Annotated in this window: 47 protein-coding genes and 3 pseudogenes (1 of these 50 running past the window's edge); 29 read left to right on the top strand and 21 right to left on the bottom strand. The window is 66.7% G+C overall.

Annotation, left to right across the window (positions count from 1 at the left end; translation table 11 throughout):
• Window positions 1–101 precede the first annotated feature (101 nt).
• The 3 genes from HPY32_RS30490 (at window position 102) to HPY32_RS30480 (ending at window position 3,102) form a co-directional block, all read left to right on the top strand.
• Window positions 102–920: an alpha/beta fold hydrolase gene (locus HPY32_RS30490; RefSeq protein WP_067577999.1), complete on the top strand. Its 819-nt coding sequence runs from the start codon at window positions 102–104 to the stop codon at window positions 918–920.
• Window positions 921–1,017: 97 nt separating this feature from the next.
• A complete protein-coding gene (locus tag HPY32_RS30485) occupies window positions 1,018–2,223 on the top strand; it encodes an erythromycin esterase family protein (RefSeq protein WP_067584359.1) in 1,206 nt (401 codons plus the stop codon).
• Window positions 2,224–2,334: 111 nt separating this feature from the next.
• Window positions 2,335–3,102, top strand: a complete 768-nt coding sequence (locus HPY32_RS30480) for an oxidoreductase (protein WP_067577997.1) — start codon at window positions 2,335–2,337, stop codon at window positions 3,100–3,102.
• A gap of 3 nt (window positions 3,103–3,105) precedes the next feature.
• Here HPY32_RS30480 and HPY32_RS30475 read toward each other — a convergent pair whose 3' ends face one another.
• The 3 genes from HPY32_RS30475 to HPY32_RS46295 all read right to left on the bottom strand — a co-directional run bounded on the left by HPY32_RS30475 (window position 3,106) and on the right by HPY32_RS46295 (window position 13,178).
• Entirely contained in the window at window positions 3,106–3,981 is an 876-nt protein-coding gene (locus HPY32_RS30475) for a LysR family transcriptional regulator (RefSeq protein ID WP_067577995.1), read from the bottom strand.
• Window positions 3,982–4,050: 69 nt separating this feature from the next.
• Window positions 4,051–11,859: a hybrid non-ribosomal peptide synthetase/type I polyketide synthase gene (locus HPY32_RS30470; protein WP_067577993.1), complete on the bottom strand. Its 7,809-nt coding sequence runs from the start codon at window positions 11,857–11,859 to the stop codon at window positions 4,051–4,053.
• Window positions 11,860–11,951: 92 nt separating this feature from the next.
• Complete coding sequence (locus tag HPY32_RS46295; RefSeq protein ID WP_216676392.1) at window positions 11,952–13,178, bottom strand: MFS transporter; 1,227 nt, start codon at window positions 13,176–13,178, stop codon at window positions 11,952–11,954.
• 168 nt (window positions 13,179–13,346) lie between these two features.
• Between HPY32_RS46295 and HPY32_RS45815 the strand changes: the two are divergent.
• Together HPY32_RS45815 and HPY32_RS45015 are read left to right on the top strand one after the other, a co-directional pair.
• Window positions 13,347–13,460, top strand: a pseudogene (locus tag HPY32_RS45815) (lycopene cyclase family protein); the annotation flags it as partial.
• A 28-nt stretch (window positions 13,461–13,488) separates the two neighbouring features.
• Window positions 13,489–13,656, top strand: a complete 168-nt coding sequence (locus HPY32_RS45015) for a GMC oxidoreductase (RefSeq protein WP_269456465.1) — start codon at window positions 13,489–13,491, stop codon at window positions 13,654–13,656.
• Between the two features lie 17 nt (window positions 13,657–13,673).
• On the opposite strand, the gene HPY32_RS30455 is transcribed toward HPY32_RS45015, so the two are convergent.
• Entirely contained in the window at window positions 13,674–13,844 is a 171-nt protein-coding gene (locus HPY32_RS30455; protein WP_067577989.1) for a hydrophobic protein, read from the bottom strand.
• Between the two features lie 143 nt (window positions 13,845–13,987).
• Between HPY32_RS30455 and mbp1 the strand changes: the two genes are divergently transcribed.
• Both mbp1 and HPY32_RS30445 read left to right on the top strand, forming a co-directional pair.
• On the top strand, window positions 13,988–14,233 hold the full coding sequence (mbp1, locus tag HPY32_RS30450) for a microaggregate-binding protein 1 (RefSeq protein ID WP_067577987.1): 246 nt from the start codon (window positions 13,988–13,990) through the stop codon (window positions 14,231–14,233).
• 160 nt (window positions 14,234–14,393) lie between these two features.
• Window positions 14,394–14,720: a plasmid stabilization protein gene (locus HPY32_RS30445; RefSeq protein ID WP_067577985.1), complete on the top strand. Its 327-nt coding sequence runs from the start codon at window positions 14,394–14,396 to the stop codon at window positions 14,718–14,720.
• 7 nt (window positions 14,721–14,727) lie between these two features.
• Here HPY32_RS30445 and HPY32_RS30440 read toward each other — a convergent pair whose 3' ends face one another.
• A complete protein-coding gene (locus HPY32_RS30440) occupies window positions 14,728–15,144 on the bottom strand; it encodes a CBS domain-containing protein (RefSeq protein ID WP_067577983.1) in 417 nt (138 codons plus the stop codon).
• A gap of 356 nt (window positions 15,145–15,500) precedes the next feature.
• On the opposite strand from HPY32_RS30440, the gene HPY32_RS30435 reads away from it, so the two are divergent.
• A complete protein-coding gene (locus tag HPY32_RS30435) occupies window positions 15,501–16,352 on the top strand; it encodes a SigB/SigF/SigG family RNA polymerase sigma factor (RefSeq protein WP_309247557.1) in 852 nt (283 codons plus the stop codon).
• A gap of 56 nt (window positions 16,353–16,408) precedes the next feature.
• Here the strand turns inward: HPY32_RS30435 and HPY32_RS30430 are convergent, their stop codons facing one another.
• Window positions 16,409–18,202 (bottom strand): thiamine pyrophosphate-requiring protein, encoded by a 1,794-nt coding sequence (locus HPY32_RS30430; protein WP_171983123.1) that lies wholly within the window; start codon window positions 18,200–18,202, stop codon window positions 16,409–16,411.
• 148 nt (window positions 18,203–18,350) lie between these two features.
• Here HPY32_RS30430 and HPY32_RS46290 point away from each other — a divergent pair.
• The 4 genes and pseudogenes from HPY32_RS46290 to HPY32_RS30415 all read left to right on the top strand — a co-directional run.
• A pseudogene (locus HPY32_RS46290) lies at window positions 18,351–20,192 on the top strand (FAD-binding oxidoreductase); the annotation flags it as partial.
• A gap of 259 nt (window positions 20,193–20,451) precedes the next feature.
• Window positions 20,452–21,246, top strand: coding sequence for a (Fe-S)-binding protein (locus HPY32_RS46285; protein WP_309247564.1), 795 nt, complete (start codon window positions 20,452–20,454; stop codon window positions 21,244–21,246).
• 44 nt (window positions 21,247–21,290) lie between these two features.
• Complete coding sequence (locus HPY32_RS30420) at window positions 21,291–22,244, top strand: TIGR03557 family F420-dependent LLM class oxidoreductase (protein ID WP_067577972.1); 954 nt, start codon at window positions 21,291–21,293, stop codon at window positions 22,242–22,244.
• A 29-nt stretch (window positions 22,245–22,273) separates the two neighbouring features.
• Window positions 22,274–23,404 (top strand): enolase C-terminal domain-like protein, encoded by a 1,131-nt coding sequence (locus HPY32_RS30415; RefSeq protein WP_067577970.1) that lies wholly within the window; start codon window positions 22,274–22,276, stop codon window positions 23,402–23,404.
• Between the two features lie 12 nt (window positions 23,405–23,416).
• On the opposite strand, the gene HPY32_RS30410 is transcribed toward HPY32_RS30415, so the two are convergent.
• The 10 genes from HPY32_RS30410 to HPY32_RS30370 all read right to left on the bottom strand — a co-directional run bounded on the left by HPY32_RS30410 (window position 23,417) and on the right by HPY32_RS30370 (window position 34,509).
• Window positions 23,417–24,391: an SDR family oxidoreductase gene (locus HPY32_RS30410; RefSeq protein WP_171983122.1), complete on the bottom strand. Its 975-nt coding sequence runs from the start codon at window positions 24,389–24,391 to the stop codon at window positions 23,417–23,419.
• Between the two features lie 109 nt (window positions 24,392–24,500).
• The gene (locus HPY32_RS44065) at window positions 24,501–24,695 is read right to left on the bottom strand and encodes a hypothetical protein (protein WP_067577967.1); all 195 of its coding nucleotides are present in this window, start codon (window positions 24,693–24,695) and stop codon (window positions 24,501–24,503) included.
• A 6-nt stretch (window positions 24,696–24,701) separates the two neighbouring features.
• Entirely contained in the window at window positions 24,702–25,427 is a 726-nt protein-coding gene (locus HPY32_RS30405; RefSeq protein WP_197696329.1) for a site-specific integrase, read from the bottom strand.
• Window positions 25,428–25,478: 51 nt separating this feature from the next.
• The gene (locus HPY32_RS30400) at window positions 25,479–26,735 is read right to left on the bottom strand and encodes a terpene synthase family protein (RefSeq protein ID WP_156673857.1); all 1,257 of its coding nucleotides are present in this window, start codon (window positions 26,733–26,735) and stop codon (window positions 25,479–25,481) included.
• A gap of 68 nt (window positions 26,736–26,803) precedes the next feature.
• Window positions 26,804–28,189: a family 2B encapsulin nanocompartment shell protein gene (locus HPY32_RS30395; protein WP_067577963.1), complete on the bottom strand. Its 1,386-nt coding sequence runs from the start codon at window positions 28,187–28,189 to the stop codon at window positions 26,804–26,806.
• Window positions 28,186–29,202, bottom strand: coding sequence for a terpene synthase family protein (locus tag HPY32_RS30390; RefSeq protein ID WP_171983121.1), 1,017 nt, complete (start codon window positions 29,200–29,202; stop codon window positions 28,186–28,188). Before HPY32_RS30390 ends, HPY32_RS30395 begins: the two co-directional genes overlap by 4 nt.
• Window positions 29,203–29,313: 111 nt before the next feature.
• Window positions 29,314–30,744, bottom strand: coding sequence for a family 2B encapsulin nanocompartment shell protein (locus tag HPY32_RS30385; RefSeq protein ID WP_067577959.1), 1,431 nt, complete (start codon window positions 30,742–30,744; stop codon window positions 29,314–29,316).
• 85 nt (window positions 30,745–30,829) lie between these two features.
• On the bottom strand, window positions 30,830–31,786 hold the full coding sequence (locus HPY32_RS30380) for a polyprenyl synthetase family protein (protein WP_309247556.1): 957 nt from the start codon (window positions 31,784–31,786) through the stop codon (window positions 30,830–30,832).
• 529 nt (window positions 31,787–32,315) lie between these two features.
• On the bottom strand, window positions 32,316–33,155 hold the full coding sequence (locus HPY32_RS30375) for an MBL fold metallo-hydrolase (protein ID WP_156673855.1): 840 nt from the start codon (window positions 33,153–33,155) through the stop codon (window positions 32,316–32,318).
• A gap of 292 nt (window positions 33,156–33,447) precedes the next feature.
• Window positions 33,448–34,509 carry a methyltransferase gene (locus HPY32_RS30370; RefSeq protein ID WP_067577953.1) on the bottom strand — a complete coding sequence of 354 codons (1,062 nt, stop codon included), beginning with the start codon at window positions 34,507–34,509 and terminating at the stop codon, window positions 33,448–33,450.
• A 697-nt stretch (window positions 34,510–35,206) separates the two neighbouring features.
• On the opposite strand from HPY32_RS30370, the gene HPY32_RS30365 reads away from it, so the two are divergent.
• Window positions 35,207–36,010, top strand: coding sequence for a HugZ family pyridoxamine 5'-phosphate oxidase (locus tag HPY32_RS30365; protein ID WP_067577951.1), 804 nt, complete (start codon window positions 35,207–35,209; stop codon window positions 36,008–36,010).
• A gap of 514 nt (window positions 36,011–36,524) precedes the next feature.
• Here the strand turns inward: HPY32_RS30365 and HPY32_RS30360 are convergent.
• Entirely contained in the window at window positions 36,525–37,964 is a 1,440-nt protein-coding gene (locus tag HPY32_RS30360; protein ID WP_171983120.1) for an FAD-binding oxidoreductase, read from the bottom strand.
• A gap of 629 nt (window positions 37,965–38,593) precedes the next feature.
• On the opposite strand from HPY32_RS30360, the gene HPY32_RS30355 reads away from it, so the two are divergent.
• The 5 genes from HPY32_RS30355 (at window position 38,594) to HPY32_RS30335 (ending at window position 41,851) form a co-directional block, all read left to right on the top strand.
• The gene (locus HPY32_RS30355) at window positions 38,594–38,947 is read left to right on the top strand and encodes an alpha/beta fold hydrolase (RefSeq protein ID WP_156673854.1); all 354 of its coding nucleotides are present in this window, start codon (window positions 38,594–38,596) and stop codon (window positions 38,945–38,947) included.
• 381 nt (window positions 38,948–39,328) lie between these two features.
• On the top strand, window positions 39,329–39,754 hold the full coding sequence (locus tag HPY32_RS30350) for a pyridoxamine 5'-phosphate oxidase family protein (RefSeq protein ID WP_067577949.1): 426 nt from the start codon (window positions 39,329–39,331) through the stop codon (window positions 39,752–39,754).
• Between the two features lie 104 nt (window positions 39,755–39,858).
• Window positions 39,859–41,355, top strand: a complete 1,497-nt coding sequence (locus HPY32_RS30345) for a molybdopterin-dependent oxidoreductase (protein WP_067577948.1) — start codon at window positions 39,859–39,861, stop codon at window positions 41,353–41,355.
• A gap of 17 nt (window positions 41,356–41,372) precedes the next feature.
• The gene (locus tag HPY32_RS30340) at window positions 41,373–41,690 is read left to right on the top strand and encodes a hypothetical protein (protein WP_156673852.1); all 318 of its coding nucleotides are present in this window, start codon (window positions 41,373–41,375) and stop codon (window positions 41,688–41,690) included.
• Window positions 41,678–41,851 carry a hypothetical protein gene (locus tag HPY32_RS30335; protein WP_156673851.1) on the top strand — a complete coding sequence of 58 codons (174 nt, stop codon included), beginning with the start codon at window positions 41,678–41,680 and terminating at the stop codon, window positions 41,849–41,851. The genes HPY32_RS30340 and HPY32_RS30335 overlap by 13 nt, the downstream gene beginning before the upstream one ends.
• 20 nt (window positions 41,852–41,871) lie before the next feature.
• On the opposite strand, the gene HPY32_RS30330 is transcribed toward HPY32_RS30335, so the two are convergent.
• Both HPY32_RS30330 and HPY32_RS46635 read right to left on the bottom strand, forming a co-directional pair.
• Window positions 41,872–42,585: a LysR family substrate-binding domain-containing protein gene (locus HPY32_RS30330; RefSeq protein ID WP_231951303.1), complete on the bottom strand. Its 714-nt coding sequence runs from the start codon at window positions 42,583–42,585 to the stop codon at window positions 41,872–41,874.
• Window positions 42,586–42,675: 90 nt separating this feature from the next.
• A pseudogene (locus HPY32_RS46635) lies at window positions 42,676–42,867 on the bottom strand (helix-turn-helix domain-containing protein); the annotation flags it as partial.
• 146 nt (window positions 42,868–43,013) lie between these two features.
• On the opposite strand from HPY32_RS46635, the gene HPY32_RS30325 reads away from it, so the two are divergent.
• The 9 genes from HPY32_RS30325 (at window position 43,014) to HPY32_RS30285 (ending at window position 51,620) form a co-directional block, all read left to right on the top strand.
• Window positions 43,014–43,853: a TauD/TfdA family dioxygenase gene (locus HPY32_RS30325; RefSeq protein WP_082870554.1), complete on the top strand. Its 840-nt coding sequence runs from the start codon at window positions 43,014–43,016 to the stop codon at window positions 43,851–43,853.
• A 22-nt stretch (window positions 43,854–43,875) separates the two neighbouring features.
• The gene (locus tag HPY32_RS30320) at window positions 43,876–44,646 is read left to right on the top strand and encodes a TSUP family transporter (RefSeq protein WP_067577940.1); all 771 of its coding nucleotides are present in this window, start codon (window positions 43,876–43,878) and stop codon (window positions 44,644–44,646) included.
• A 34-nt stretch (window positions 44,647–44,680) separates the two neighbouring features.
• The gene (locus HPY32_RS30315; RefSeq protein ID WP_067577938.1) at window positions 44,681–45,985 is read left to right on the top strand and encodes a KamA family radical SAM protein; all 1,305 of its coding nucleotides are present in this window, start codon (window positions 44,681–44,683) and stop codon (window positions 45,983–45,985) included.
• Window positions 45,986–46,008: 23 nt separating this feature from the next.
• The gene (locus tag HPY32_RS30310) at window positions 46,009–46,941 is read left to right on the top strand and encodes a DMT family transporter (protein ID WP_067577936.1); all 933 of its coding nucleotides are present in this window, start codon (window positions 46,009–46,011) and stop codon (window positions 46,939–46,941) included.
• 72 nt (window positions 46,942–47,013) lie between these two features.
• Window positions 47,014–48,090, top strand: a complete 1,077-nt coding sequence (locus HPY32_RS30305) for a class I SAM-dependent methyltransferase (RefSeq protein ID WP_082870553.1) — start codon at window positions 47,014–47,016, stop codon at window positions 48,088–48,090.
• Between the two features lie 29 nt (window positions 48,091–48,119).
• Window positions 48,120–48,776, top strand: a complete 657-nt coding sequence (locus HPY32_RS30300) for an HAD-IA family hydrolase (protein ID WP_216676390.1) — start codon at window positions 48,120–48,122, stop codon at window positions 48,774–48,776.
• Window positions 48,773–49,801, top strand: a complete 1,029-nt coding sequence (locus HPY32_RS30295; protein WP_067577930.1) for a 2OG-Fe(II) oxygenase — start codon at window positions 48,773–48,775, stop codon at window positions 49,799–49,801. Before HPY32_RS30300 ends, HPY32_RS30295 begins: the two co-directional genes overlap by 4 nt.
• Window positions 49,802–49,912: 111 nt before the next feature.
• Window positions 49,913–50,935: an ornithine cyclodeaminase family protein gene (locus tag HPY32_RS30290; RefSeq protein ID WP_309247555.1), complete on the top strand. Its 1,023-nt coding sequence runs from the start codon at window positions 49,913–49,915 to the stop codon at window positions 50,933–50,935.
• Window positions 50,936–51,083: 148 nt separating this feature from the next.
• Window positions 51,084–51,620, top strand: a complete 537-nt coding sequence (locus HPY32_RS30285; RefSeq protein WP_067577927.1) for a hypothetical protein — start codon at window positions 51,084–51,086, stop codon at window positions 51,618–51,620.
• Window positions 51,621–52,071: 451 nt separating this feature from the next.
• On the opposite strand, the gene HPY32_RS30280 is transcribed toward HPY32_RS30285, so the two are convergent.
• Window positions 52,072–53,094 carry an IS110 family RNA-guided transposase gene (locus tag HPY32_RS30280; RefSeq protein WP_067577925.1) on the bottom strand — a complete coding sequence of 341 codons (1,023 nt, stop codon included), beginning with the start codon at window positions 53,092–53,094 and terminating at the stop codon, window positions 52,072–52,074.
• 649 nt (window positions 53,095–53,743) lie between these two features.
• On the opposite strand from HPY32_RS30280, the gene HPY32_RS30275 reads away from it, so the two are divergent.
• Window positions 53,744–54,649 carry an SAM-dependent methyltransferase gene (locus HPY32_RS30275; protein WP_082870552.1) on the top strand — a complete coding sequence of 302 codons (906 nt, stop codon included), beginning with the start codon at window positions 53,744–53,746 and terminating at the stop codon, window positions 54,647–54,649.
• Window positions 54,650–55,161: 512 nt separating this feature from the next.
• Here the strand turns inward: HPY32_RS30275 and HPY32_RS30270 are convergent.
• Window positions 55,162–55,869, bottom strand: a complete 708-nt coding sequence (locus HPY32_RS30270) for a TetR/AcrR family transcriptional regulator (RefSeq protein WP_231951302.1) — start codon at window positions 55,867–55,869, stop codon at window positions 55,162–55,164.
• A gap of 220 nt (window positions 55,870–56,089) precedes the next feature.
• Between HPY32_RS30270 and HPY32_RS30265 the strand changes: the two genes are divergently transcribed.
• A protein-coding gene (locus tag HPY32_RS30265; RefSeq protein ID WP_067584345.1) for a CocE/NonD family hydrolase crosses the window boundary here: on the top strand, window positions 56,090–57,671 show its 5' portion. Its footprint extends 437 nt past the window's final position; only the first 1,582 of its 2,019 coding nucleotides appear in the window; it begins with the start codon at window positions 56,090–56,092; its stop codon lies off the right edge, out of view.

The raw sequence follows: 57,671 nt of genomic DNA, 5'->3' as shown, positions 1-57,671 counted from the left end.
GCGCCAGGACCACAAGGAGAGACGCGCCAGGACCACAGGGGCGATCGGGCGCGCAAGCGAGGCGCAAGGGGTGCGCAAGAATCCGGCGGCAGGGTGCGTTCATGAGTGACTATGTGACCGCGGGCGGTGTCCGCACCTATTACGAGGTGTATGGCGAGGGGGAGCCGCTTATCCTGCTGCACGGCGGCGGTAACGGCGCGGAGAGCTGGCTCGGGCAGATTCCCGAGTTGTCGCAACACTTTCGGGTCTATGTGCCCGAAAGGCGCGGGCACGGGCATACCGCCGATGTCGACGGGCCGATCGGCTATCGGATCATGGCCGAGGACACGGCGGCATTCCTGGACACCCTCGGGATCGGGGCCGCGCATCTGGTCGGCTGGAGCGACGGCGGGATCGTCGGGCTGCTGGTCGCCCTGGACCGGCCCGACCTGGTCCGCAAGCTCGTCGCCATCGGCGCCTACGCCAATCGCGACGGCGCAACGGTTTTCACCCGTGAGCTTTTCGAGGAACCGGTGTCCGCGCGCATGGCCGAGATCCTGCGCGACAGCTACACGACATCGCCGGACGGCCCGGACCATTTCCCGATCGTCTACGACAAGCTGGTGCGCATGTGGCGGGAAGAGCCGAATATCGCCGTCTGCGACCTCGCCCGGATCCAGGCGCCCACCCTGCTCATGCAGGGTGACGAGGACGGGGTGACCGTCGAGCACAGCGCGGCGATGAGCAGGGCCATCCCCGACGCGCAACTCGCCGTCATTCCCGGCTCCTCGCACGTCGTACCCCTCGAGAAGCCCGGACTCGTCAACCGGATGATCCTGGATTTTCTCGCCGACGAGCAGCCGACGAAGCTGTTCGCCCTGCGCGATTCCCTACCGGAGTATCTGCGCGAGGGCGGTGCCCCACACTTCGGCTCCGGTTGAGACTTTGCGTCATTGGCGACAGGTGAACATCGCGGAAGTTTTACTCGATTCTTCAACGATATCGTCGAAGTCGGTTCTTCCGGAAAGGGAAATGTTCATGTCCACTGTCGCAGCACTGCGTGGAATCGGCCGACAACTCGACGACCCGGCCAGTCTGGCCCGTGCGCTCGATGACCTGCTCGCCGCGCGGACCGAGCCGCCGGTCCTGCTGGCCCTCGGCGAGCCGACCCACGGGATCGCGGCATTTCCGTTGCTGCGCAACGACATTCTCGGTCACCTGGTCGACCGGGGCTACCGGTCGATCGCGCTGGAGACCGATGCCCTGGCCGCGTCCGTGGTCGACGACTACGTGGCCGGGGCGGCGGCGGAGATCGAGACGGTGCTCGCGACCGGGTTCAGCCACGGGTTCGGCGCGGTGCCGGGCAATCGCGAACTCGTGGAATGGCTTCGCGCGTACAACGCCGATCGCGCACCGTCGGAACGAATTCGCTGCCATGGCTTCGATGCGCCGACCGAAATCTATAGTGCGCCGAGCCCGCGACGGGCGCTGTCCCGGGTCGAGAACTATCTGCCGAATGCGCTGCGGCCCGAGTCGGTCCGCGATCTCGACACACTGCTGGGCGAGGACGCGGACTGGGCGAACGAGGCGGCCGCCCGCGACCCGGCGGCCTCCCTCGGCGACTCCGACCGCGCCCGCGCCCTGCGCCTCATCGCCGACGACCTCGCCAGCGCCCTGCGCCGCGCCGCGCCCGACCTGCGCGCCGCCGACCCGACCGGCTACGACCACGCCGCCGCGCACGCCCGCACCGCCCAGGGCCTGCTGCGCTATCACGCGGCCATGGCCAGCTCCGCACCCGACCGCATCGCGACCCTGGGCAGTCTGCGCGCGGAGATGATGGCCGAGAACCTGCTCGCAATCATTGCCCGGGAGCAACACCGCGGCCCCACCCTGGTATTCGCGCACAACGAGCATCTTCAACGCGCGCAGCCGGTTGGCAGCCAAGCGAATTGGGCGAACGCGGGCGCGCTCGTCGAACTCACCCTCGGTGACCGCTACCTATTCCTGGCAACCGACGCCAGCCCCGACAGCAACCCGGGCACCCTCCAACACCTGCTGTCCGAAGCGACCACCCGCCGCACCCTGTTCCCGGCCCCGGCCCTACGCGCCACCCTCCCCCCATCCCTCGGCACAGGCAAACCGATTGTGCCCGGCCACATTCCACTCGCCCCGGCAGCCGTGGACCGCACCGACGGCGTCATCTTCATCACCGACACCGACGGTAAACAACATCGGTATTGGTAGTGCCGTATAGGAATTCCCTATAGCGCCTACTGTTATTCGGTCTTTGCCTCTCGCTCTTTTTCGGACGTACCGTCTTTTTGTCGAACAGACGAATACGAAAGGACCGGTGGCATGGCCACGATCGGAAATAAGGCCGGGGAACTCGCGGGAAAGCGGGCATTGGTCACGGGGGGTTCGCGCGGAATCGGGGCGGCCATTGTGCGGGAATTCCTGGATGCGGGTGCCGAGGTGATCACGACCGCCAGGGCCCGGACGACGGCGGTGCCGGAGGGTGTCGTCTTCGTGGCGGCCGATGCGCGGACGCGGGACGGGGCGGCGGCGGTTGCCGCGGCGGTCGAGGAGGCGTTCGGCGGGGTGGACATCGTGGTTCACAATGCGGGTGGGGCGCGGCCGTTCTCGGGGTCCTCGGCGATTCCCGATGCGGAGTGGCAGGAGGCGCTGGATCTGAATTTTCTGGCGTCGGTGCGGCTGGACTCGCTGCTGACACCGGGGATGCGGGAGCGGCGTTCGGGAACGGTCGTGCACGTGTCCTCGGCCGCGGTGCCCGTCCCGGTCGCGCCGTTTCTGCACTACACGGCCGCGAAGGCGGCGCTGGAGAACTACAGCCGGGGACTGGCATCGGAGTTGGCCCCGTTCGGAATTCGGGTCAATACCGTGACTCCCGGCAGGACCGCCACCCCCGGCAGCGAGGCGGCGCGCGAGGAGTGGGCGCGCCTGGACGCGACGCCGGGCCGGATCGCCGCCACCGTGCCGCCGCTGGGGCGCGATGGTCGGCCCGAGGACATCGCCCACGCGGTGCTGTTCCTCGTGTCCGAGCGGGCGGGCTGGATGTCCGGGAGCAATCTCGTCGTGGACGGCGGCGAATTCCCCAGGGGGTGACGGTCATCTGTGCCAGGTCTGTTGGCGCAGGAGTTCGAGCAGGGCCGTCTCCGCCGGGCCCGGGTCGCGGCGGACCGCGGCGACGACGGGCTGGGACACGACCGGGAACACCGGGCGCGCCAGGTGCTCGTATCCGTGGGGCACCGCGGAGGCCGGGACCAGCGTCACCCCCAGCCCGTGGGAGGCCCAGCGCACGGCCGTCGCCGCCTGGGACACGCGGGCGGCCGTGGTCGGGGTCAAGGCATTGTCCCGCAGCACGTCTCGCAGCACGCCGTCGAGCGCGCTGTCGCGGTCGAACCGCACCCACGGCTCCCCCGCCAGCTCGCCCAGCTCGACCCGATCCGCGGCGAGCAGCCGGTGCCCGGCGCCCAGCACCACGACGAACTCCTCGTCGCCGAGGTGATGGGCCTCGGCCGCGCCCTCCTCGCACGGGGTCGCCACCAGGACGAGGTCCAGCACGCCCCGGCGCCCCAGCCGCTCCAGCTCGGCCGGGTTCGGCTCCTCGAAGACGGTGACCTCCAGCCGCGGGAAGCGGCGGCGCAGCGCGGCCAGCGCACACGGCAATTGCCGGGTGCCCAGACCCATCTGGGCCGCGACCAGCAGCTCGCCCACCAGCTCGTCGGCGGCGGCCCGCGCGGTCGCCCGCGCCCGCCGCGACGCGCTCACCGCGACCTGCGCCTCCCGCAGGAACGCGCGCCCGACCACGGTGGGCACCAGCCCGGTCGGCGTGCGGGCGAACAGCGCCACGCCGAGTTCCCGCTCCAGGGCGCGAATCTGCTGGGACACCGAGGGTTGCGCGACGTGCAGCAGCTCCGCCGCCGCCGTCACCGAGCCCTGCTCGGCAACGGCCAGCGCGTACTCGTACTGACGAAGGCTCATCGGCTCCCGTGCCCTCCCATGAATGGAACCGTCGTAATGTGTTGTCGTGCAACGCCGGAGGTGACGCGTTTACTCCGGGTCCGACCGCAGCGCCGCGGCGAGGGCGTCGACATGGGGCGGGCGGACGATGCCGTAGTGGTCGCCGGGGAGGTCGATGATGCGGGCGTCTCCCGTGCAGCGGGCCAGCCACGCGGCGGCGGTCGCGGGGGTCGCTCCCCGGGCCGCGCGGTAGAAGCGGACGGTGCCCGCGTAGGTGGGCGCCCGGTAGGTCAGCAGCGCGCGGGTGTTGCGGGAGAAGCGGGTGACTATGGCGGACAGGGTGTCCGCGTCCACGTCGGGGGGCAGGACGCCCGCGGCGCGCGCCCGGTCGTACAGGTCGGCCAGGGAGCGCAGCTCCGCGGGGGCCGGGCTCCACTCGATCCCGGCGAGACCCGCCAGGTCCCGGGCGAACCAGGACAGCAGGGTGGCATCCTCGGGGACGGCCGCGTGCCGGGGAGTCGGCGGTTCCAGCACGTCGATCAGGGCGACGGACTCGATCTCGGTGCCCCGCAGGGACATTCGCGCCGCCATCTCCAGCGCGATCATGCCGCCCATGGACCAGCCGCCGAGCCGGTACCGGCCGCGTGGGAGCGCGGTGTCGAGCGCGTCGATGTAGTGCGCGGCCAGTTCCGCGATGGTGGTCAGGGGCTCGTCGGTGTCGGGCGTCTGGAGCGCGTACACCGGCCGGCCGGGGCCCAGCAGCGCGGCCAGGCCGGAGTAGCAGAGCACGTCCCCGCCGACCGGATGCGCCAGCACCCACGGTGTGGCCGAACCGGTTTCGCTGATCGGCACCAGCGCGGCACGCCGCGCCCGCCCCTCCCGCACGACGTCGGCCAGACTGGCGATGGTGGGGTGCCCGAACAGGACCGACAGCGGCAGCGACGGGCCCAGCTGCGCGGCGATGCGGGCCATCAGGCGCACCGCGAGCAGCGAATTTCCGCCCAGGGCGAAGAAGGTGGTGTCCATGCCGAAGTCCCGGCCGGGGAAGAACTCGGTCCAGATGTCGGCCAGGGTGCGTTCGATCTCGTCGCGCGGCGCCACCGGCACGGCCGGGGCGGGCGGAGTGAATTCGGCCCGGGGCAGTGCGGCGCGATCCAGTTTTCCATTGCGGCCCAACGGAAGTGCGTCGAGCAGGACGATGTGCCGGGGCACCAGGTAGTCGGGCAGCCGCGCCCGCAGCGCCGCGGTCAGCTCGTCGGGCGTCACCGCGGCGGCGGGCACGGCATAGGCGGCCAATCGCCGGTCCTGCCCGTCGCCGACGACGGCGGCCGCCGCGGCGCGGACCCGGGGGTCGCGCAGCAGCGCGGCCTCGACCTCACCGAGCTCCACCCGATACCCGTTGATCTTGACCTGGGTGTCGCGCCGCCCGAGGAATTCGATGGCGCCGTCGGGCAGATAGCGCCCGAGATCCCCGGTGCGGTACAGCCTTTCGTCGGTGGTCGGGTGCCGGACGAAGCCGGCCTTGGTCTTGGCCTCGTCGCCGAGATAGCCGCGGGCGAGCCCGGCGCCCGCGATGTAGAGCTCGCCGGGAACCCAGGTCGGGCACGGGCGCCACGCCTCGTCGAGCACGTGGAATCGCTGGTTGCGCAACGGTTTTCCGTAGGGGATCGATGTCCGGGCCGGGTCGACGCCGTCGATGCGGTGGTGGATCGACCAGATCGCGGCCTCCGTCGCGCCGCCGAGACCGCAGATCACGATGTCGGGGGCCAGCTTTCGGATGCGTGTCGGCAGGGTCACCGGGATCCAGTCGCCGCTGAGCAGCACCACGCGCAACGGCATCGGCGGATGTTCCCGCGCCGCCAGGTGGTCGACGAACATCTCCATCAGCGCGGGCACGCTGTTCCACACCGTGATCGCGTGCGCGGCGACGAGATCGGCCCAGCGGGCCGGTTCCCGGTGCGCGGCCGGTTCGGGCAGCACCAGTGTCGCGCCCGCCGCCAGCGTGCCGAAGATGTCGTAGACGGACAGGTCGAAGTTCAACGCGGACAGTCCGAGTACCCGGTCCGCCGGGCCGATGCCGAACCGCTCGTTGATGTCGAGCACGGTATTGCGGGCCGCGCGGTGTTCGATCATCACGCCCTTGGGTGTTCCGGTGGAACCGGAGGTGAAGATCACGTACGCGAGGTCGTCCGGCTCGGCGTCGCACTCCGGCGGGGGCTCGTGATCCGTTCCGTCCGAGTCGATTTCGTCGATACAGAGCCGGTCCCAGCCGACCGGCCACCGGGTGCGCCGTTCGACCTCCCGCTGGGTCACGATCGCGGCGACGCCCGATTCGGCCAGCAGCACCCGCAATCGCTCGGCCGGTACGTCGGGGTCGACCGGCACGTAACCCGCACCCGCCCTGAGTATTCCGAGCACGGCGACCACCTGCCGCGCGCCCTTGTCGAGCACCACGGCCACGAGCGCTCCCCTGCCGACGCCCCGATCCCACAGCCGCCGCGCGAGTGTCGCCGATCGCCGGTCGAGCTCGCCGTAGCTGAGGGTCTGCTCCGCCGAAACCACGGCGGGGGCGTGCGGATTCTCCCCGGCCCGTTCGAGGAACGGCCCGTGCAGCAGGCCGGGACCCACGGGTTCCCCGGTGGCATTGGCCGATCGGCGGGCCTCGAGGTCGGCCTCGGGCACCAGGATCGGCGCGGGCCGCTGCCAGGCGGATTCGTCGGCGGCGAGGGCGCGCAGCAGTCCCACGTAGGCGCCGAACATGATCTCGATCATGCCGTCCGGGAACAGGCCGGTGACCACGTCCCAGTTGACGACCAGGGCACCGGCCTCCTCGATGACCTGGTGGTCCAGCCACACCTGGGGTGTGCGGACGCAGCTGTACGCCTCGGTGGCGCTCTCGCCGAGCCCGAGCAGGTGGTGCACCATGCCGGTCATGCCGCCCGCGGCATCCCGGCTCGCGAAGTTGACCATGCTGGCGAACACCACCGGCATGCTGGCGCCGACAATATTTCCGCGCGCTCGGTTGATCTCGCGCAGCACCTCGACGCCGGACATATCGCCGTGCTCCAGGTCCGCCCACAGTCGGCCCTGGATCCGTTCGGCGAGGCGGGCGAAGGTCTCGTCGGCCAGGCCGACCGCGAGCAGGGTTGTGGTGCTGAAGTTTCCGACGACGGCATCCACCTGCTCGTGCAGCATCACCCGGTTGGAGAACATCACATTGAGGGTGAAGGCGCTCGTGCCGCTCCACGCGGAGAGGATCCAGGAGTACGCCGCGCACAGCGCCGCGGACGGGGTGACGCCGTGCGCACCGGCGAGTCGACGGAGCTCGGACCACTCGGTGGTGGACAGTGTCGTGGTGTGGTGGGTGAACTCGGGAACGCCCAGATCGGCCGGGTTGGTGGCGAGCGGAAGCCGTGGCGCCTCGGGCAATTCGGCAATGCGCTCGCGCCAGTACCGCTCGGCCTCGGCGCGCCGCTGTTCGCTGCGCCGCTCCCCCAGCGCGGTGAGATAGTCGCGGAAGGTCAGCGACAGCTCCGGCAGCGCCCGCGCACCCTCCCGATAGACCGTCGCCCATTCCCGGAACAGCAGCGCCGCGCTCCACCCGTCCACGACCAGCGCATCGAGACCGATGTGCAGCCGGGTGGTGCGCGCATCGAGGCGGGTGGCCCGGACATCGAACAGCGGCCAGGTGGCCGCGTCGAGGACCTGATTCTTCAGCTCGCCCCGGATCCGATCGAGCGCACCGGCCCGATCCGATGCCGACAGCTCGGCGAGATCGACTGTGCGCACGATGAATTCGGGCACCGCGGCCAGCACCCGCTGGGTACCGTCCGCCCCCACGACCGCGCGCAGCATATCGTGGCGCCGCACCAGCACCCCCAGCGCCGAGGCCAGCCGATCCAGATCGAGCCCGACGATATCGACCTCGACATAGGAGTAGGTCGACACCCCGCCGAGCTCGAACGCCGTCGACCGCCCCACCAGGTACGCGTGCTGAAGGTCGGTGAGCGGAAACGGATCGTAACGAGCGTTTTCATCCGGAGTAGACGACACGGCAATACGCTGCTCCGCCGCGGGTGCCCCGATCAGATCGGCAATGAACCCGGTAATACTGGACGCATTGAGAAACGCATCCAACGGCGGCCCCACCCCCAACTCATCCCGCAACGCATCCTGCGCCTCCAACGCCATCCACGAATCCAACCCAAGATCGGTCAACGCCACCCCCGCATCAAGCTCCCCCTCCCGCACCCCCAACACCCGAGCCAAGGTCGAAAACACCACCCGCCGAACCAAATCGACATCGCTGCACGACACCGCAGTCTCCGGCGTATCGACCACCGCCCCGGTGCCCGCCACATGAGTGTCCGCACCATCGGGCACCACCGTGGTCGCCGCGTCGGGCACCACCGGGTTGTCCGGCTCGACGGGCACCACCCCGGCGGTCACCGCATCAGGCACCACCCGGATGTCCGCCGCGACAGGCACCACCCCGGCATCCGCCACAACAGGCACCGCCCGGTTGTCTGCGGCATCAAGCATCGGCTCAGCGACCGTGGCATCAGACACCGCCCCGGCGGACATCGGCTCGGCGACAATCTCATTCCGGGTGCGAGCCGCGTGATCGTGAACGACGGGGCTATTACGTGGCCCCACACGGGATTCCACAGCATCGGGCATCGCCCCGGTGTTCGCCACGTCGGGCACCACCCCAGCAGGCACCGCCCGGATGTCTGCGGTATCAGGTGGCAGCTCGGCGGCGAGCGTGTTCCGGGCGTGAGGCGCGTGGTTGTGGACGACTACGGGGCTGTTGCGTGATAGCGGGCGGAATTCCACTCGGTGGGCCTCGGCGATGATGCGGCCGGTGGCGTCCGTGAGGGTGAATGTTGCTGGGGGATATGGTGGTTCGGCGTATGGGTCGACTCGGCAGTGGCAGTACAGGGGCTGGGTGGTGGTGGGGCCGTGCCAGGTGAAGCGGTCTATTCGGGTGACCATGGGTGGGTGGTCGGGGAGGCAGCCGAGGATGGTGTGGAACATTGCTTCCGTCAGGCCGGGGTGCGGTGTGGTCCCGTCCCATACCGTGGATTCGGGGGGTCGGAGGCGGGCCATTGCCTCGCCGTCGGCGTAGCGGATGTCGTCGGCCCAGCGGGCCGCCGGGCCGAGGTATATCGCGCGTCGCCACAGTCGCCGGTACAGGTCGTCGGCGGTGAGCTCGCCGGTCAGTCGGCCTCGGATTGCCGCGATATCCACGGTGGACGGGTCGGCTCCGGAAGCGATGTGCCCCAGGCAGAGTCGGTCCCAGGCCGCGGGGTCGGCCGCGGCATACAGCTGGAACGATCCGTCCGGCTCGAGCACGAACTGGACGCGCCTGCGGTCGTCCGGTTCCAGCCACAGCGCCCGGGTCAGCTCGTAGTCCCGGATGGTCACCGCCGTGGTCCCGGTCGACTCCCGCGCCGCGGCCACCGCCATGGCCAGGTGGACACCGACCCCGGCCAGCGGCCTGCCGTCCACCACCTGTTCGTCGATCACCCGGTGCGCGGCCGGTGCCAGCGTCGACTCGAATTGCGCGGTGGGTAACGGGGATTGCAGCCGTCGGCCCAGTAGCGGGACCGACTCCTCGGGCCGCGCCTCGCCGTGGCGGTCGCGCCGGAACGGATAGGTCGGCGCGGTCACCAGACGCCGCCCCCGGCCCTCGTCGAAGCGGCGCCAGTCGATCGCGGCGCCCGCGGTGTGCAGGGCGGCGACGCTCTCGCCCAGCACCTGCCAGTCGTCGGATCCCCGCCGCAGCGACGGCAACAGCAGCGCGTCCGGCGCCGCCTCACCGACCGGGCCGAGCAGGGTGGGGCTCGGCCCCAACTCCAGGAAGACACCGGCCCCCTGCGATGACGCCGCGCGCACCGACTCCGCGAATCCGCCTGGCACGCCGTTGTTTCCGGCACCCGGCCCACCCTCGACGGCCAGCCGTAAGCCGGTCGGAAAATCCAGCACCCCCCGGACGCAGGCGGCCACCCGCTCACCGATGCCGCGACCGAGCAGCACATCCGGTTCCACGCCCCACTGCCGCCACAGCCGGGCGAGCGCGTACTCCACGGCGAACAGGGCGGGCCGGGCGTACCGGGGCCGGGCCAGCAGGTCGTCCCGATTCAGCACCTCCGGCAGCGGGCAGCTCAGCAGGGGCCGCAGCACCTCGTCGGCCTCGTCCAGGGTTTCCCGGTAGTGCGGCGCGGTGTCGAACAGCTGGCGGCCCATGCCCGGATAGGCCGCATCCCGGTCGGGGAACAGGAACACGATGCGCCCCGCGGTGGGGTTGCCGGGAAAAGGGCGGTCGCCCAGGCGATTCGGGGAATCCAGCCGAGCCAGGCGTTCCCGCATGCCCCGGACGGTGCTCGCGGCGAACGCCGCCCGGTGCGCGAACGCCGCCCGGCCGGTATTCGCGGTGAAACACAGGTCCGCGAGCCGATTCTCGTCCAGCGCCGACAACCGCGCCGAGTACCTGTCGGCCAGCTTCGCCAGGGCGGCAGCCGATTTCGCCGACAGGGCGAGCACATGCGCGGTACGGTCCGGCCCTGTCGGCGCGTATTCGGCTGTGCCACCGGCGCTTTCGAGGATCACATGCGCATTGGTGCCGCTGGCGCCGAACGAGCTCACGCCGACGACCGAGGGCCGCTCCCCCTGCGGGAGCGCGGTCGGCTCGGTGGGAACCGTAATGCCCGTCCCGGCCGCGGAATGGAGGGTGTCCAGGTGCAGGTGCGGCGGGATCTCCCCGTGCGCGACGCACAGCACGGCCTTGATCAGGCCCGCGATCCCGGCCGCCGGTTCCAGGTGGCCGATATTGGTCTTCACCGACCCGACCGGCAGCGGCCGACCCTCCCGGCCCGCGCCGAGCGCGGCGCGCAACGCGCGCAACTCCACCGGATCGCCGGTGGGCGTGCCGGTGCCGTGCGCCTCCACGTAGTCGATCCGTTCCGGCGGCAGGTCCGCGGCGCGCAATGCCGCGCGAATCAGGTCGGCCTGCGCGTCCGGGTCGGGTGCGGTGATGCCGCGGCTGCGCCCGTCGGAGTTGACCGCCGAACCCCGGATCACCGCCCAGATCCGATGGCCGTTCGCCCTCGCGTCGGACAGCCGCTCGAGCACGACGACGCCGCACCCCTCGCCGCGCACATACCCGTCGGCGGCCGCGTCGAACGCCCGGCAGCATCCGGTCGGCGACAGCATGCGCGCCCGCGACAGCACCCGGAACCAGGACGGGGACAACAGGACATGGGCCCCGCCCGCCAGCGCGAGATCCGTTTCCCCGCAGCGCAGGCTCTGACCGGCCAGATGCACGGCGACCAGCGAGGAGGAGGTCGCGGTGTCGACCGCGAGCGACGGCCCGCGCAGCCCGAGATGATAGGAGAGCCGACCGGCCGCGAACGACGCCGCGCCGCCGGTGAGCGCGTGCGCGGACACCCGATCCGTTGCCCCGGACGGGATTCGGACGCCCTCGTCGTGGGAGACGCCGACGAATACGCCGACCGGACGACCCGGCAATCGGTCGGCGCGACATCCCGCGTGTTCCAGCGCTTCCCACGTGACCTCCAGCAGGAGCCGGTGCCGCGGGTCGAGGCAGGCGGCCTCCCGGGGCGAGATCCCGAAGAACTCGGCATCGAATTCGTCGATGCCGGTGAGCAATCCGGCCCGGCGCGGGCCCGGAAGCTCCATCCGGGACCTCGGCACCTCGACCACGCCGTCCCCGCCCCCGCGCAGGAATTGCCAGAACGATTCGGGGGTCGAGGCCCCGCCCGGCATCCGACACGCCATGCCCACCACGGCGATCGGCTCCGCCGCACCCGGACCTGTGCCGTGCGCGGCCGAATACGACTGTGCTGCACCGTGATCGACCACCGAACGCCCCATCATCAGCGTCGTGAACCTCGAGAGTGTGCAGTGTATCGGGGTATCGGGTCCGGCGGTATGTTCGTGCTCCCCAGCTGAACACGCCGGGTGCACCGCTACCCCCCGGCACGACGGCGCACGACCGCCAGCGGCACCACCCCGGCGATCGCCGCGCCGACCACCGCCACCAACCGGAATCCGCCCGCGGCGAACAACTGTCCGGCCACCAGGCTGGCCAGCGCGGAACTCGCCCACACCACGGCGTCGACACCGCCCTGCAACCGAGCGCGTTCACCCGGCGGCAGGTCGCGGCTGAGTGTGCCGCTGCCGCCGACGAATACCAGGTTCCAGCCGTACCCCACCAGAAACAGCCCGATGGGCATCCAGAGCCGGTACGAGCTCGGCGCCGCCACGACGGTGACCGCCGCGACCAGCTGCACGGCGAGCCCGGCCGTCATGGCGACCCGGCCGCCCCACCGGTCGGCGATCCGGCCGGACACCGGTGCGAGCGCGTACATTCCGGCCATGTGCGCGCTGATCACCCAGCCCACCACGTCCAGCCCGCTGCCGAGATGACGCATCTGCACCGGCGTCATCGTCATCACCGACACCATCACCGCCTGCGCGGCGACCATGGCGACCAGCGGCACCAGCACCACCCGGCCGCGCAGCGCCGACCACAGCGACGACCGCTCCGGCCGCTCCCCCTCGATCCGGCCCACCGCGCGCGGCAACGCCGCGGTCACCGCCACGGTCGCGACGGCGAGCAGCGCCGACACCGCGACCGGCCCGGACAGGCCGGGCAACCGCACGCCCGTGGCGACCGCGGAGGCCGGGGCGATGAGGGCGGGCCCGGCCACCGCCCCCACCGTCCCCGCCCACACGATCAGCGACACCCCGAACCCGCGCCGATGCTCGGGCAGCACCGCCGCCGCGACATACCGGGACAATTGCGTCGCCCCGTATCCCCCACCGAACACCAGCACCCCGATCAGCAGCACCGGCAGCGACGACCGCAGCACACCGGCGACCGCGACCACCCCACCCACGCCCGCAACGCAATACACGACCAGCAGCCCGACCCGGCGACCGTACCCGGCCATCAGCGCAGACGTCGCGAGCGCCCCCGCCGCCGTCCCCGACACCAGCGCCGCATTCGACAGCCCACTCGCCCCCGCCCCCGCCTGCTCCGCCACGAACACCGTTGCCACCGTGGACAACCCCACCGCCCCGGTATTCATCAACACCGCCCCGACGAACAACGTCACCAACGACCGCCGCCGAGCCGGAACGGCCACCACATCCCGCTCCACCGACCCGGGATCCGGCAGCCTGCCACTCACAACATCGAGGATATGGGAACGGCGTTGCCGCAGAAGGGCGGAACGGTGCAACCCCTACCCGAACCCCGCATAGCTCCGGCCGCGTAACGGTTGGTTTCGGCCGTACCGGACGGGGTAGCCGCCGTGATCGACAAACCGAACAAGCGCTACGGAAAGGGCAGTGCGACCATGCGATACGACGTGATCATCGTTGGCGCAGGCTCGGCGGGCGGGGTGCTGGCCGATCGTCTCTCCGTCAATCCCGACCGCTCGGTGCTGCTGCTGGAGGCGGGCCCGGACTTCGGCTCAGCATCCGGTCGGCACCTGCCGGATGGGACCCGACGACGACCCGGCCGCCGTGACCGACGGCCGGGGCGCCGTGCGCGGGATCGACGGACTCCATGTCGTGGACGCCTCGACCATGCCGACCATTCCACGGGCCAATACCAACCTGTCGACACTCATGCTCGCCGAAAGGTTCGCTGCCGCACTGACATAGGCCACGCCGTCTCCGAATTACCAGCGGTACCAGCGTCCCCGGCCGCCGTCGGCACCGGCAGCGCGGAAAACGAACCCCAGCAGCCAGACCACGAAGACGGCGATTGCTATCCACCACAGCAGCTTCACCGCGAATCCCGCGCCGAGCAACACCAGGGCGAGCAGCAGAACGAGTAACAGGGGAATCATATTTCCTACCTCCTGAGCCGCGGATACCCGGCGAGGGCGCATCTACTCCGCAGTGGCGCGGGTCACAGACACCGCCGGAATTCCTCGCCGATTCGCGGGTAAGCCGAAGATGTCCGCAGTATCCGATTGGTTCGGAGGTTGTTGTGTCCCAACACGAAAGCGGTCCCCGCGAGGCAGTAGAGGGCATCGTCGAGGACGTGAAGGGTAAGGCCAAGGAGGCCGCCGGCATCATCACCGGCGACGAGAACCTCAAAGACGAGGGACGCGCACAGCAGGACAAGGCAGCAGATCAGCGAAAGGCCGCCCAAAAGGAGGCCGAGGCGGAGAAGGCCCGCGCCGAGGCCGAGGTGAACAAGGCGCGGCAGTCCGGCCACGAGCACAACCAATAGCCGACACCCCGGCACGATCGCCGCGTGGGGCCGCCGAGCGAATCTCGCTCGGCGGCCCTGCTGCGCCCGGAGCAAACCACCGGTTTTCTTCGTGATTCGGGGGCGGTCGAACGGGTAGCCCGACACTGTCCGGTACAACCCGCTATTCGGGAGGTGTGAAATGCCCAGGGAGGAATGGACCCAGAAGCAGGAACGCCAGTACGAGCACATCAAGGATTCGGCGAAGGGGCACGGCGAAAGCACCCGCCGCGCGAAGGAGATCGCCGCCCGCACGGTGAACAAGAACCGCGCCCGCGCCGGGCAGACCCGGACCGCGAGCCGCACATCGGTACGGGATATGTCTCCCCAACGCCGCGGCGGCCTGCGATCGCACAGCGGCCGACACGGCCCCACCCGCGACCAGCTCTACAACGAGGCCCGCCAGCGCAATATCAGGGGTCGGTCGTCGATGACCAAGGCCGAACTCGCTCGCGCTCTCGGCAAATAATCACCGACTAGTCCTCGGAGACCGCCTCGACGACGCGGCCGGAGCTGTCGTGCCCGAGTGCGCGCGCGACATCGGCCTGCGCGATGATGCCCACCAGCTTCTTGTCCTCGAGCACCGGGATGCGGCGCACCCGGTGCTCGGCCATGGCCGTGAGCACCTCGGTGACATCGTCGCCGGCCTGGACCACGAACGGCACGCCCTCGGCCAGTTCGCCCGCCATCACACCGATCGGATCATTGCGCTGCGCAACAACTTTCACGACGATGTCGCGGTCGGTCAGCATGCCCTTCAGCTTGCCGTCCTCACCGCAGATCGGCAGGGCGCCGACCCCGGTCTCGGCCATCGTGCGGGCAGCCTGCAAGACGGTGTCGCTGGAGCGGGCGCACACCACATCGGCCGACATGAGCTCTCGTGCGGTGGTCATCGGATAACCCTCCTGTAGTTCGTGCGGTACCGATACCCCCGGCCGGGGCATCCGTGCTGCGGCTACCCGAGCCCGCTCCGACTATGCGCGGGGTCGCTGACCTCGGCCTTCTCCGCGCATGCCGGCACTGTCGATTAAGACGAACACGATCGGGTACCCGATTTGTATCCGGCCGATCACGTAGGCAGCCGCCAGGGGCGGTAGTGGCGTCCGTGGCCGGAGGACAGCACCGCTGCACGGTGCCGTCGAAGACGAGCCACCGAGTGCCCCGACAACGCCGTTGAGCCATTGACACTCCGAGAGCCGCGAGCGACTGCGGCATCACGCTCCACCCTCGGATCAAGGAGTTGACAATCATGGCGCCTCTCGCCGACACACCGTCGCAGACAACCCTTGCGGGTTCGGTCACGAGCCCAGCAATGCGCGCCCGCCGCGGGAACGACTCCTACGACGATCTGGAGCCGTGGTTCGAGAAGCTGGACAGCCTCGAACCGACCGATCCGGAACGAAACAGGCTGCGCGAATACATTATTCACCGCTGCCTGCCGCTGGCCGAACACGTCGCCCGCCGCTACTGCGGCCGCGGCGAGAGTTTCGACGACCTCGAACAGGTCGCCCGCATCGGCGTCGTGTACGCGGTCGACCGATTCGAGGTCAGCCGCGGGCACACCTTCATCTCCTTCGCCGTACCCACCGTCCTCGGCGAGGTCCGCAGGCACTTCCGCGATCGCGGCTGGGCGCTGCGCGTACCCCGGCGGCTCAAGGAGCTCCAACAGCAGATCGCCGCCACCACACCCCTGCTCATCCAACGACTCGGCCGCGCGCCTACCGGCCGCGATCTGGCCGCCGAACTCGGCGTCGCGCTCGAAGACATCAATCAGGCACTGATCGCCGCCAACGGCTACCGTACCGAAACCTTCGACACGCCAATCGATCACGACGACGACGGCCCGAAGGGCGCGGCATCCCGGGCGGGCGCACTCGCCACCGAGGAGCCCTGCTACGAGCTCCTCGAAAACGCCATGGCCGTCCGCCCCCTCATCGAGGCGCTGCCCGATCGCGAACGCACCATACTGCACCTGCGATTCTTCGAATCCAAGACGCAGACGCAGATCGGCCGTCAGCTCGGCATCTCCCAGATGCACGTCTCCCGCATCCTGTCCCACACCTTGCGATCCCTCCGCGAGCAGGCCCTCGAGCTGGCCTGAGCTTCGACCCATGGGCTGGCCCGGCGTTCTATCGCCGGGCCAGTCCAGTATTCGTCTCAGTTGTCGTGGTGGGGGATGAATTCTTGTGCTTTGGTTTTGGTGCCTTGGGTGATCAGGTGCCAGGCGTTGGGGTCGCCGCGCAGGACTGCTTCGGCGGTGGATTTCATTTGTTCCCAACTGGCGTGGGGCGGGATGGGCGGCACCTCCGGGTCACATCGCACATCCAGCACGGTCGGCCGGTCCGCCGACAACGCCTGCCGCCACGCCCCCGCCAGGTCGTCGGGGTCGTCGACCGCGACCGCGCCCAACCCGAACACGCGGGCGACGTCGGCGTAGGACAGGTCCGGGAGGGATTGGGACTGTTCGAATTTCGGGGCCCCGCCCATCGACCGCAACTCCCAGGTCACCTGATTGAGATCATTATTGTGGAACACACACACCACCAGCCGCGGATCGGCCCACCGGTCCCGATACCGGGAGATGGTGAGCAGTTCGGCCAAACCGTTCATCTGCATGGCCCCGTCCCCGACCAGGGCGATGACCGGGCGGTCGGGGTGGGCGAACTTCGCGCCGATCGCGTAGGGCACCCCCGGCCCCATCGTCGCCAACGTCCCCGACAACGACCCCCGCATCCGGCCCCGCACCCGCCAGCAGCGCGCGTACCAGTTCGCCGCCGACCCCGAATCCGCGGTCACGATCGCATCCTCCGGAATCCGCCGCGACAACTCCCACACCACCCGCATCGGATTCACCGGCCGCGCACCCAGCATCGCCTGCCGCTCCACCGTCTCCCACCACCGCCCCACATTCGCCACGACCGTGTCCCGCCACGTCGTATCCGATTTGCGTTCCAGCAACGGAATCAACTCCGCCAGGGTGGTTTTCGCATCACCGACCAGGCACACCTCGACCGGGTACCGCATCCCGATCATGGTCGCGTCGATATCGATCTGCACCGCCCGCGCCTGCCCGAACTCCGGAAGAAACTGCGAATACGGGAAATTCGAACCCACGATCAACAACGTGTCGCAATCACGCATCAACTCATAACTCGGCCGCGTCCCCAACAACCCCACCGCCCCCGTCACGAACGGCAGATCATCCGGCAACACATCCTTACCCAGCAGCGCCTTGGCCACCCCCGCCCCGACCCGCTCGGCCACCTCCACCACCTCCCCCGCCGCACCCCGCGCGCCCTGACCGACCAGGATCGCCACCCGGCGGCCCGCGTTCACGATCGCGGCGGCCTCCTCCACGTCGGCGCGGGGGGCGACGATCCCGGCCCCCAACACCGCGGGCGGGCTGGAGGGGACCTGCTTGAACTCGTGCGTCGGCGGCTCATAGGGCTCTTCTTGCAGGTCGGCGGGAATGATCACCGCCGTCGGAGCGGACCGGGCACGCGCCACCCGGAACGCCCGATCCAAGGCATTCGGCAACTGGGCAGCCACGTTCACCTCGACCAGGTAGTCGCTGGCCACATCCTTGTACAACGACTGCAAATCCACCTCCTGCTGATAACTACCCCCCATCGCCGACCGCGCGACCTGCCCGATGATCGCCACCACCGGCACATGATCGAGTTTCGCGTCGTACAGGCCGTTCAACAGGTGAATCGCCCCCGGCCCCGACGTGGCGGTGCACACGCCGACCTCACCACTGAACTTGGCGTACCCGACCGCCTCGAACGCCGCCATCTCCTCATGCCGCGCCTGCACAAACACCGGATCATCCCCAGCCCGCCCGAACGCGGCGACCAAACCATTGATCCCATCACCCGGATACCCGAACACCCGGGCCACACCCCACTCCCGAAGCCGCTGTAAGACGTAATCACCAACCTGCTGCGTCATCCCCTTCTCCTATCCACATCGAGTCCTCTTTGCCCGCCGCTTACCCGACCCACACCGACCGAACCACGGGTGTGCCCGCCCACCGACCGGGTAGTCGCCCACCAACCACCCGCCCGGCCGCGATCGATCCTCGACAGAAGGGCCACCGATGACTCTCGACCACAAGTCCCCTCGCACCTCGTTTCCCCTCGAGGCACTGCGCACCCAACTGACCGAACAGGTCGACGGCGAGGTTCGCTTCGATTCCGGCAGCCGCGCAACCTATTCCACCGATGCCTCGAACTATCGGGCGGTGCCGCTGGGGGTCGTGATACCCCGCACTCCGGAGGATGCGGCCACCGCCGTCGCGGTGTGCCGCGCCCACGACGTGCCGGTACTGTCGCGCGGGGGCGGCACCAGCCTGGCCGGGCAGTGCTGCAATGCGGGCGTCGTGATCGACTGGAGCAAATACTGCACGCGGGTGGTCTCGGTGGATCGGGCCGCCGCCACCGTGGTGGTCGAGCCGGGAATCGCCCTCGACCGGCTCAACGACGAGCTGTCCCCGACCGGGCTGCTGGTCGGCCCGAAACCGTCCACCCATGTCAGCTGCACCATCGGCGGCATGATCGGCAACAACTCCTGCGGGTCCACCGCGCAGGCATACGGCAAGACCGTCGACGCGGTGCGACGGCTGGAGATCGTGACCCACGACGGCTTGCGCGCCTGGGTCGGCCCCGGCGACACCATCGACACCGACGACGAGCGCGGGCCCGAACTCGTTGCCCGGCTCCGGACGATCCGAGACCGCTACGCCGAGGACATCCGCAAGACCTACCCGGCTATCCCGCGCCGGGTTTCCGGCTACAACCTCGATTCGCTGTTGCCGGAGAACGGATTCGACCTCGCCAAATTCCTGGTCGGCAGCGAGAGCACCCTGGTGACCGTGCTGCGCGCGGAGCTCGAGCTGGTACGGCGGCCCGGGGCGAAGGCGATGGCGGTCCTCGGTTTCGACGACATCTACACCGCCGCCGACGCGGTCCCACAGGTCCTGCGACACACCCCCGCGGCACTGGAGGGCCTCGATCACCGATTGGTCGCGCTGGAACACAGCCTGCACCTGGCCGAGGGCGCGATCCGGCAGCTACCCGCCGGAAACGCCTGGCTCATGACGCAATTCGACGCCGACACCCGCGAGGACGCCGACCGCAAGGCGCAGGCCATGATCGAGGAGGTCTGCCCGCGCACCGGAGCGAGCGCGACCGTGCTCGACGATCCGGAGCGGGAGGCCGAGATCTGGGCCGCCCGCGAGGCCGGGCTCGGCGCCACCGCCTATCCGCCCGACGGACCCGAAACCCACGAGGGCTGGGAGGATGCCGCCGTCCCGCCCGATCGGCTGGGCGACTATCTGCGCGACTTCGAGCGGCTGTTACAGCGCTTCGACTACGAATCCAGTTCGCTCTACGGCCATTTCGGCCACGGCTGCGTGCACACCCGCATCCCGTTCGACCTGCGCACCGCGACCGGCATCGCGAACTACCGGGCATTCGTGCAGGAGAGCGCGCGGCTGGTGGTGAGCTACGGCGGATCGCTGTCCGGCGAGCACGGGGACGGGCAGTCCCGCGGCGAACTGCTGCCGATCATGTTCGGCGACCGGGTGATCGAGGCGTTCGGTGCGGTGAAGCGACTGTTCGATCCGCGCAATCGCATGAACCCGGGCAAGGTGATCGACCCGCATCCGCTCGACCACGACCTGCGCCAGGGAGTCGACTACCGGCCGTGGGAACCGGTGACGCACTTCGCCTTTCCCGAGGATTCACACCGGTTCAGCACCGCCGCCGCCCGCTGCGTCGGAGTCGGCAAGTGCCGCGGCGACAGCGGCGGGGTGATGTGCCCGAGCTACCGGGCCACCCGCGAGGAGGAACACTCCACCCGCGGCCGCGCCCGGATACTGTTCGAGATGCTGAACGGCGAGGTGATCACCGACGGCTGGCGCTCCGACGAGGTGCGCGATGCGCTGGATCTGTGCCTGGCCTGCAAGGGATGTCGCAGCGACTGCCCGGTCGACGTCGACATGGCCACCTACAAGGCCGAGTTCCTGTCCCACCACTATCGGCACCGGATGCGCCCGCTGGCGCACTATTCGATGGGCTGGATTCCGCTGTGGGCGCGACTGGGCACATCGGTCGCGGCATTGGCGAACGCGGTGACGCACGCGCCGGGCCTGCGGCACCTGATCGCCCGCGCGGGCGGCATCGACCCGCGCCGGGGAAATGCCCCGGTTCGCTTCCGCCCGCTTCACCGAAACCTTCCGTCCCGCAACAGGTTCCGGCACCGGATCGCGGGGGCCCGTGCTGCTGTGGCCGGACACCTTCACCAACAATTTCGAGCCCGGCATCGCGCGGGCGGCGGTCACGGTGCTGGAGGCGGCCGGGTTCACGGTGGAGCTGCCCGGGCGGGCCGTGTGCTGCGGGCTCACCTGGATCTCGACGGGCCAGCTCCCCACCGCGAAGCGGGTGCTGCGCCGCACGCTGCGGACGCTGGAACCGCAGCTGCGCGCCGGGACGCCCGTCGTCGTCCTGGAACCCAGCTGCGCCGCGGTATTCCGCTCCGACCTGCCCGAACTCCTGCACGGCGACGAGGACGCGCACCGGCTGGCCGGGCAGACCCGCACCCTGGCCGAACTGCTCGCCGACCGCGCACCCGACTGGACGCCACCCCCCATCGAGGGCGCGGCACTGGTACAGCCGCACTGCCACCACCACGCCATCCTGCGCTACGACCGCGATCGGGACCTGCTGTCGGCCACCGGAGCCGACATCGACGTGCTCGACGCCGGATGTTGCGGCCTGGCAGGCAATTTCGGATTCGAGCAGGGCCACTACGAGGTGTCGATCGCCTGCGCCGAGGACCAGCTCATGCCCGCCGTGCGCGGCCTCGCGCCGGGCACCCGCGTCCTCGCCGACGGCTTCAGCTGCCGCACCCAGATCCGCCACCTCGACCCCGCCGCCGATCCCCGGCACGCGGTCGAACTGCTCGCCGAGGCGATCACCCGGGGATCCGCCTGACAAGATCCGCGCATACCGCGCGGCACCCCGGGTAAGCGCCCGATATGGCCAGCATCGGATACTTCCTCGCAAGCGAACAGTTCGATCCGAAGCAGCTCGTCGACCAGGCCCGGCGCGCGGAACAGGCCGGGTTCGAGCGGCTGTGGATCTCCGACCACTTCCACCCGTGGCACGACGCGCAGGGGCACAGTCCCTTCGTGTGGGGCACCATCGGCGCGCTGTCGGAAGCCACCGACCTGCCGGTGACGACGGCGGTCACCTGCCCGACCGTGCGCATCCATCCGGCGATCATCGCCCAGGCCGCCGCCACCGCCGCCGTGCAACTGGACGGCAGGTTCGTGCTCGGTGTCGGCAGCGGCGAGGCACTCAACGAGCACGTCCTCGGCGATCCGTGGCCCGAGCCCGCCGTGCGGCTCGACATGCTCGAGGAGGCCGTGCACCTCATCCGGCGACTGCACCGCGGCGGCACGATCAGCCACCGCGGCAAGCACTTCCGGGTGCAGGAGGCTCGAATCTACACGCTGCCGCAGCGGCCCGTGCCCATCTACGTCTCCGGATTCGGCCCGCAGGCAACGGAATTGGCCGCACGCATCGGCGACGGCTACTGCACCGTCGCGCCCGACCGCCAGCTGGTGGACACCTTCCGCGGCGCGGGCGGCGGCACCAAACCCGTGCAGGCGGGCACCAAGGTCAGCTGGGACCGCGACGCGGAAGCCGGGCTCGAGATCGCCCACCGCCTGTGGGCCAACGAACTGCTCCCGGGTCAGCTGAACCAAACCCTGCCCCGCCCAGCCGATTTCGAGGCCGCGTCGAGCCTGATCGACAAGGAGTCCGCCCGCGACCACTTCGCCTGCGGACCCGACCCCGAGCGCCACATCGCCCACCTGCGCGGCTATCTCGACGCCGGCGTGGACGAGGTCTACGTCCAGCAGATCGGGCCCGATCTCGACGGCTTCTTCGCCGCCTACGAGAAGGACATCCTCCCGGCCCTGGCCTGATTCGCCGACACCACTCCCCAGGAGCCGCAATGACTTCCACGGACCTCTCGATCGCCGACCCGATCGCGGTGAGCGTCTATCGTTTTCCCACACCGGGTCCCGAAGCGGACGGCACCTTGCTCTGGGACGCCACGACGGCGGTGGTCGTCGAGCTGACCGCCGGTAATGAACGCGGGCTGGGGTGGACCTACAGCAGTCCCGCGACGGCCGAGGTCATCGGTCACGACCTCGCACCCATCCTGCGTGGGCGCTCGCCGTTCGACATTCCCGGCTGCCGCACGGCACTGCAACGCGCGTGCCGCAATATCGGCACCACCGCGGTGGTCGCGCACGCGCTGAGCGCGGTCGATATCGCCCTGTGGGACCTGAAGGCCCGGCTGCTGCGCGTGCCGCTGCCGGTCCTGCTCGGCGCCGCGCGGGCCGCCACCCCGGTGTACGGCTCGGGTGGTTTCACCAATCTCGCCGATGACGAACTCGCGGAACAGATTTCGCAGTGGCGCGGCGCGGGGTGCGAGGCGGTGAAAATCAAGATCGGGCAGGATCGCGGCGGCGCGATCGACCGCGACCTCGAACGCGTCGCCCTGGCCATCGAATTGATCGGCGACCGCGGCCGTTTGATGGTCGACGCGAACGGCGCCTACACGGTCGGCCGGGCGCGCCGGGTCGGCGCCGAGCTCGATCGCCGCGGCGTGGTCTGGTTCGAGGAACCGGTCACCAGCGACGACCCGCACGGCCTGGACCGGGTCCGCGCGGCGCTGCGGTGCGACGTCACCGCCGGTGAATACATCTGCGGCCGTTACGATGCCGCCGCGCTGATCGACGTGGTCGACTGCCTGCAACTGGATGTGACCCGCTGCGGCGGCTACAGCGGATTCCTTGAGTGCGCCGCCCTGGCGGCCGCCCACGGCCGCGACGTGTCCGCGCACTGCGCACCGGCCCTGCACGCACCGATCACCGCCGCCGTGCCGAATGTCCGGCATCTGGAATGGTTCATCGACCACGCCCGGCTCGAACCGACCCTGGTGGACGGCGCGCCCCGCGTCGCCGACGGTGTGCTGCCGCCACACGGCGCGCGGTCCGACCGCGGGCACGGCATGCGGATATCGGAAAAGGCTGCGGCATATCGTGTTTCGGCATGCTCCGATGCGGTGAAATCGTAGGTCTCGGGGTTCTCAGTGCCGTCGCAGGCGAGCGGCGAGCGATTCGGCGCGTTCGGCCAGCCACATCTGCGGGCTGCGCCAGTGCGCCTGCCCGTCGAACTCACCATGCGCACCGAAATCCGGTCCCCCGGCGCGGTCCACGGGCCGCCACAAATTGTTCTCCCGGCCGACCTTCCGGGCATCGGTCTGCTGCGAGTCATACCCGGTGCGGGCGAGATACCGATCCAGCACCGCGGGCGCCAGCCGCTGCGCCAGCACCGTGCCCACCGTGCTCGCCCCCACCCAGTACTGCTTGCGCCGGGGGTGCGCCGCCGCGAATTCGATGGCGTCGGCGAGGATTTCGGGCTGGTAGATCGGCGGCACCGGCTGCGGGTGCCTCGGCAGCCGCGACAGCACCCACGAGAACTGCGGCGTGTTCACCGCGGGGGCCTGCACCACGGTGATGTGAACGTTACTGCGATCGTGCAACAACTCGACCCGCACCGCCTCCACGAACCCGTTCACCGCATGCTTGGCGCCACAGTAGGCCGACTGCAACGGAATCGCGCGCTCCCCCAATGCCGAACCCACCTGGACGATCACACCCCGATCCCGCCCGCGCATCCGCGCCAGCGCCACCATCGTGCCGTACACCGAACCCAGATAGGTCACCTCGGTAACCCGCCGGAACTCCTCCGCCGTAATCTCGGCGAACGGCGAGAACACCGACGTGAACGCCGAATTCACCCACACGTCGATCGGCCCGAGTTCGCCCTCGACCCGCTCGGCCGCCGCCTCGACGGCCTCGAAATCGGCCACATCCGTCCGCACCGCCAACGCCCGCCCCCCGGCCGCCCGAACCTCCTCGGCCGCGGCCGCCAACCCCGCCTGCCCCCGAGCCAGCAACGCCACCGAAGCCCCCTCCCGCGCAAAGCGCCGCGCCGCCGCCCGCCCGATCCCCCCACTGGCCCCGGTAATCACCACCGTGCGCGACCGCCACTCAGCCATCGATCCTCCTCCACTCGAAACCGGCGAGATGCCTACCTGCGGTGGCATAGCTGCCACACCCGCGCACTACCCCGCACCCCGCACCGGTATGCATCCGAGCCGGACCCGATCAGCCGGTCGGATCCAGCAGCGGTGGAAGGCCGTCGAAGTAGGCGAGCAGGTTCTCCGGACGGGTGGCCCGCGATTTGGCCATCAGCTCATCCAGGGTGGCCCCGGCACGGGCGAGGTGTGCCAGACCGGAGTGCCGGAAATCGCTCAGATTCCAGCCCGTCCCGGACCCGTCGGTCGCCGTGGCGATATCCAATAATGCTCAAGCTTGGTCGTAGGACAATCGAGCGAGCCCGGTGTCGGGGCACAGGTCGTCATGGCTGCGGCCTTTGCCCGGTCCGGATCTGCGATGGGTGACGAACAGCGGCCCGCGGGTGCGGTTGCGGATGAGCGGCGGCAGCAGTCGAGCGGTACCCACGTCCCAGTAGACGAATTCGGCGCCTCTGGACACGATCGGGCAGCGGCGCCCGCGCAGGTCGAGATCTTCGATATTGACCTGCAGCAATTCCTCCGTGTGAGCGCATGTCTCGTACAGCATCCGCCACAGCGTCTTCTCCCGCAGGTGAACGTTGCGGTCGGCAATGAGCCGGTCGATCGCTCTGCGGGACCGGACCCGCTTCCGGCAATCCGACAGGGCGGGACGCCTGGGAACCGCCGGGACGGCCGGAGCGTCCCAACCGCGCTCCCGGCACCAGCTCAGCCACGTGTGTACGGCCGCGAGGCGCGCATTCCAGGTACTCGACGCGGCCTGCCCCCACAGACTCTCCAGTGCGGCACCGACTTCGGCGTCGGAGACCGTGGACAGCAGGCGACCCGGACCGATCCGATCGACCGCGCCGCGACCATCGATCTGCTCGGCCACCTTCATAACCGTAATTCCATAGGCCCGGCGCGTGTTGGGTGCGCTGATCGAATCCCGAAACGCCTCGGCGGCCGTACGAACTGTTCGAGGCACCGATCCCTCGCCCCGAATGATGATTGATGCCATGTCCTCACCTCTCTCGGCATCGCGAACGCAGTCGAGATCGGGTCACCACGATTACGGGGTCGAGTTCGACGTCGTCAGGTCCTCGAGATATCCGTTCTCGGTGGCCGGTACAACCGTGTTGGCGTTGGCGAATCGCAGCGACTCGATTTCCCACCGATGGTGGCCGCACACCGTGGTGAACAATGCCTTGTAATAGCGCACCGCGTTGTCGAAGTCGGCGCTCGGGAGCCACCTCAGCGAGTCGTACATGTCCGCCCCCGCCTCGTCGAACTCCTTCATGTTTTCATCGAATATGGCGCTCACGTGGCGGAAGGCTTCCAGCCTGGTGCATCTCTTTTCTTTCTGGACGACGAGCACCAGATTGTCGACGTCGCCCCGCGGTTCTTCTTTGTCGACCGAGTGGACGTCGTTGCAGAAGCATTGCAGATCGGCGATTATCCGGCGCTGCGTGCCCAATTCGGGAGAATGGAAAGCAACGGGGTTCACCTCGAAGTCTCCCGCTACCTCGCAAAAGTCCAGAACGGTCCGGGTGCCGCCCATGCCACGCCGGACATGCAAGAAGCGATCCATCGACGGGATCGATCCCCGGATTCTGTCCGTGGCCTCGTGCGGGTAGGAGGAAAAATAGTACTCCCAATTGTGGGCGGCCCGCGCGCGCCAAGCCGGTGACATGAGATCGATCGTTCTGTTCCAGACATCGGTGAAGGCGGTGATTATCGGCGGTGGGCCCGAGCGGGTGCGGGCCGGATCGTGAACGATGCGGATGAGATCTTCGCAGATCGCCGCCGCCCGTCCGGGGTCTCTTCCCATGGCGCCGTCGAATTGGTCGTCGAAGAGGAAGAAGAATGCCATGGCGTCGGTGCAGAGGTCGAGGCGCTCACCGCGCGCGTAGGGATACAGATAGCCTGTCATTTTCGCCATGTCCCAGGACGCGTACCACTGTTTTGCGCTGTCACTGTGTACCATTCCGGTGCGATACGCCCACTCCATATTCGCGCGCCGGGCGCGGTCTGTATCGGGGCTGAGCGGGGTCCACCGGGGGTACTCCCATTCGATATAGGTTCGACCGGAGGGAGCCGAATCCCTTTCCGTCGGACCGTCGGAGGATCGACGGTCGGCGCGGTCGAGCAACACCGGTCCCGGCGCGGGGATATCGAGCAGCCGCCGGAACGGCCGAGCGAACTCGGTGGGAATCGGATTCGCTTCGCCGGGTGCGGTGTCTACCCCGTTGGCCAGCGCGGCGACGCCGGACGCCGGGTTGTCGTAGGCGGTGGGCGGCACGGCGTTGACACCGAGCAGCCGCGCCACATCGGCGGCGGTGGTGCCGATTCCGGTGGGTCGGTAGGCGACGGGGAACGACGATGACATGAGATCTCCTAGACGAGTGCTACATCGACGTGTTCGAGCAGTGCGACGGCGTCGGGTACCAATACCGCGGCCGAGTAATAACCTGTCACCAGGTAGCTGGAAATGGCGTGCTCGTCGACACCCAGGAACCGTACGGTGATCCCGGCGTCGTATTCGTCGGGTAATCCGGTTCGATGCAGGCCGACGACACCCTGATTCTCGACACCGGTGCGCAGGGCGATGATCGATGAACTCTGAGTATCGGTGATCGGAATGTGCGGGCACGGGAAGAGCGGGACCCCGTTCCATGCCGTCACCGGTATGCCGCGAACACGAACCGTGTGCGGCCTGAGCCCTCGTCGGTTGCATTCGCGATGCAAGGCCGCGATGGCGCGGGGATGGCCGAGCACGAGATCGGTGTTCCGGCACAGGGACAGCAGCGTATCGATGTCGTCCGGGGCCGGTGGGCCGAAACGCGTGGACACGCGCTGGCCCTGGTCGACGTTGTGCAACAGCCCGAAATCGTGGTTGTTGATCAGCTCCCACTCGCCGCGTTCACGTATTTCCTCGACGGTCAGCCGCAACTGCTCGTCGAACTGGTCCATCGGATCGTTGTACAGATCTTGCACGCGGGTGTGGATACGCAGAATCGATTGCGTCAGCGATATCTCGTATTCGCGCGAGCCGATGTCGTAATCGACGAAGGTCCCCGGTACCACGGCCTCGCCACGATGGCCGGAAGAGATATCGATAATGGCCTCACCTTTGTCGTTGACCCGCAGCGCGGCATTGGTCATGAAGGCGGTGATGTGCTCACGCAGATCGGCATTGGCGTCGAAGATATCGAGAAATCCGTCCCAGGGTATGGTGACGACGGTGCCGGCGGTACGCGCGTATACCGTCGCCGACCAGGTCGGTTCCGATTGCAGGAGCGCCTCGTCGCCCAGGTGATCACCGTCGGTGAGAATACCGAGCACATGAGAACCCCCGTACGAGTCGGTCGCCACCCGTTCGAGACGTCCGTGAACGACGGCCAGCGCACACTGGACGGGCTGCCCCTCCCGGACGAGTACCTCACCCGCAACCACGGCACGCGGACGGCACCGTTCGGCGAGCTGCTTCAGCACATCCGTATTCCGGTAGCCGCGCAACACCGGTATTTCGGTGAGGGACTCGGGAACGACTCGGATATCGTCGGCGCCGAACCGCACGAAGGCGACGCGCCCACCGCTGTGACGTATGGTCCGGCGGCGGTTGACGCGGTAGGTACCGCCGGGGACTTCGACCCACGGTAACCGGTCGAGTAGCCAGCGCTCGGTAATGGCCGCCGTCTGCGGTGGCGTCTTGGTCGTGGTGGCCAGATTGCGGGCCGCCGCCGTGCCCAGCGAACGGGTGACGATATCTGCGAGGGTCATGGCTGCCTCACTGTCTCGGATGCGCGCGGACGGCTCGGATCGAGCCCGATTGTTTCGGTCCTGCGCCGCAGCCCGTTCCAGCCGAACCCGGATCCGTGGTATCGGGTTGTCTCCAACGACCAGCGCAGGTTGCCCGCGCACAACGAATTCAAGGTCCGCACATACAGGTGCAGGTCGGGTAGCAGCGGGTAGCGATGCAGCAGCGTGGCGCAGGCACCCGCCAGCTCCGCATCGGCGGCTCGGATGAGCTCGCCGGTAATGTCGACGGCCGCCTGCAATCGCTGGTTGTGGGTGTGGACCAGAACGGCCACGACATTGAAGAGATCCCCGTGGGTGTACTCCTTGCGGAAGGAGATCAGATCGTTGACCAGAAGAAGGTGCATTCCCGCCGCGCGCTGCGCGTGCTCCAGGTCGGGGTCGGCGACCATCGCCGGTGACAGTTCGATCCCATGGACGTATTCACCGCATGCCAGCAGCGGCCGGAATCCGAAACTGAGTTGCCGGATCTCGAGGTAGGTGTCGAAGTCGGGCAGCACGCCCCGGTCGATGTAGTCGCGCTCGGCGAGCATGCCGCGGAAGCAATCCCGCCACCCCTGTCGATAGCGGCGAAAGACTCCTGCGGGCATATTGTCTTCGAGCGTGGACCAGATGTCGGCGAACGCCGGTCCGTAGGGATGGCCGGTGGTCCATTCGTCGGCGATCTCGCCGAAGGCCGCGTGCTGTCGTAGCGCGAGGTCGTCCACTTCGAACATCAGGGACGTCATGCACGAGGAATGCACGAGACGGCTGGGCAGGCCGGTCGGATAGATCATCGAATCGAACAGTGCGTAGCGCCGCTCGAAGAACCGCGACATGGCCTCCGCCCCATCGAAGGGGACGAACCGACGGACCCAGGCCGCGTTGTCCTCGTAGATCATGGGGTATTCGGGGTTCACACGGGCGGGGGTCCGGCACACCGGGGCGGGAACGACATAGGCACACTCGGGCCGGGTCGGCACAGCGGTGGCGGTCATAGCCGACCCGATCGTCATGGCCTGTCCCCACATTCATCGACAAGCGGCGTAGCCCGGTGATCGAGGCGCCGTCGATGTTCGATCATCATGTGCCCCTGCTGGATTCGATCGCTATCGGCGTGGGGCGGCGACATTGACGTGCTCCATGATCCCGATCGCGTCGGGGACCAGGATCGCTGCCGAGAAGTACGCGGTGACCAGGTACGACATGATCGCGCGCTCGTCGACGCCCATGAACCGGACATTCAGGCCCGGCTCGACCTGGTCGGGAATGAGGGCGGGCCGCAAACCGATCACGCCCTGGTTGTCCTCGCCCGTGCGCATGGCGATGATCGACGAGGTCTGGGTGTCGCTGACCGGGATCTTGGGCAGCGGGAACAACGGCACTCCACGCCAGCACACCATGCGGCGCCCGCCCATGTCGGCCGTTTCCGGCACGAGCCCACGGTGGTTGCATTCACGGGCGAACGCCGCAATCGCTTTCGGATGCGCGAACAGCAGATTGGTGCCGCGCCGCATGGCCAGCAACTCGTCCATGTCGTCGGGTGTGGGTGGCCCGGAGTGGGTGGCGATGCGCTGGTCGTAGTCGGCATTGTGCAGCAATCCGAATTCGCGGTTGTTGACCAACTCCCATTCCTGCTTCTCGCGAATCTCCTCGATCGTCAGCCGCAACTGTTGTTCGACCTGGTTCATCGGGTCGTTGAACAGGTCGGCCACGCGCGTGTGCACACGAAGCACCGTCTGCGCCAACGACAATTCGTATTCGCGCGGCGTCAGCTCGTAGTCGACGAATGTGCTCGGGATCCGAGGCTCACCCCGGTGCCCCGAAGCGAGTTCGATGACGGCCTCCCCCTTGGAGTTGACGCGGCGGTTCGCGTCCGACATGAATGCGGTGAGGTGATCGCGAAGACTGGCCGACTGTGCCACGAGCTGGGTGTACTCCCGCCAGGGCAGAACGAGCAGTGTTCCCGAGGTGACGGCGCGGACGCTGGCCGTCCACAGCGGATCGGTCTGCATGAGGGCCTCGTCACCGAGATGGTCACCGTCGGTCAAGACTCCGAGCAACTCGGCGTCGCCGAAGCTACCCGTCGTGATCCGTTCCAGACGACCGTGCGCGACCAGGAACAACTCCTGCACCGACTGTCCCTCTTCAACGATCAGGTCCCCGGCCGCGAACTCACGCGGTGTCAGCAACTGCGCGGCCCGATTCAACACGTCCATATCGCCGTAGCCGCGCAGAATCGGAATCTCGGTGAGCGACTCCGGGATCACCCGGATGTCATCGGCACCGGTCTGGACGAACGACACCCGGCCTCGACCACGCCGGAACGCGAGTCGGCGGTTCACCCGGTACGTGCCACTGCCCACCGAAACCCACGGCAGCTCACGCAGCAGCCACCGCGAGGTGATGCCCGCCATCTGCGGCAGGGTTTTGGCGGTAGTGGCCAGATTGCGTGCGGCACGGGTACTCAGCGACAGCTGCGGCGCCGACTCGGCGGGCAGATCGGGCTGGTCGAAGGCGGTTTCGGGCTGTGCGGTCATGGCATTGCCTCTTCTTCGGTGAATGGATTGCCGCTCCGGTCGGTGCCGAGCGAATACTTGTGGTCGAGTAGCTGTGGCGAGGGATTTACAGATCGCGGCGAGCGACCAGCCGCGCCAGCACGGCCAGGTCATCGGCCGCCGAGCCATCGGGCAGACAGCGGAGGGCGCTCTCGGTCCGGCGTTCGGCCTGCTCACGAGCCCAGCGACGGCCCCCGGCGGCGTCGATCAATTCGGCGGCTCGAGCGACCCGACCCGACGACAGCGGAGCGGGGTCGCGATAGAGGAGACCGAGTTCCGCGGCTGCCGCCGTACCCGACAGCAGCGCGGCCACCACAGGCATCGTGTACTTCCTGTGAGCGAGATCATCGGCGGGTTTTCCGCTGATAGCCGGATCTCCCCAAATACCGATGAGATCGTCGGTCAGCTGGAATGCCATTCCCAGCTCACGGCCGAATCGATCCATGGACGACACCATTTCGGCGGAAGCGCCCGCACACAATGCTCCGAGCGCGCATGCGCACCCCATCAGGGCTCCGGTCTTGCTCATCGCCGTGCGTTCGCAATCGGCGAGGCTGCGCCGACTGTCGGCGGCGAGGCAATCCTCGTGCTGTCCCCGGCAAAGCTCGATCACCGTCGATTCGAGACGGTCCAGCGCGGGCCCGACCACCGGGTCGGCAAGCCGCGCGACCAGCACCTCGGCAGCCAATGCATGCAGACCATCACCCAGCAGCACAGCGTCCGACACCCCCCACAGCGCCCACACCGTCGATCGCCCCCGACGAGTCCGGTCGCCGTCCATCACATCGTCGTGAATCAGTGTGAAATTGTGGACCAGTTCGGCGGCGACGGCCGCGGGCGCGGCCGACTCGGGCTTTCCGCCGCACGCGATACAGGCACAGATCGCCAGGGCCGGTCGAAAGAGTTTTCCCACGTTCGCGCGGACCGGTACGCCTTGTGCATCACACCATCCGAGGTGGTAGCTCGCCATACGCCGCAAGGGTTCCGGCATCGACTCGACCGCTGAACGCAGCGGGGGTTCCACAATTCGTCGGGTAAGAGCGAGAATCTCCGCCGGCCGATGCTCCGGTGACGCGGAAGCACCGGCCGCAGTGAGTGTCGTCATTTCTGTCTTCTTTTCTTTGCACGCAGAATGAAGGACATGGCGCGTTATTATCGGAGCAGCGACTCGGAACTGCACCCTCCGACGACGAATGCTTCAGAGCGATTCGAAACTATTTTTCGACAGGCACCTGTCCGGCGATCAGGAATTCCGCAACCGCTATACGAATGATAGTACTTTATCAAGCTCCGACAAAATGCTAACCTCCAGCAATCCGTGATAATGTCGACCTGTATCGACCCCCGATCCGGCCCGGTGTATGCCGAAACAGACCGCATACCCGAGAACTGTCCGCTCGGAATGCGGGCGCAACGGGCTAATTCCCTCGAGAGACTGGACGGATTGTTCGATCATGAAGCGTTCGGCTACCTACCAGCAAGGGATTGCTGAGCGGCTTCGCCGCGCAGCCGACGGCCGAGCCGCGGCGCCGGATGGACTCACATCACCCGGTTCAGGCCGTTGCGGGCTTGCAACAGCGGAATCCGGTCGGGACGAAGAGGCTGAACTCGTCGAAGATCGCCGCCTGCACCGGGTCCAGGAAGCAGTCGGTGCGATCGTCGAGCGTCAGCGATCCGCGCAGCAGCAGGTCGAAGGCGTCGGCGATGCGGGCCAGCACGTCCGGATAGGTCCGGTACCGGGCGCCGTGCGCGCACAGAATATCGTCCACCCGCGGTGCGATATCGGTCGCGAGCATGTCGGCGGTGCGCGCGTAGGTCTCGATATCCGCGGTGGCGAGGTGGGCGTACATGGATCCGGTGCCGATGGTGTCGCCGGAGAACAGCAGTCGGTTCCGCTCGTCGAGCAGGCAGATCGAATCGATCGAATGCCCCGGCGTGTGCACCACGCGCAGTGCGCGGTCGCCGAGATCTATCTCCGAACCGTCGGTCAGCAGCCGCGTCGGCTCCACGGCCCGCACCGACCATCGGCCGGGATCGAAATCGGCCGGGAACGGGCGCATCCGCATCTCGGAGGCGAGAACGTTGAACCAGGCCCGGTCGACCACCTCGAAGGCGCGGTACTGCTCCTCCATCAGCGCGGTCGCCTCGAGATACCGCGGCAACCAGTGCGACGGCGGCCCCGCGCGATGAAGCGCGATCCCGTCCGGATGGAATGCCACCTCATCGAATTCGGCGTTACCACCGACGTGATCGAAATGATGATGACTGTTGACCACCGACACCGGCCGCCCGGTGACAGCCTCGACACATCGCCGAATGCTGGCCACCCCCAACCCGGTATCGAACAGAACGGCCCGCCGCGAGCCAACGATCAGGTAACTGTTGACATGCATCGGCTCAGCAATCAGATAAACCCCATCCCGCAGCCGCCGAACGGCAAACCAATCCTCGGTCACCACGCCTAGCCCTTCATCGCCGAAGCCGATTCGCGGCGAGACGCCATCGGCCGAGAAGTCGATCGTTTCCAGCTACCGCCGATCATGTAACCGGGTGCAGCTTAAGCTGCTCGAATAGCGACCGCAACCGGTGCGGAGACCCGATCAGCCATCACACAGCTACGACCCCGCGCCGACTCGGCCGACCATCCCGGTCTGCGCTCGGCAGTCGACGACCGCATCGCGTGCTTCATGGCCGAGTAGCCACGAGAATACCGTTTGTTGTCACGGACTCGCAAGCAACCAGTTCAATATCCACAAATCCAGTGTCGGTAAGCCAACTCTTGTACTCACCAGCCGAATAATTCCTGCCGCCGAGAGTTTCGACGACCATGTTCATCCCTACCAATGCAGCACGCGCGGGTCCCGTTCGGTCCTCGTCGAGCAGGTCTTCCAAAACGATAATCATGCCTCCCGATGGAAGAGCGTGAAAACACTTCCGGAGTAGCATCCGGCCGATTTCCTCGTCCCAGTCGTGCAACACTGCCGACAGACTGATGGTGTCGTATCCACTCGGAAGAGAGTTGTCTGCGAGGAAGTCTCCCGGCTCGGTCGAGACACGTTCTTCCAGTCCAGATGCAGCAATTTTCCGTTCGGCAATTTCACATACGAACGGCAGATCGAAGACCGCCGCCCGAAGATTCGGTACAGCTTTACACGCTTCGATCACCAGGGCACCTGATCCCCCACCGACATCCAGCAGAGCCTCCCGCTGCGCAAGCCCCGGCAGAGCGCGCGCCATCACGCGCCCCGTGAAGCTGGACATGGAATGCATGGCTTCCCAGAACATCGACAGCAAAAGGTCGTCATCCTGGTCGAAAACGCTGGCCTGTTCGTCCGGGTCCCACGTGGTCGGCCTATTCGTGCGCAGTGCCGTCGGAAGGTCGTGCCAGCCGGGATACCCACGACGATCGGCGTAACGAATGAACCCGCCGAAATAGTAGGGCAGCCCCTCAACCAGAAAAGCAGCCGACAACGGAGAATTCACATAACGCTCACCCTCTTTGTTCAACAACCCGAGGGAAGCACATGCCGTCAACAGCACATCCGCAGGCCGGTCCGCGATCTTCAACTTCGTCACGGCCTGCTCACGGGTCAGCCCACCGCAACGCTCCATCGCACCGAACAGACCGAGATCCACGGCCGCTGCCAACGTCTTTGCCGCCCAACCACCTTGGACCAACTCGAACAGCGGAATAGGGGTAACGCCTTCAGGAGATCCATTGCCCGACACCGAAGATCCGATATCCATACCACTCACCCGCAGCCTCCTTCGAGTCAGGACTGACGCCCCACCGCGCCACAAACGCCGACACCAGAATCAAACCCACACGGAACGGCCCGCGCCATAAGCGGCCTCCACCCTGCCCGGCGGGCCAGCTACCAGATAAGTCCCAACGGTAACATGAAACCACTGCGCCACAACGGCTTTCGGTGAACATACATGGATCTACCGACCCGGCCCGACCACGGCGATCTTCTTGGAGCCGGTGGCCTTCGGCAGCCCTCGATCGATGAGTATCTTCAAAAAGTCCAGGGTCTCGATCTGCTGCTATTCGACCCGGCAATACGGACCCGTTGGGCATGCGAGTCAGGGGGCGTGTCACCTGAAGTCAAGCCTCGGGTTCGAACCGTCCTTCGACAGTTTCCCGGGCTCCGAGAACCCCGTCCCCGTAATCTCGGTTGTCCGATGTTCCCAACTCGGCACCCATGGATCGCTGGCTCGACACATCGGATTCACCGCTGCCGGGAGTACGCTCTGCGGCGAGTCCGTTGCCTGGGTCCGGTCGCGGTAGAGGAGATTGGTTGAACCACAAGCTTTTCCGTCTGACAGCGCCTTGCGGGCGGCTGACCGTCGCCGCCTCACCCGAAGCGGGGCATCGAAATAAGTCGACCGCGAAATCGAGCGGTATGCGGCGTTTCGTCAGGGCTTGCGGAAGACTGGTGGTATGACTCTCGATCATGGGGATCCGGGCGATGCGCCGTCGATGCCTGCGCCGACCGCGCCGATCGTCAATCCGGTTCGTCCTTCGGCGGCCGAGGAGGCCAGAACCGTTGCGGCCGCGACCAATACCGCGACGCTGGCGAGTTTGAGCGAGGACGGCGCGCCGTGGGCGTCGTTCATCACCTACGGGCTGTTGGACGGACAGCCGGTGTTGTGCGTGTCGCGGTTGGCCGAGCATGGGCGCAATCTGACCGACGATCCGCGCGCCAGCGTGGCCATCGTTGCACCGGATCTGCCCGCGGACCCGTTGGCAGGCGTCAGAATTACCCTCGCCGGTGTCGTCGAACGGCCATCCGGGCAGGAGGCAGTCGCGGCGCGGGACGCGCACCTGGCGGCGGTGCCCGCGGCCAAGTATTACATCGACTACAGCGATTTCGCCCTGTGGATATTGCGAGTGCGCCGAGTTCGGTGGGTCGGCGGATACGGCCGGATGGATTCGGCCTCAGCCGACGAATACGCGGCGGCCACGCCCGATCCCATCGTGCCGATGGCGGCGCGGGCGGTCACCCATCTCAACGACGATCACGCCGACGCACTACTGGCAATGGTCCAAGCATTCGGCGGCTACCCCGATGCCATCGAGGCGGTCTGCGAACGCGCCGACCGCTACGGCCTGGACCTACGAGTGAACTGCCCACGCGGGATAGCCCGCACCCGAGTCGGATACTCGACGCCCCTGAACTCCATCGACCAACTGCGCGCGGCAACAGTCGAATTGACCCATTCCGCACGCGCAGCACTGGCCTGAACCAACCTACCGACGCGCCGATAGCAATACGGGGTGTGGACCCACTGGCCCACAATGTTCATGGCCGGATGCCATGCCCCAACCGTCGACAGCCACTCGTCGGCATCTCTGTGCGCTACTGGTAGTCGGCCCGCAACCCAGGCGGACCTCGACGCGCTGATCTTCGGAAGCCCGCACCTTCCCGTCCGCCCAGCATGAGAAGCGGCATCTCCGGAGCGGGACCACCACGTTGCCAGTAAATGACGCGTCGGGATACGGCGTCCAGCGGTCAGTTCCGTGTGGACGCCGCACCCCGGTATGCACAAGCTCGGCGATGAGCAGATCATCGCCATCGAGGTCGGCCCCGGCGGGAGCACAAACGAGTGCATCAGGTCTTCACGATGCGGACGGGCCACGAATAGTGTTGGACCCCAAGCAATATCGAACCACATCGCTCAGCACGGCGTCACTGTCCACGATGCCCCGACCTACTCCCATCCGCGGCGCCGGACATGGCAGCGGAGATGCAGTACCGCTATGGCGCGCTGATCGGCTGCGGCCCGTGGAAGAAGCCGTCTGGGTCGTAGCGGCGTGCGATCTCGGCCAATCGATGGCGGTTTGCGCCGTAATATGCTGTGCGCCAGTCGGTCTGGGTCGGGTCCGGTAGATTCTGATACGTGTACGGCGAGGACCACCGGCGCAGCACCGGCTGGCAGGCGTCGATCCACGCGGACCCGCTCGCGCGCAGGTCGTCGGTGATCTCGTCGTGGGCCTCTACCACCAGACCGGCGTAGTACAGATGGTCGCGGTGCGCGAAAGCGGTGGCGTCCGACGGGATTCGATTGCACGCCCCGCCCATCGCACCCAAGTCGAGCGCGCGGATCTGATCCGCGGCTCGCCCGTCGGCGAACACGGCCAGGATCTGGTCGATGCCCTCGGCGGGGATGGGTTCGGCGACGAAGTGCCCGCGCTCGCGATGCCATCCATCGCGTGGCAGCCTCGCCTCGGGATTCGTGCCGACCCGATGTGACTGTGCGCGAGTGAGTTCCGCGCATCCCATCCACGTGCGCAGCGTGTCGTGGTAGGAATCGGTGTGCAGGAAATCCGCCTCCGGTTCCTGGCCGACCCGCTGTCGTAGATCGTCCAGCAGCGCCGGTAGCTCCGCCGGGTCGCCGAGCCACGCCCCCAGTACCAGCACGTGCGGCTGCTCGTCGGCTTCCGGCTGCTCCAGCGCGAAGCGCACATTCGACGCCAGGTCGTCGGGTGCCGACGGCGCCCAGTGCTGCCACGCGGCCCACACGCGCGCTGCGGCGGACCAGTCCCAGCTCAGGCTGTAGCTGGTGACCGGTGCCGCCGGAACTGCCTGCAGCACCAGTTCGGTGACGATGCCCAGATTGCCGCCGCCACACCCGCGCAGCGCCCAGAACAGGTCGGCATGCCGTTCGTCGTCGCAGGTCACCACGCTGCCGTCGGCGAGAACCACCTGTATCTCCCGCACCCGATCACACGTCAGCCCGTACTTGCGGGTCGCGATCCCGATACCCCCGCCTAGCGTGAGCCCGGCCAACCCGACGGTGGCACAGGTGCCCGCGGGAACCACCCAACCGCCCGGCGCGGTTTCGGCGAGCAGATCGATGGCCTGAATCCCCGCTCCCGCTCGGATCAGCGTCCCTTCGCACCGCACTCCGGCGATCCCACTGACATCGATAACCAGTCCCTCGGTGGTGGAGTAGCCCGCACAACTGTGCCCGCCGGACCGCGCGGCCACGGCAAGTGCGTGCGAGCGCGCGAACAGCACGGCCGCACGCACATCGTCCACCGTCAGGCAATAGGCCACCCCAGCGGGCCGGACCGCATCGAATTCCCGAATCTGCAAGGCACGCGCCTCGTCATATCCGCGATCCCCGGGACGCACCAGCCGCCCCGCGATCCGCCCCGCCAACCCCTGCCACGCCTCCTCACAAATGACCACCACACCGCTCTCCTCCCATACCACTGCAAACCGAAGGAGCATACGATCAGCAAATACAACCGGCCAGTGGTTTTCGAATCACCCGACCACACGGCAAGCCCGCCATACATTTCCAAAGCGTCACCACTCTGACCGCCACACTGCCTGCCGCGTTCACGGTGCCCCACAAAGCGTGCGTGTTCGGCCTTGACGAACCAGGCCAGGTCCGCGCGACATTCAGTTCCCCCGCTGTCGTGTCGGTCGGTGGCCGAGAGGTGGCGACGCCAATGTGCGTGCGCTGGTTCGGGTACTGCCGAACCGGCGGGCCGGAGGGATTCGGTGTAAGGGTCGGCGTAGTTGAGTCCGAGCTCGTAGAGCGGGTTACCCAGTAGCGAGTGCCTGGATCGGGGAATCCGGCGTTGATCACGTCCTGCGGCTCCAGACGCCGCAAGTTGTTGTCATGGAAGGCAATTCCGTCGTCGCTCGATAGCCGATGGGACCGGTTGGTGCCCGCATGACGGGCCCGTCGGCGAGTCGTTCACGGCCTGACCACCCCGCCGGGGATTCAGCAGATCGTCGACGCAGACATTGGGGTCTGCTGGCGCGGATTGATCACAGGTTCCTCGGCACCGTCGGCCATTTTCGTTCATGGCATGGTCACCTCGGGTGACGACTCGGTGTACGGCTTTGCCGCGCAACGTCTTCTGGCCGCTCGGCGGCGACTGGTGGTGATGGATCGCCGCGGATACGGGCGGTCGCCCGACATCGAGTGCAGCGATTACGCGAGCGATGCGAACGATCTGGTTGGGTTGCTCGCCCACCGTGCCGAGGGAGCCCACCCGCAGCGACCATACAGTTCGCGAGCGCACTCCCCTGGCATGCTGCTAATGGGCGAGAAGCTGCCCGGTATTCGGCATCGTCACCATTGCTCCGGCACCGCCCTGGCAACTGGCGGATTACTCGCGCCCGACCGTCCGGTGGCGTTTATCCATCTCCTCCTAGGGTAGGCCGGGGTTGCAATCGCATGATCGCACGCACCGTAAGACCGAAGCCTCAGCGAGACAAGGACTATCGCCCTTGAGTAAGGATGTCGAACACGGCGTGGTCACCGGAACCGAGGACAACATCGCCGATGCCGAACGCGAGGGCGACAGTGAACTCGCCGATCTCTTCCGTCGGGCGCAGGCCGAGAGCCGCACGGGGGCGAGAAAGACAAGCAGTTGCTGGCCACTCGCTCGCAAGGCTCTGACATCCCGGTGTCCCGGTGGTAGCCGACAGCCGACGGGCTTCGACATCATCGTTGGCCGACTCGACCAGTGCGGTACCGCCCGCCGACATCGAGTGGACCTAGCGCAGGCGCGATCATAGGTCAGGAAGGAGGTCAGCCGATGAACCGCAGCGGGCCGCCGACATCGGATATTCGTGAACTTCACCAACTACCTGTCGAGGAGTGCTGGCGACTGCTCGACAGCGTGCGGTTCGGCCGAATCATGTTCACACACAACGCCTTGCTGCCGGCTATCCGCCTCGTCGCGCACTCCGTGAGCGACCATGAGGTGATCGTGCATGCCGGTCTGGCCATCCCGCAGCTGCCCGACAACCCGGTGGTGCGCTATGAGGCCGATGCCATCGATCCGGTGAGTCGGCTCGGCTGGTGTGTCATCGTCACCGGGACCGGCGAAACCGTCACCGACACCGATGAATCGGCTCGTTACCTGGGGCAGTACCAACCCTGGTTCCCGGGCGCGCAGCACCGAATCATTCGAATACGGCCATCGGCGGTCACCGGAATCGAAGTCACCGACGAGCAGTAGCGGCTCCCGGCGAGGACCGCGCGGTCTCCTGGTTGACCTGGGCATAGCGGCGGCGGCAAGGGGTAGTTCCGGGCTGAAACGACCGGCTCGGTAGGGAGGCCCGTGTGAGCGAAGTCCCGCAGTTCCCGTTGTTCGTCGTCGTCACCCATGCCCTGAACATCCTATTTGTCACGTTGCTGATGCGCTCCGGCCTGGAGGTATTGTCCTCGCTGCCTAAGTTCTATTGGAGTGATGGTTGTCCACCGGGCCGGGAGTGGCTGCGCCTGTCGCGCAAGACTTTCGGCGGCGACTCCCGGCGCCCCTGGGTATCGCTGGACGAGGAGGAGTCCTGGCATCCGGTCATCGCTCTGCCGGGGCGGAAGAATCTCGGCCTGGGGCGGCATTGGCATTTTCTGACCGTGCAGTTCTGGGTCGCCACCGGGCTCGTCTACGTCATCATGGTCTTCGCCACCGGGTATTGGCAGTATCTGGTACCGCAACACTGGAGCATTATGCCCGAGGCGGTCCGCGATATCGGCACCTATCTGCATTTCGAACTGGCGCCGCAACTTCCGGGGCAGCCCTTCGACGCCGCTCAGAAAATTGCTTATTTCGCCGTCGTATTCGTGTTGTGCCCGATCCAAATCGCCTCCGGGGCCGCGATGTCACCGGCGGTACTGGCGCGGTATCCGCGCTACGGGCGACTGTTCGGCGGGAAGCAGGGCGCCCGCAGCATTCATTTCCTCGGGCTGTGCGCCCTGGCGGGGTTCGTGGTGGTGCACCTGTTCATGGTTGTCGTGCACGGCATTCCGAAGGAGTTCGCCAAGATCTTCTTCGGCTCCGAGGATGCCGACCGCACCCTCGCGACGGTGGTCGGATCGTTGACATTGCTCGCGATCATCATCATCCACATCCTCGCCACGGTGCTCAGCCGACGCCATCCCCGCGGCACCCAGCGACTGCTCGGCATCAGCGTGCACCGCCTCGAATATGCGTTGTCGGTCCTGGGCCGACCGCGTCAACGGTACCGCCGCCGCGATATCTCCGAATACCATCGCGTCAACGGCTATCCGCCGCCGGACGAGAACTATCGTCGCTTGGCGGCCGACTCGTTCCGGGGTTATCGGCTGCCCGTCGGCGGCCTGGTCGCGAACCCGACGACCCTCACCCTCGGTGAGTTGGCCCGCCTGGGTATGACCCGACAGATCACCAACCACAATTGCATTCAGGGCTGGAACAGTATCGCCGAATGGGGCGGGGTCCCCCTGTCGGCCCTCATCGAACTGGTGCGCCCGACGGACTCGGTCACGCACGTGGTCTTCTACGCCATGGACGACAAGGGTTTGACCGAGGGGCAGGGTCGATACGGATACTTCTACGAGGCCGTTCCCATCGCGATCGCCCGCGCACCACAGGCGCTGCTGGCAATGGAAATGAACGGAGCGCCACTACCGATCGAGCACGGCGCCCCACTACGGCTGCGGCTGGAAAACCAGCTCGGCTACAAGATGGTCAAATGGATCAAAGCCATCGAATTCGTCGACGACATCACCGAAATCGGTATGGGCCAAGGCGGATACCGCGAAGACCAACTGCATTACGCCAACGCCGCCGGCATCTGACCCGAACCGGAGCACCCATGACAGGACCGATAGAGCAGGCCGCCAACCCCACCCAGCACCACGTGGCCCGGGCCCGCACCACCGTACTGGGCGGCCGAGGACGCAACGCCGAGGCAGCCGAATTGGCCGCCGCCCAACACGACCGCGACCTCCTCGGCGCCCTACCCGCGCCGCTGGAACGCGAACTCGTCGCGATGGCAGCCGATCTGATCCGCCGCCAACCCCACGGCGAGACCCTCGACACGCTACGAACCGAATTCCACCGGCTCAGTACCCGCTGGTCCGGTCCGGACACGGCAGCCGCCGCTCGGCTGCACAGGACATGGACGGCCTGACCCGGATCACCTACACGCGTAAATTCCTCGCCGAGCACATCATCGGAGTCCCCGCCTGGCTTCCCAAGGCATATCAATTCATCATCTTCGCCAAACTGCTGGCCGACAAGTGGCCCGAGGTCGCCGCCCTGGTGACCGGGCAACCGGTCGGCGCACTGTGACCGACTTCGCCACCACCGGGTCAGGCCGAGTGTGAATGATTGTGGCGGCGGCTCCTTCTCGTCGCGAGGCCGGTGGTCCCGGGATGTCGAGCATCGGCCGGTGATCTCGAAGGGGATGCCGGTGACATTTCGGCCGCGGACGATGCACGCGCACGTCGGGTGATACCGACCGCGATCCTGATGAACGCCTCACGGAACGGGTGATGGGCGCCGGGCAGCCAGACAAGTTCGAGGGGGACCGGTGGGGCATCCGTCAGCACCCGGAAACGGACGTGTGGGTGTAGATGAAATGTGGTGGTAGACAACGGTGTTACCCCCACTCCCCGCCCCACAGCGATAGCTTCGAGCCATTCGTCGATATTCCGGGCCGTGGTGATCGTCCGATTGTTCGATGCATGCCCCCACAGGTCGGTCGTCGTCGTGCCTATGGCCCCGACGACGAGCGGTTCGGCGGCCAGGTCACGCAGGGAAAGACTTTCGCGGTCCGTCAACGGGTGTCCGACCGGCAATGCCGCCACCCGGGGCTCGGTAAGCAACAACACGCTGGCAACCCGTTCGTCGGACGGCTCGCTCCGTAGGAATGCGAGGTGGGTGTCGCCCTCGTCGAGGCCGGCCAGGGGCGTCATGGTGCGGACGAGTTCGACGTGCGCACCCGGGCACATCTCCTCGAACTCCCGCACGATTTCCGACGTGTACTCTCCCGCCGCGGTCCAGGTGAAGCCGACCCGGAGCACGGTCCGCCGTTCGCGGACGGCGTCCTCGGCCTCTTGAACGGTCGCCAGGACCCGGTGTGCGTACGGCAACAGCCGGGCTCCCGCCTCGGTCACGGTCACTTGAGAACCGGATCTGTCCACCAGCCGAGCGTCGACCAGTCGCTCGAGTTGTGCGACCGTCCGGCTCAATGCCGGTTGACTGACGGACAGCATGTTCGACGCGCGAGTGAAACTCCCCTGCTCCACGAGGGTGACCAGGGCACGCAGGTGCCGAACCTCAATTCTGCTCTCCGAAGATGCCATTTCCGCCCCCCTAGCACGCCAACCACCAGACTAGACGGCGAAGATCGGAAATACAGACCCGATTTCCGATGGCATATATATTCCGACCGGACGGTATCCAATCTCGCGAGCGCGGGACCATAGCCCATGTCCACAGCGAATAAGCTATGCGAATTCCGCATTTGACGCCTACCGGCACACGATCATACGCTCCTTACTCAAAGCGACGCGGCCCAGGCATTGAGAATTCGAGCCTCGTCACCTATTCGAGTAAACGGGGGGGTAGCGTGCGAGCCAATGACGAAAACGCCTTACGGACCGAGCTGGCAGATATCGGCCATGCTCTTGTCACCGAGCTCCGGGACGAAGGTGAAGCGGTCCAGCTGCTCGAGTCCCTGGGTTCGATAATTCCGCAGTACGACGGGAAAGTCCGGCACGATGTCACCTATCAGCCGGGATACGATCACCAGTCCTATTCACGCAGCACGAATACGATCCGAGCGCATACCGAGGCACCGGGCTGGGCCCCGGAACCGCCCCGCTACCTGGCCCTGTTCTGCCACCGGCAAGACCGGTTCGGCGGTGGCCACACCGATCTGCTCGACGGCGCGGTGCTGCGAGAACAGCTATCCCCGACGGAACTGAGCCTCATGGCCTCGACACCGATCGCCTTTCCCGGGCGAAACGAGTCGTCCACCGAGGCGCCGATGTTCCAGACGCAAGCAGACGGCCGGCTACTGTTGCGATTCAGTTTCAATCTGTTGACCAGTGGCAGTTACGAGGCAATATTGACCGGTCCGGCGCCCGACCACGCGAAACTCCCGATCGGTGCGCGCGGAGCCGCCCTCGCCGAACAGGTCGGCGAGTTGTTCGACAAATTCCGGACAAGGATTCTCATTCCCGAGAACGGCCTGCTGATATGGGATAACCACCGCCTGCTACACGCCCGGTCGGAATACTCCGACCGGGCACGCCACCTGACCAGATTCTGGCTTGCCACGATGTGAACGCCGCACACAGCGAACACAAATGAATTTCGCCACTGTCGCGGTTCTGCTGCCTACCGCCGCCTTCGCCGCGGGCTGGGTCGATTCCGTTGTGGGCGGCGGCGGGCTACTACAACTTCCGGCACTCATGATCGCGGTTCCCGGTGCACCGGTCGCCACTCTTCTCGGAACGAACAAACTGGCATCCGCGGCCGGCATGTCGATGGCCGCGCTGACCTACACCCGGCGCCTGGCGGCGGACCGCCGCATCGCATGCACGGCCGGCCTGCTCGGAATCGGCGCGGCGGCCGCCGGGGCGGCGTGCGCGGGCGCCATGCCCTCGGCGGTACTGCGGCCGATGGTTCTCATCGTCCTGACGGCGGTGCTGGCGATCGTCGTGCTGCGGCGTCGTTTCGGGGCGACCGAGCGGGCGGTACCGCGACACGCGCTACGCGCTGTCCTCGCGGTCACGGTCGCCGGGGTGGCCATCGGTTTCTACGACGGCATCCTCGGCCCGGGGACCGGAACCTTCCTCGTTCTGACGTTCGCGAGCATCGTCGGCACGGATTTCCTGCACAGCTCCGCCCTGGCGAAGATCGTCAATACCGGCACCAACGCCGGGGCACTCACGGTCTTCGCGCTGCAGGGCCATGTGATGTGGGGCGCCGGTCTCGCAATGGCGATCGCCAGTGCGGTCGGCGCACGGCTCGGCTCGATCACGACCCTGCGGCGGGGCGGCGCGTTCGTCCGCACCGTACTGATCTGCACGGCGATATCGCTGATCCTGAAGCTCGGCTATGACCAATTCCACTGAACCGCAACAAAACCCACGAGAGGGGGGTGACACGGTGACCGCTGCGACAACCCACCCGCCGGTCCGGAGTTTCCGGGCCTACACCACCAGGCACCTCGACGAGCTGACTTCGCGGGCCGGGCTCTCCGCGGCCGAGCGCCTCGCCGTCAGAGCCGTCGCGACCGTACTGCCGTTCCGCACCAACGGTTACGTTGTCGACGAGCTCATCGACTGGTCTGCCGCGCCCGATGATCCGATCTACCGGCTGGTCTTCCCTCAGGCGGACATGTTGCCGGCCGAGGACGTCGCCGTCATCGCGGATCTGTTGACCGCCAGAGCCCCTCGACCGGATATCGAGGCCGCCGCGCATGCCGTGCGCATGAGGCTCAACCCGCACCCGGCCGGGCAACGGCAGCTCAACGTACCCGAGCAGGACGACGAACGCCTGCCTGGAATGCAGCACAAGTACCGCGAGACGGTGCTCTTCTTCCCGGACCGAGGCCAAACGTGTCACGCCTACTGCACGTATTGCTTCCGCTGGGCGCAGTTCGTCGGCGAGCCCGACCTCAAGATCGCCGGTGGAAACATGGATCGGCTGGTCGGCTACGTGACCGCGCACCCGGAAGTCACCAGCGTCCTCATCACCGGCGGCGACGCGATGATCATGAGTGAGCCGGTACTGCGTCGTTACGTGGATCCGCTGCTGCGGCTGGAGCAGCTGGAGTCGATCAGGATCGGCACCAAATCCCTGGCCTACTGGCCACAGAAGTTCGTCACCGACCCGGACGCCGACGACATGCTTCAACTGTTCGAGCGCGTCCGCGCCGCCGGCAAGAACCTCGCCTTCATGGCTCACTTCAGCCACCCACGCGAGCTGGAGCCACCGGTGGTGGCCGAGGCCATGCGCCGGATCACCGGCACCGGCGCCACCATCCGCACCCAAGCACCGCTGATCCGGTCGATCAACGACGAACCTCGGATTTGGGAAACGATGTGGCGCAATCAGGTTCGGCTCGGTGCCGTGCCCTACTACATGTTCGTGGAACGAGACACCGGACCGCGGGACTACTTCGCCGTGCCGCTCACCCGCGCCTACGAAATCTTCCGGAACGCCTACAAGAACGTCTCCGGGCTGGCGCGGACCGTCCGCGGCCCGTCGATGTCGGCCACCCCCGGCAAAGTGTGCGTGGACGGACTGGTGGAGGTGAACGGCGACCAGGTCTTCCAGCTACATTTCATCCAGGCTCGCGATCCGGAGCTGGTCAACCGGCCGTTCTTCGCGAAATACGATCCGGCCGCGGTGTGGTTGGACCAGCTCACCCCCGCCTTCGCCGACCGATTCCCCTTTGAAACGGATTGATCCGACCCGGGCAGGAGAAAACCGTGAAGCGGATCTACAGCGTGAATGTATGGATAAGCGTCGGCTTCGTCATCATGTGGAGTTCCGGTTTCATCGGCGCCAGGCTGGGCGCTCACGAGGCCGGTACCTATCCGCTCCTCATGTGGCGCTTTGTGATAGCGGCGGCCATCTTGGTCGCCGTGCAACTGTTCCGTCGAACTCCGAGGATGTCCCCCCGTGACATTGTGGTACAGATTGCCGTCGGCATTCTCGGTGTGGGCGGCATAGCTCTCGGCACGGTCAAGGCAATAGAACTGGGGGTGGGCGCCGGGACAGTGGCCTTGATCGCGGCGCTACAACCCATCGTCTCCTCGGCCGTGGCAGGTCCGGTGCTCGGGGAACAGGTATCGCGTCGGCAGTGGGCCGGGTTGATTGTCGGCCTGGCCGGAGTCGCCCTGGTGGTCGGGGGCGATCTCGGCCGGCCGCATGATGCTCCGTGGTGGGCCTTCGGCCTCCCGTTCGCGGGCATGGCCGGTCTGGTCGCAGCCACCATGCTCGAGCGACGGGCAGGCGCGCACACGGACCTGACCGGCGGTTTGACCGTGCAATGCGTGGCCAGCGCCGTCCTTTTCACGGTGCTCAGCCTGGTCGCGGGCGAGGGAGCCCCGCCCGGTGACGGCACCTTCTGGCTCGCGGTGGGGTGGTTCGCGGTTTCCATTTTCGGTGGTTATGGCTTCTACTGGCTGGGTGTTCGACGGATGAGCATTGCCAGGATGACGAGCTTGATTTATCTGACACCGCCGACCATCGCGCTGTGGGCTCTTCTCATGTTCGGCGACAGAATCGCGCCACTGGCCATTGTCGGCATGGCCGTCTGCCTGCTCTCCGTGCTACTGGCTCTACAGCCGGAGAGCGAGCCGGAAAAGGTCCCGGAGCATGATCCCGCAAGCGAACTATTGAATATTCGGGAACAGTAGAGTAACCGATCGGAGCGAGCTCCCGACTCGCTCGAGAAAATATTATAATAATTTCTACGGCAGGAGTCTGCTATGGCCGAGCCTATGGCGATACAAGACGATTCCAGTACCAGCACGCTGTATTCTGCGGCCGCAACGCATTATCTTTCACCCGCCCGCCGCGATGCGGTGAAAAGGAATTGGGAAGAACGTTTCTCTCAGAGCATTTTCGCCAGAGCGGCGAACGAGGTCGGTGCGATGTCGCCCATCGAGCTCCGGGTGATCGATATCGGCAGCGGTACGGGTGATGCGCTGCGCTTGCTGGATGGCGCACTCGAAGTGTGTCCGATACCTCCTGTCGTCGAGTACCTCGGCCTGGATGTGGATCCGAGCATGCTCGATATCGCGCGTGCCGCCCATCGCGGCCGAGCCGGGGTCGGCTTTGTGCTGGCCGACGTGCGGGACGGGGTCCCCGCCCGGCCCGCCGAGCTGTATTTGTCCAGTGGTGTGCCGTACTCCCATCTCAGCCGGTCCGAACTCGAATCCGTCCTGGCCGACATCTTCCGCACGATCGTCAAGAACCGGACACGATCCGTGGTCGTCGTGGATGTCTTGGGCCGATATTCAATCGAATGGGCTCCGCACTGGGCATTCGATCAATGGACCTACGAGATGACGTTCTTCCACGGCGGCGATCGTCCTCCGCGGGCGGACATGAGCTTCTACTCCGGCAAGGAATTGGCCGCTGTAATAGCGGCGGCCGGGCAGCGATCCGCCGTGAAACCGTACAAGATCGAATTCTTCGACCGATCGATCAGCGTGGGCAGGCACACAGCGACAGGCACCTTCAGTTCGGAGGTGCGTCCGTATCGTTCTCTGGTCAATCGCTTGTTCCAGGGGGACACGACCTTCGATCTCGATGATCTTCTCTTTGTGGTTCCGCGTTACGACGCCCCGGCCGATGTAGGTCGATTCTTCACGAGTTTCGCATCCTCCTGGAACGCCTCCGTCCGCCGCTGTGCCGACACCGAACGAAATACCGGCAAGAGTGCAGAACTCCGTATTTGCCTCGCCGAGGATCTGCGGAGCCTGGAGTTCCGTTCCCAGCAAGGACTGGGCGTCGGGCATTCGCTGATCTGCCTGATCTCGGTGGACGGACGGGACGGATGAGACAGTCGTTCACGCTGGAGTGCTCCACGGTGCTCGTGGACCTCGACGGTGTCCTGGTGAACTCCATGCCCGCCATCCGAACCGCGCTCGCCGCATGGGCCGCTCGCCGCGGCCTCCCCGTGCACCAGGTGCTGGGCCTCGCGCACGGGCGAAGGACGGTGGACATCGTGCGCACGATGGTGCCCGAGCGCGACGAGGACACCGAAGTCGGGCTGATCACCGAGCTGGAGATCGACAGCTGCCGCCGGGTGCTGCCGGTCGCCGGCGCCGACCGCTTCGTCGATGCGCTCGCGGGACGCCCCTGGGCGATTGTCACCTCCGGATTGCGCGAAATATCGCTGCTGAAGTTGAAAGCGGCGGGACTGAGGACGCCCGATGTCATCGTGTCCGCGGAGGATGTCACCGCCAGCAAACCGGCACCCGAGTGCTATCTCCGCGCCGCGAGAACAATGAATACGCCGACCGCGGATTGCGTTGTCTTCGAAGACGCCCCGGCGGGCTTCGCGTCCGCTCGGGCCGCCGGCATTCGCTGCATAGGGGTGGGGCCGACCGCGGCCCACTATTCAGGGGAACTGTCGGCCAGGATCCACGACTTCACCGGGCTGAGAATGTCCGGAACCCAGGACGAGCGCCGACTCAGGCTGTCGGGCGGTGTATCAATCCCATCACGAAGGGGGAAGAAATGATCAAGAAAAAGGAAGCAGACGCACGTGCCCCGGAAGGTTCGGTAGGCGCTCGGCGCGTCGGATTCATTCGTCTGCGTCGTGCGCTGCGCAGGAGCGAGTGGAACAGACCGCCGCTGCCGCCCGAGGCCGAACCGCGGTGGCAGAGCAGCTTCGTCGAGACTGCGGTCGACCTCGACGTGGCACGCCTGCGATTGGAGGATTTCGGGTATGGCGAGCGTGAAATGAGCGCGCTCGGAAAATATCGAGACCGATGGGCATATTCGGCGCCGCATCGGCTGCTGACCACCGAGGGAGTCTCCGCTTTCCGCACCGTGTGCGAGGCGCTCGCCGACCGCGCACCCGATGACGATTACATCGTCAGTCGCCGCGTGCGAAATGCCACATCCATGTCTCGATTCATCAATGAGATGATGCACGACGAAGGACTCCTGTGCAGGGTATCCGCGATCGCAGGCGTCCCACTCGTCCCCCATCCGCTGGTGAACCCCGGCGTATGCATCAACTACTTCGATGACAAAAAGGTCCGAATAAACAAGGTCGAAGAATCACAGGTAGCGAAGTGGCATTACGACGGGATGACCTATGTCTTCGTCATGCAGCTCGCGCAACCCACCGAATTCACCGGTGGTGAACTACTCATCTACCAGGGCCACCGCGACAGGTTCCAAAAAGAGAAGAACGCTATCACCACGGACGCAGCGGCGCACCCTCAGGTTTTCCGTGCGCCGTTTACCGCGATGGGCGACACGGTGTATACCCGGGGAAGCGCGATCTGGCACGCCGTTACGCCCGTGACGACCGGAAGACGCATCAGCGCCGTGCTGTCGTTCTGGTGCCCGCTGCTGCCCCATGACGATACGAACGAGTTCTGGCATATTGCGGCCGAGGACGGCTTGTTGCCGTCGCTCGGCGGGTTCGTCAGGCTGCGCCGCGCTCAGCAGGACGCACTGGGATACTGCCGCCGCACGGGAGTCGACCTTGCCCCGGTCAGCGCCGCCGCGGCCATCCGGTCACAGCTGAGCTGACCGCAGACTTACCCGACGATAAGACCTGAGCGCGGTGGGCGGAGAATTCCCGTCGCGCTCAGATCCTTCGCTTCCGACGATTCGCGGTCATCGGCTGATCATGAAACATGGGTGCGGGTTCGCGGCGGTATCGACCATGAAAGGCATTGCGTGCTGACCACACGTAACGGAGTTGCGGCTCCCCCCTTTTTCGACGCGGCGGCCGTGCGGAGAGCCCTTCCCATGTGGAAGGCTATCCCGCTGATGGCCGAAGCCATGCGAAGATTCTCGGGCGGTCGAGTGGAACAGCCTCTTCGAACCATAACCCGCCCTCGTGGCCGTTCCGATCTTCTCGGCACCATGCCGTGCTATATCGCCGGAGGGGACGAGCTGTCCGGATTCGGCTTGAAGGCGACGATACTGAAGCCGGAAAACTCGAGGTCGAGCCTTCCGCTGCATATCGGCGTGATCATAGTGTTCGATGATCGTGGTTTTCCGATCGGCATCATCGACGCCGGGGCTGTCACCGCGATTCGTACCGCCGCGGTGACTGCCGTAGCGACGAGCCTGCTGAGCCGTGGGGACGCCACCAGTTTGGCGATATTGGGTAGCGGCGTCCAGGCGCGAAGTCACTTGGAGGCGCTGTCCTATGTTCGGCGTTTGAGGTCTGTGCGTGCCTGGAGTCCATCCGAATCCAACTTGCGCAACTTCATGGACTGGGCTCGTTTCGGTCTGTCGATCGACGTGATTCCCTCGGAGACCCCATCGGAGGCACTGCGGGGTGCCGAAATAATTTGCGCGGCCACGTCATCTCGTGAGCCCTTGATCGATCGAGGTGACCTCACCGACGGCGCTCATCTGAATTTGATAGGGGGCTCTCTCCCGGAGTATCGAGAGGCGACTTCGGCCGTAGTAGCCGAGTCGAGGGTCTATGTCGACTCGCTCGAATCGGTATTGGCCGAGTCCGAAGATATCCGCGTGCCGATCGACGAAGGTTTGATCGACAGCTCGTCGATCATCGGGGAGGTAGGGAACGTTCTGCTGGGCCGCATCGAAGGACGCCGGACCGCCGGGGAAGTGACAGTGTTCAAGTCCGTCGGGCTGGCGGTGGAGGATGTCATCTCGGGATTGGTTGTCGCCCGGTCGAAGGTATGAGCTCGACCGATGCCCAGCACCCGACCACCCGAGACATCAACCCGCTCACCTCTACTCGAGCCCAGGCCGTAATCGCCGCAGCGATCCTGCGCCGGCTCCACGCGGTCGTCACCACGACGTATCGGTCACAAAGTTACGGCCGGTACCGATGAATCAAGCGGCGCACACCGTGCGCCGTGGATTTTTCGAGAAAGGCCTGCTCACCGTGAAACTCGTCTCTCGTCTGGTCGTCGGCGCGGCGCTGGTCGCCGTCGCGATGCTGCCCGTGGCTCCGGCCCAGGCCGATATCGGTACGGGCTCGTCCGGCGGGACCGCGTCGCCCACCTCGCCCGCCGACGACGACTCCGGCGCAGCCACCGATACGGCGACCGGAACCTGTTCGGGCACAGTGGATCGCCGTGGGTTCTTCTACGCCCACACCTATCAGTACGCCTACACCTCGAACGGCACGGTCGAATCCGAGGACCACGACTTCAGCTTCGGCGGTTTCCTGAGCGATGAGGAGCACGCCCGGATCATCGGCGCCCGCCACACCAAGTGGGTGATCTACCGCGCCAAGGACTTCGACCTGGCCGTCCCGTACGTGTCAGGGGCCGGGCTGTACCTGCTGGACAAGCGGCACGACTCCGACGACCTGAACAACCCCAAGACCGACTTCAACTGGATCAAGCTCTGCGACTACTGATCTGATCGAGCACCGGCCGGTGACCCCAGGAAGTGGCGGCTGGCTACAACACAGACAGCCAGCGGAAACCACCTCCGGGGAGGCCACTTGACCGGCCCCGCCCCCTTACATTCCTGTAAAGGGCGGGGCCGGTCAAGCGGTCGTGTGACTATTTCCGCTGGCTGCCCGCAGTGTGTTTTGTGGTGGGGACGCGTGTAACCGCCTTCCCGGGTGGTGCAGGGAAGTTGCGAGAGGGGTCGGTGATTCGGTTTGTTGTGTCGTCGTTCTCCAGGTCGTCGATGAGTTGACGCGTCAGGCCGGGTGGTCCCGGCTGTCGTGCATTCCTTCGCCTGCGACAGGGTGGGGCGTGGAGCTCTGCGACACGCGGCATACAGGGTCAATCAGAAATTCGACCACGCCGTCACGGGGGCCGGAAGGAGGGACGACCACGTGCATGCCGCGGCCGGGATGCTCACCCCGCGTTCCTGGCCAGCGCCCGGATCTCACCGTCGCGCAGGCCGTAGTAGACGAGGATGAGCAGCTTGCGGGCCGCCGCGATCTTGGCGATGTTGCGCCCGCGCCGGTCGGCGATCCGGTCGCGGTCGGCGCGGATCTTGGTGGTGCCGCCGACCTGAATGGCTTCCACCAGCGCCCACCGCAACAACCGGGACCCCTGCTTGGTGATCTTTCCGCGGTGCACGGTGGTGTCGGATTCGCGGTGGCGTGGGGTCAACCCCGCCCAGGAACACAGCTGCGCGGGCCCCCGGAACCTGTCCACCTCACCGATCTCGGCCACCAGCACCGCCGCCAGCACCGGGCCGATCCCGGGCAGCTGCTGGATCGTTCGGTAACCACGGTGGCCGTCGAGCCGGGCCGCGATCCGGGTGGTGAACGTGTCGACTTCGGTGTCGAGGACATCGATCAAGTCCAGCAGCGATCTCACCCGCTGCGCGTAGACCTCGTCCAGGCGGACCTTGGCCAGTCCGGCCCGTCCCTGGACCCCGAACAGATCGGAGGCCGGGATGAGCACTCCAGCCTTGGCCAGCACGCCGTGCACCTGAGCCTTGAGCCCGGACCGCAGGTTCACCAGTTTGGCCCGGTAACGCACCAACTCCCGAAGCTCTCGGGTCGGCGGTGGCGCGATCCACGCCTCGGGCAACCGGCCCATCCGCAACAGATCCGCCAGGTCCGCGGCATCGCGCACATCGTTCTTCACCCGCCGATGCTGAAATCCCTTGACTCCCAACGGATGCGCCAGATGCACCGTGGCACCGCACTCTCGGAGCGTGTCCACCGCCCAATACCAGCCGTAACAGGCTTCCACCACCACCTCCGGCGCCGGACCGGCCTGCCGGATCTGTTCCGTCAGCACCGCCGGATCGTTGGCGATCTTGACCACCCCGATCCGGTTGCCGGCTTCGTCCAGTCGGACGATCACCGACCGGCGACGATGCAAATCAATACCCACGAACTGCTTTCCGCCATCCTCGTTCACCAGGGGCCTCCACAAACTGTGCGGAATCTGACACCCCAGCATCAGCCGAGACGCCACAGGAGCGGGAGACCCCGCCCCTTACATGGCATCAGGAATGAACTGCGATAATTCGAGTTGTCAAGGTTCGGATCGCGCAGTTGCAGGAGCACCTTTTCGGTGGGTAAGTCTATGTCGGGGTACCCGTCGCTGAAAGTTGGCGGTGACGGCTCGGGGGTCGTGGCACAGGCCGGAGCGTCGTCAGCTGCGATGTCCACAGCGAGCGGGCTTGCAGAATCCGGCCAGCCCGAAGTGTTGTGCCGATCCGCCTTTGATCGCAGCCTGGATGGCGATAGCCTGCCTCCGAGCGTTCTTTGTCCAAGGGGGTTCTCGGTATGGATCCGACTTCCGCAAAGGGTGGTCACCAACAGAAATGAATTGTCCAGACGTAGGCATGAAAGAATGGCGCAGTATCCAAGCCGTATCCGAAATATTGCCACGAGGGTGCCGTCACTGTCGACCCGGCGTGTCACCGGGTGATTCCGGTTGGGTTGATTCCAGTTGGACGAAATTTAGTAAACGGGTGTAAGGTCATGTCTGTGTCCGTTGTCACGGACGGTCGGCTCACTATCTGTTGCATCACAGCTGGTTTTCTACTTATCGGAGGAATGCCGTGCGTACTGAGAGAGATACCTGGGACATCATCAGCAGCGTGGGTGCCACCGCGCTCGGTGCCGCCGCAGCCCGGGCTATGGAGACCTCCCGGCCCGATGCGCTGGTGCGCGACGACTACGCCGCGCTGTTCGTCGCCGCGTCCGGTCATGAAGGGATGGGGCGCCTGCTCAAGGATCCCGGATCCTCGGACGAGTGGTTCCTGTCCTCGGGCATTATGGGCCTGCGCACGAAGTTCTGCGACGATCATTTCCTCGCCGCCGCCGAGGCCGGTATGCGCCAGGCGGTTATCCTGGCCGCGGGTCTGGATGTGCGGGCCTATCGACTGGCCTGGCCCGCGGGCACTGTCGTGTTCGGACTCGATCAGCCCAAGGTGCTCGAATTCAAGCGCCAGGTCCTCGACGACAACAATGCCGAGCCGGCCGCGGATCGGCGTGCGATCGCGATGGACCTGCGCGACGACTGGCCTGCCGCGCTGCTGAACGCCGGATTCGATCCGTCAGTGCCCACGTCCTGGACCGCGGAGGGCCTGTTGCCGTATCTGCCCGGCGCGGCACAGAACGTGTTGTTCGAACGGATCGAGCGGCTTTCAGCGCCCGGGAGCCGCGTGGCCCTCGACGCGCTGAGCGGTCAGGATCTGGAGAAGCTCACGAAGTTCACGGACGAGCACGTGCGCAACTCGCCGGTAGCCGAGATCGGCCTGAGCGATCTGTTCTACACCGATGAGCGTGCCGATCCGGAGGACTGGTTCGGCACTCGCGGCTGGACAGCCACCCCGGTGAGCGTCCTCGCCCTCGCGCAGCGCTACGGCCGCGAACTGCCACCGCTGCCGGAACCTTTCGGGGATCTGTTCCTCAGCTCGCCCTTCGTGGAGATCGTCAAGCCACTCACAACACCCGCGCCATGACGTAGTCCGCAACGAGAACCCCGGCATCGTCCCATCGCACCGCACCGACACGGCGGGCCCGTGCGTAGGCTGAACAGATGACAGCGATGCTCCTGCTCGCGGGTTCAACCGCCGGGTGGGCGGGCTGTGGTTGCACCTCGGGCACGGTCCACTGATCTTACTGACGCGGCTGTTCGGAGGCATCGCCGCATGGATAGCCGGACATTTGACCTACGCGTACCGTGACGGCGTGTGGCGGTCCCGGCTGGCCTTGCAGATCTTCAGGCTCCCTGGACTGCAAGCTGTCCGACCCGCGACCATGTAGGGCACCGGCCTGACAGCCGGGAACAACCCAATGATGCTGGTCCGTACCAGCCGGAGCGGTCTGCTCGGTCACGATCAAACTGGCGTTCGAAACAGCATCGCCAGCGGACATCCGGCGATCCGCTGCACACGAAGATTGTGCGTCGTTTGTGAGTGTTCTCGGCGGTATTCGCCGACAAATACAGTAAGCGCCCTGGGTGTTGGTCCGATCACGTGCTGGACGGCCCCATCAGTGAGTTCGAGCCTGCTTGTGGTTGGGGCGACAGGGCCGCAAGCATTTTGAGCAGCAAGGGTATACGTCGCTGGTTGATCTCGGGGTGTTGTTCTCGCAGGGGGTGCTGGAACGCTTCGGCGTCGAACAGGTCGACGATCATGAATACGAGCGTGGCGAAGTCGCCGGGGGCGAGATCGAGGTTATGGCCGACGAGTTGTTGTGCGGCCTCGATCATTTCGGGCGCGACATCGGTCATCGTCCGCCGCATGTGCTCGCGTAGCGCGGTGTCGGTGCGGGCGGCGTTGGTCAGTTCCAGGACGACGGTGTGGGTCGGATGGCCGGCCAGCTCCCGCAGCACCTGCAGCGTGGTCTCGAGGGTGCCGCGGCCGTCGTGCCCGGCCACCTCGCGGACGCGGGCGACCACGAGCCGGGTATGGCGGCGGACCGTCTCACGGGCGGTGGCAGCCATGAAGTCGCTCATCGAGTCGAAATGCCGGAACAGCGCCCCGTAGGACAGGCCAGCGCGCGCAGCGATCTCGTTGACCGACGTTCGGGCGTAACCGATTTCGTCGATCGTCGCGATGCTCGCATCGAGCAGCCGGGCGATCGTCGCTTCGCGTCGCTCGCGTTGGGTCCGCCGCACCGGACCGCCCGGAGGGCAGGCGGCGGGCGTATCGGTACGTTCGGATCCAGCGTCTCCCACAGGACCAGGGTAAGCCGAGGCAAGAAAGATAGTGACTCATCACTATCTTGCCATCGCGATGTGGTGCGAGTTACAGTCCCTACTCGCCGGTAGATAGACCGACCGGTATCCGACATGGCGCCGTCACGGCCCCTGCCGCGCGGGAGTGACGAGCGAGAAAGGCAGCGAGGGAATGTGGGCGCGAAGAAAGTGGCTGGCTCTGGCGATCGTGGGGGCGGTGATGTGTTCGCCGGCGCTGGCGCCGCTCGCCTCGGCGGATCCGGGAACAGGATTCACCGGAATCGACGGCGGTGATTTCGCGGCCCGGTGGACGTCGGCGGTCGACGGCCCGCAGCCGTTTCCCGATGTCAGTGCGGATCTGGCGGTCCCGATCACCATGGACGACGGGACAGTACTCAAGGCCGACATCATTCACCCGGCAACCGGCGGTCGTCGTCCCGACACACCAAGACCGGTCATTCTCCAGATGCAAGGCTACGGCAAGATCACTATGAACCTCGCCCAGGCGATCCTGAAGATCCCCGGCGTCGAGAGCGTACTGCTGCCCTGGCTGGCCCGGTTCAACCTCCCGGGCAGTGGTTTGGACGGCCTCACCGATCTGACACAGCAATTGGATTCCGGAGCAATCCAGGCCTCGGCGCAGGACTGGGATCTGGCGAAGGCCGGCTACACGCTGGTGCAGGTCGATCTGAGGGGCACCGGTACCTCGCAGGGCCAGTGGCAGATCTTCGGTGACCGCGAACGCCGCGACACCGTGAACGTGATCGACTGGATCACCTCCCAGCCGTGGAGCAACGGCAACGTGGGCACCATGGGCAACTCGTTCACCGGTATCACCGCACTGCAAGCCGCCGACAAGAACGTGCCCGCGCTCAAGGCTGTGTTCAGCTATGTGCCCAGTGCTGACATCCTGACCGATATCGTCGCCCCGGGCGGCGGAGTCGGCGTCGGGTTCATGCCTTTCTGGTTGCTCGTGGTCAACCTGTCGAAAATGGTGCCGGACGCCGAGTCGGTCATCGCGGGCCGTTTCGATCCCGCCCAGCAACTGCAATGGCTCAAAGACCGGCTCGCCGACCCGGCCACCTTCCTCGATGTGATAGCCAACGCCTACGGGTCCACGTCGATCGACCAGTTCAACGAGAAAACCCGGGAGGTCATCGATCCGAATTCGGCGTTCCGGCGCGGGCTGCGCACCGACCTGGCCAACATCACCGCACCGACCTTCGTTGTCGGCGCCTGGTTCGACATCTTCGGCACCACCCCGACCCGCACTTTCGACGAGCTCACCCAACTGCCACTGGAGAAGAAGAAGCTCATCATGGGCGATGGCTACCACGTTGGCGCAGGTGTCGCCGGCTTCGGGCATCCCGGTATGCCGCCCCGGCTGGACGTGCTGCAACGCGCCTGGTTCGACAAGTGGCTCAAGGGAATCGACAACGGCATCGACCGGTACAGTCCCCTCACCGTCAAACAACAAGGTGGCGGCTGGACCAACGACAGGTCGTTCCCCCGGCCCGAAGCCACGTACCGGCGCATGTACCTCAACGATCGCTCGACGGGTACAGCGCAGCACGCGCTCAATGACGGCGGCCTGGCGGGGTCCGCGCAACAGGTCGGTGTGCGTGATCTGACCGTCGCTCCCGGCGTGATGAGCCTGTGCTCGCGTGATACCGCCCGCATCTCGGCCGGCGCCACATCGATCGTCGTCGCCTGCACGGAGGACTCACGAATCTGGGAAACCAACGGCTTGGCCTTCACCAGCGGCCGGGTCACCGCGCCGACCACCCTGTCCGGGCCGATCA

It is taken from the genome of Nocardia terpenica, from assembly GCF_013186535.1.
GTDB lineage: Bacteria > Actinomycetota > Actinomycetes > Mycobacteriales > Mycobacteriaceae > Nocardia > Nocardia terpenica.
Note: the sequence above shows the minus strand (reverse complement) of the source record. Positions and strands in the feature narration are given on the sequence as shown.

Excerpts from the sequence above, each read along its gene's own strand:
- HPY32_RS30455 (WP_067577989.1), bottom strand. The coding sequence starts at position 13,844 with ATGATTCCCCTGTTACTCGTTCTGCTGCTCGCCCTGGTGTTGCTCGGC.
- HPY32_RS30445 (WP_067577985.1), top strand. The coding sequence starts at position 14,394 with ATGCCCAGGGAGGAATGGACCCAGAAGCAGGAACGCCAGTACGAGCAC.
- HPY32_RS30440 (WP_067577983.1), bottom strand. The coding sequence starts at position 15,144 with ATGACCACCGCACGAGAGCTCATGTCGGCCGATGTGGTGTGCGCCCGC.
- HPY32_RS30340 (WP_156673852.1), top strand. The coding sequence starts at position 41,373 with ATGACAGGACCGATAGAGCAGGCCGCCAACCCCACCCAGCACCACGTG.
- HPY32_RS30305 (WP_082870553.1), top strand. The coding sequence starts at position 47,014 with ATGGCCGAGCCTATGGCGATACAAGACGATTCCAGTACCAGCACGCTG.
- HPY32_RS30475 (WP_067577995.1), bottom strand. The coding sequence starts at position 3,981 with ATGAGCCTTCGTCAGTACGAGTACGCGCTGGCCGTTGCCGAGCAGGGC.
- HPY32_RS30430 (WP_171983123.1), bottom strand. The coding sequence starts at position 18,202 with ATGACGCAGCAGGTTGGTGATTACGTCTTACAGCGGCTTCGGGAGTGG.
- HPY32_RS30385 (WP_067577959.1), bottom strand. The coding sequence starts at position 30,744 with ATGACCGCACAGCCCGAAACCGCCTTCGACCAGCCCGATCTGCCCGCC.
- HPY32_RS30415 (WP_067577970.1), top strand. The coding sequence starts at position 22,274 with ATGACTTCCACGGACCTCTCGATCGCCGACCCGATCGCGGTGAGCGTC.
- HPY32_RS30370 (WP_067577953.1), bottom strand. The coding sequence starts at position 34,509 with ATGGATATCGGATCTTCGGTGTCGGGCAATGGATCTCCTGAAGGCGTT.
- HPY32_RS30375 (WP_156673855.1), bottom strand. The coding sequence starts at position 33,155 with ATGCATGTCAACAGTTACCTGATCGTTGGCTCGCGGCGGGCCGTTCTG.
- HPY32_RS30325 (WP_082870554.1), top strand. The coding sequence starts at position 43,014 with ATGCGAATTCCGCATTTGACGCCTACCGGCACACGATCATACGCTCCT.
- HPY32_RS30480 (WP_067577997.1), top strand. The coding sequence starts at position 2,335 with ATGGCCACGATCGGAAATAAGGCCGGGGAACTCGCGGGAAAGCGGGCA.
- HPY32_RS30350 (WP_067577949.1), top strand. The coding sequence starts at position 39,329 with ATGAACCGCAGCGGGCCGCCGACATCGGATATTCGTGAACTTCACCAA.
- HPY32_RS30395 (WP_067577963.1), bottom strand. The coding sequence starts at position 28,189 with ATGACCCTCGCAGATATCGTCACCCGTTCGCTGGGCACGGCGGCGGCC.
- HPY32_RS45015 (WP_269456465.1), top strand. The coding sequence starts at position 13,489 with ATGGGACCCGACGACGACCCGGCCGCCGTGACCGACGGCCGGGGCGCC.
- HPY32_RS30285 (WP_067577927.1), top strand. The coding sequence starts at position 51,084 with ATGAATCAAGCGGCGCACACCGTGCGCCGTGGATTTTTCGAGAAAGGC.
- HPY32_RS46285 (WP_309247564.1), top strand. The coding sequence starts at position 20,452 with ATGCCCCGGTTCGCTTCCGCCCGCTTCACCGAAACCTTCCGTCCCGCA.
- HPY32_RS30355 (WP_156673854.1), top strand. The coding sequence starts at position 38,594 with ATGGTCACCTCGGGTGACGACTCGGTGTACGGCTTTGCCGCGCAACGT.
- HPY32_RS30295 (WP_067577930.1), top strand. The coding sequence starts at position 48,773 with ATGATCAAGAAAAAGGAAGCAGACGCACGTGCCCCGGAAGGTTCGGTA.
- HPY32_RS30410 (WP_171983122.1), bottom strand. The coding sequence starts at position 24,391 with ATGGCTGAGTGGCGGTCGCGCACGGTGGTGATTACCGGGGCCAGTGGG.
- HPY32_RS30490 (WP_067577999.1), top strand. The coding sequence starts at position 102 with ATGAGTGACTATGTGACCGCGGGCGGTGTCCGCACCTATTACGAGGTG.
- HPY32_RS30320 (WP_067577940.1), top strand. The coding sequence starts at position 43,876 with ATGAATTTCGCCACTGTCGCGGTTCTGCTGCCTACCGCCGCCTTCGCC.
- HPY32_RS30405 (WP_197696329.1), bottom strand. The coding sequence starts at position 25,427 with ATGGCATCAATCATCATTCGGGGCGAGGGATCGGTGCCTCGAACAGTT.
- HPY32_RS30420 (WP_067577972.1), top strand. The coding sequence starts at position 21,291 with ATGGCCAGCATCGGATACTTCCTCGCAAGCGAACAGTTCGATCCGAAG.
- HPY32_RS30365 (WP_067577951.1), top strand. The coding sequence starts at position 35,207 with ATGACTCTCGATCATGGGGATCCGGGCGATGCGCCGTCGATGCCTGCG.
- HPY32_RS30435 (WP_309247557.1), top strand. The coding sequence starts at position 15,501 with ATGGCGCCTCTCGCCGACACACCGTCGCAGACAACCCTTGCGGGTTCG.
- HPY32_RS30335 (WP_156673851.1), top strand. The coding sequence starts at position 41,678 with ATGGACGGCCTGACCCGGATCACCTACACGCGTAAATTCCTCGCCGAG.
- HPY32_RS30485 (WP_067584359.1), top strand. The coding sequence starts at position 1,018 with ATGTCCACTGTCGCAGCACTGCGTGGAATCGGCCGACAACTCGACGAC.
- HPY32_RS30390 (WP_171983121.1), bottom strand. The coding sequence starts at position 29,202 with ATGACCGCCACCGCTGTGCCGACCCGGCCCGAGTGTGCCTATGTCGTT.
- HPY32_RS30470 (WP_067577993.1), bottom strand. The coding sequence starts at position 11,859 with ATGATGGGGCGTTCGGTGGTCGATCACGGTGCAGCACAGTCGTATTCG.